General features: G+C 61.5%; 53 protein-coding genes and 2 tRNA genes (1 of these 55 running past the window's edge). 36 read left to right on the top strand and 19 right to left on the bottom strand.

The window, feature by feature from the left end; all coding sequences use genetic code 11:
* A protein-coding gene (gene rsgA / locus V7787_RS32235; protein ID WP_064492375.1) for a small ribosomal subunit biogenesis GTPase RsgA crosses the window boundary here: on the bottom strand, positions 1–237 show its start. 795 nt of this gene lie to the left of the window's left edge; 237 of the gene's 1032 nt are visible here — the first part of the coding sequence; it begins with the start codon at positions 235–237; the stop codon falls past the left edge of the window.
* Positions 238–389: 152 nt separating this feature from the next.
* Between rsgA and orn the strand changes: the two genes are divergently transcribed.
* Together orn and V7787_RS32225 are read left to right on the top strand one after the other, a co-directional pair.
* Positions 390–932 carry an oligoribonuclease gene (orn, locus tag V7787_RS32230; RefSeq protein ID WP_003249514.1) on the top strand — a complete coding sequence of 181 codons (543 nt, stop codon included), beginning with the start codon at positions 390–392 and terminating at the stop codon, positions 930–932.
* Between the two features lie 91 nt (positions 933–1023).
* Positions 1024–1635: a trimeric intracellular cation channel family protein gene (locus tag V7787_RS32225; protein WP_020193322.1), complete on the top strand. Its 612-nt coding sequence runs from the start codon at positions 1024–1026 to the stop codon at positions 1633–1635.
* Positions 1636–1775: 140 nt separating this feature from the next.
* On the opposite strand, the gene queG is transcribed toward V7787_RS32225, so the two are convergent.
* On the bottom strand, positions 1776–2840 hold the full coding sequence (gene queG / locus V7787_RS32220; protein ID WP_336091419.1) for a tRNA epoxyqueuosine(34) reductase QueG: 1065 nt from the start codon (positions 2838–2840) through the stop codon (positions 1776–1778).
* Between the two features lie 65 nt (positions 2841–2905).
* Here queG and V7787_RS32215 point away from each other — a divergent pair, with 65 nt between their 5' ends.
* The 13 genes from V7787_RS32215 to V7787_RS32155 all read left to right on the top strand — a co-directional run bounded on the left by V7787_RS32215 (position 2906) and on the right by V7787_RS32155 (position 18087).
* Complete coding sequence (locus tag V7787_RS32215) at positions 2906–3766, top strand: NAD(P)H-hydrate dehydratase (protein WP_336091417.1); 861 nt, start codon at positions 2906–2908, stop codon at positions 3764–3766.
* Positions 3754–4227 (top strand): tRNA (adenosine(37)-N6)-threonylcarbamoyltransferase complex ATPase subunit type 1 TsaE, encoded by a 474-nt coding sequence (tsaE, locus tag V7787_RS32210; RefSeq protein ID WP_003249523.1) that lies wholly within the window; start codon positions 3754–3756, stop codon positions 4225–4227. The genes V7787_RS32215 and tsaE overlap by 13 nt, the downstream gene beginning before the upstream one ends.
* Before the next feature lie 11 nt (positions 4228–4238).
* Complete coding sequence (locus tag V7787_RS32205; RefSeq protein ID WP_010955485.1) at positions 4239–5669, top strand: N-acetylmuramoyl-L-alanine amidase; 1431 nt, start codon at positions 4239–4241, stop codon at positions 5667–5669.
* On the top strand, positions 5669–7567 hold the full coding sequence (gene mutL / locus V7787_RS32200) for a DNA mismatch repair endonuclease MutL (RefSeq protein ID WP_010955484.1): 1899 nt from the start codon (positions 5669–5671) through the stop codon (positions 7565–7567). The genes V7787_RS32205 and mutL overlap by 1 nt, the downstream gene beginning before the upstream one ends.
* Before the next feature lies 1 nt (position 7568).
* Positions 7569–8540: a tRNA (adenosine(37)-N6)-dimethylallyltransferase MiaA gene (miaA, locus tag V7787_RS32195; protein ID WP_064492372.1), complete on the top strand. Its 972-nt coding sequence runs from the start codon at positions 7569–7571 to the stop codon at positions 8538–8540.
* Positions 8541–8634: 94 nt separating this feature from the next.
* Positions 8635–8895 (top strand): RNA chaperone Hfq, encoded by a 261-nt coding sequence (gene hfq / locus V7787_RS32190; RefSeq protein WP_003249532.1) that lies wholly within the window; start codon positions 8635–8637, stop codon positions 8893–8895.
* A 12-nt stretch (positions 8896–8907) separates the two neighbouring features.
* Positions 8908–10209, top strand: coding sequence for a ribosome rescue GTPase HflX (gene hflX / locus V7787_RS32185; protein WP_012274456.1), 1302 nt, complete (start codon positions 8908–8910; stop codon positions 10207–10209).
* A 96-nt stretch (positions 10210–10305) separates the two neighbouring features.
* Positions 10306–11487: an FtsH protease activity modulator HflK gene (gene hflK, locus V7787_RS32180; protein ID WP_014592593.1), complete on the top strand. Its 1182-nt coding sequence runs from the start codon at positions 10306–10308 to the stop codon at positions 11485–11487.
* On the top strand, positions 11487–12356 hold the full coding sequence (gene hflC / locus V7787_RS32175) for a protease modulator HflC (protein WP_003249538.1): 870 nt from the start codon (positions 11487–11489) through the stop codon (positions 12354–12356). Before hflK ends, hflC begins: the two co-directional genes overlap by 1 nt.
* A gap of 301 nt (positions 12357–12657) precedes the next feature.
* A complete protein-coding gene (locus V7787_RS32170) occupies positions 12658–13845 on the top strand; it encodes an ATP phosphoribosyltransferase regulatory subunit (protein ID WP_010955481.1) in 1188 nt (395 codons plus the stop codon).
* Positions 13846–13901: 56 nt separating this feature from the next.
* The gene (locus tag V7787_RS32165) at positions 13902–15194 is read left to right on the top strand and encodes an adenylosuccinate synthase (RefSeq protein ID WP_003249542.1); all 1293 of its coding nucleotides are present in this window, start codon (positions 13902–13904) and stop codon (positions 15192–15194) included.
* Between the two features lie 331 nt (positions 15195–15525).
* Complete coding sequence (locus V7787_RS32160) at positions 15526–17460, top strand: methyl-accepting chemotaxis protein (protein WP_020193403.1); 1935 nt, start codon at positions 15526–15528, stop codon at positions 17458–17460.
* 159 nt (positions 17461–17619) lie between these two features.
* Positions 17620–18087, top strand: coding sequence for a DUF2867 domain-containing protein (locus V7787_RS32155; RefSeq protein ID WP_064492371.1), 468 nt, complete (start codon positions 17620–17622; stop codon positions 18085–18087).
* 84 nt (positions 18088–18171) lie between these two features.
* On the opposite strand, the gene V7787_RS32150 is transcribed toward V7787_RS32155, so the two are convergent.
* The 4 genes from V7787_RS32150 to V7787_RS32135 form a co-directional block, all read right to left on the bottom strand.
* Positions 18172–19737, bottom strand: coding sequence for an ABC transporter permease (locus tag V7787_RS32150; protein WP_003249548.1), 1566 nt, complete (start codon positions 19735–19737; stop codon positions 18172–18174).
* Positions 19737–20750, bottom strand: coding sequence for an extracellular solute-binding protein (locus V7787_RS32145; RefSeq protein ID WP_003249550.1), 1014 nt, complete (start codon positions 20748–20750; stop codon positions 19737–19739). Before V7787_RS32145 ends, V7787_RS32150 begins: the two co-directional genes overlap by 1 nt.
* Positions 20751–20990: 240 nt before the next feature.
* Positions 20991–21077 (bottom strand) — tRNA-Leu (locus tag V7787_RS32140).
* An 88-nt stretch (positions 21078–21165) separates the two neighbouring features.
* Positions 21166–21252, bottom strand: a tRNA-Leu gene (locus V7787_RS32135).
* A 272-nt stretch (positions 21253–21524) separates the two neighbouring features.
* Between V7787_RS32135 and rnr the strand changes: the two genes are divergently transcribed.
* The 7 genes from rnr (at position 21525) to dnaB (ending at position 28690) form a co-directional block, all read left to right on the top strand.
* Positions 21525–24098, top strand: coding sequence for a ribonuclease R (rnr, locus tag V7787_RS32130; protein ID WP_064492370.1), 2574 nt, complete (start codon positions 21525–21527; stop codon positions 24096–24098).
* The gene (gene rlmB, locus V7787_RS32125) at positions 24095–24841 is read left to right on the top strand and encodes a 23S rRNA (guanosine(2251)-2'-O)-methyltransferase RlmB (RefSeq protein WP_003249554.1); all 747 of its coding nucleotides are present in this window, start codon (positions 24095–24097) and stop codon (positions 24839–24841) included. The genes rnr and rlmB overlap by 4 nt, the downstream gene beginning before the upstream one ends.
* Positions 24842–25130: 289 nt before the next feature.
* Positions 25131–25556, top strand: a complete 426-nt coding sequence (gene rpsF / locus V7787_RS32120; protein ID WP_003249557.1) for a 30S ribosomal protein S6 — start codon at positions 25131–25133, stop codon at positions 25554–25556.
* A 28-nt stretch (positions 25557–25584) separates the two neighbouring features.
* Positions 25585–25815, top strand: coding sequence for a 30S ribosomal protein S18 (gene rpsR / locus V7787_RS32115; RefSeq protein WP_003249563.1), 231 nt, complete (start codon positions 25585–25587; stop codon positions 25813–25815).
* Positions 25816–25848: 33 nt separating this feature from the next.
* Positions 25849–26712, top strand: coding sequence for a hypothetical protein (locus tag V7787_RS32110; protein WP_064492369.1), 864 nt, complete (start codon positions 25849–25851; stop codon positions 26710–26712).
* A 20-nt stretch (positions 26713–26732) separates the two neighbouring features.
* Complete coding sequence (gene rplI / locus V7787_RS32105) at positions 26733–27179, top strand: 50S ribosomal protein L9 (RefSeq protein WP_003249568.1); 447 nt, start codon at positions 26733–26735, stop codon at positions 27177–27179.
* Positions 27180–27292: 113 nt separating this feature from the next.
* Entirely contained in the window at positions 27293–28690 is a 1398-nt protein-coding gene (gene dnaB, locus V7787_RS32100) for a replicative DNA helicase (protein WP_003249571.1), read from the top strand.
* 24 nt (positions 28691–28714) lie between these two features.
* Here the strand turns inward: dnaB and V7787_RS32095 are convergent, their stop codons facing one another.
* On the bottom strand, positions 28715–30370 hold the full coding sequence (locus V7787_RS32095; protein ID WP_104886987.1) for an ATP-binding cassette domain-containing protein: 1656 nt from the start codon (positions 30368–30370) through the stop codon (positions 28715–28717).
* Between the two features lies 1 nt (position 30371).
* Positions 30372–31526, bottom strand: a complete 1155-nt coding sequence (locus tag V7787_RS32090; RefSeq protein WP_081273240.1) for a YcaO-like family protein — start codon at positions 31524–31526, stop codon at positions 30372–30374.
* 627 nt (positions 31527–32153) lie between these two features.
* Between V7787_RS32090 and V7787_RS32085 the strand changes: the two genes are divergently transcribed.
* Both V7787_RS32085 and V7787_RS32080 read left to right on the top strand, forming a co-directional pair.
* Positions 32154–32369, top strand: coding sequence for a DUF3077 domain-containing protein (locus V7787_RS32085; RefSeq protein ID WP_019438726.1), 216 nt, complete (start codon positions 32154–32156; stop codon positions 32367–32369).
* A 284-nt stretch (positions 32370–32653) separates the two neighbouring features.
* Entirely contained in the window at positions 32654–34954 is a 2301-nt protein-coding gene (locus V7787_RS32080; protein ID WP_014592586.1) for a YgiQ family radical SAM protein, read from the top strand.
* 121 nt (positions 34955–35075) lie between these two features.
* Here V7787_RS32080 and V7787_RS32075 read toward each other — a convergent pair whose 3' ends face one another.
* Positions 35076–35663 carry a TIGR00730 family Rossman fold protein gene (locus V7787_RS32075; protein ID WP_003249578.1) on the bottom strand — a complete coding sequence of 196 codons (588 nt, stop codon included), beginning with the start codon at positions 35661–35663 and terminating at the stop codon, positions 35076–35078.
* Between the two features lie 348 nt (positions 35664–36011).
* On the opposite strand from V7787_RS32075, the gene azu reads away from it, so the two are divergent.
* Complete coding sequence (gene azu, locus V7787_RS32070) at positions 36012–36461, top strand: azurin (protein WP_003249580.1); 450 nt, start codon at positions 36012–36014, stop codon at positions 36459–36461.
* A 102-nt stretch (positions 36462–36563) separates the two neighbouring features.
* Here azu and nadE read toward each other — a convergent pair whose 3' ends face one another.
* Positions 36564–37391, bottom strand: a complete 828-nt coding sequence (nadE, locus tag V7787_RS32065) for an ammonia-dependent NAD(+) synthetase (RefSeq protein WP_003249583.1) — start codon at positions 37389–37391, stop codon at positions 36564–36566.
* A gap of 3 nt (positions 37392–37394) precedes the next feature.
* Positions 37395–38600, bottom strand: a complete 1206-nt coding sequence (gene pncB, locus V7787_RS32060) for a nicotinate phosphoribosyltransferase (RefSeq protein WP_049586710.1) — start codon at positions 38598–38600, stop codon at positions 37395–37397.
* A gap of 512 nt (positions 38601–39112) precedes the next feature.
* On the opposite strand from pncB, the gene V7787_RS32055 reads away from it, so the two are divergent.
* From V7787_RS32055 to V7787_RS32035, 5 genes are all read left to right on the top strand, one after another.
* On the top strand, positions 39113–40249 hold the full coding sequence (locus V7787_RS32055; protein WP_003249588.1) for a branched-chain amino acid ABC transporter substrate-binding protein: 1137 nt from the start codon (positions 39113–39115) through the stop codon (positions 40247–40249).
* Between the two features lie 154 nt (positions 40250–40403).
* Positions 40404–41318 (top strand): ABC transporter permease subunit, encoded by a 915-nt coding sequence (locus V7787_RS32050; RefSeq protein WP_003249590.1) that lies wholly within the window; start codon positions 40404–40406, stop codon positions 41316–41318.
* Positions 41319–41320: 2 nt separating this feature from the next.
* Complete coding sequence (gene livM, locus V7787_RS32045) at positions 41321–42622, top strand: high-affinity branched-chain amino acid ABC transporter permease LivM (protein ID WP_064492505.1); 1302 nt, start codon at positions 41321–41323, stop codon at positions 42620–42622.
* Complete coding sequence (locus V7787_RS32040; protein ID WP_010955466.1) at positions 42619–43494, top strand: ATP-binding cassette domain-containing protein; 876 nt, start codon at positions 42619–42621, stop codon at positions 43492–43494. Before livM ends, V7787_RS32040 begins: the two co-directional genes overlap by 4 nt.
* A complete protein-coding gene (locus V7787_RS32035) occupies positions 43491–44207 on the top strand; it encodes an ABC transporter ATP-binding protein (RefSeq protein ID WP_004576969.1) in 717 nt (238 codons plus the stop codon). Before V7787_RS32040 ends, V7787_RS32035 begins: the two co-directional genes overlap by 4 nt.
* A gap of 64 nt (positions 44208–44271) precedes the next feature.
* On the opposite strand, the gene V7787_RS32030 is transcribed toward V7787_RS32035, so the two are convergent.
* Positions 44272–44775, bottom strand: coding sequence for a hypothetical protein (locus V7787_RS32030; RefSeq protein ID WP_336091402.1), 504 nt, complete (start codon positions 44773–44775; stop codon positions 44272–44274).
* A 25-nt stretch (positions 44776–44800) separates the two neighbouring features.
* Here V7787_RS32030 and V7787_RS32025 point away from each other — a divergent pair, with 25 nt between their 5' ends.
* Positions 44801–45565 carry an SDR family oxidoreductase gene (locus tag V7787_RS32025; RefSeq protein ID WP_003249597.1) on the top strand — a complete coding sequence of 255 codons (765 nt, stop codon included), beginning with the start codon at positions 44801–44803 and terminating at the stop codon, positions 45563–45565.
* Positions 45566–45613: 48 nt separating this feature from the next.
* Here V7787_RS32025 and V7787_RS32020 read toward each other — a convergent pair whose 3' ends face one another.
* The 4 genes from V7787_RS32020 to V7787_RS32005 all read right to left on the bottom strand — a co-directional run bounded on the left by V7787_RS32020 (position 45614) and on the right by V7787_RS32005 (position 48286).
* Positions 45614–45862 carry a hypothetical protein gene (locus V7787_RS32020; RefSeq protein WP_064492504.1) on the bottom strand — a complete coding sequence of 83 codons (249 nt, stop codon included), beginning with the start codon at positions 45860–45862 and terminating at the stop codon, positions 45614–45616.
* Between the two features lie 105 nt (positions 45863–45967).
* A complete protein-coding gene (locus V7787_RS32015) occupies positions 45968–47068 on the bottom strand; it encodes an AGE family epimerase/isomerase (RefSeq protein WP_064492503.1) in 1101 nt (366 codons plus the stop codon).
* A gap of 52 nt (positions 47069–47120) precedes the next feature.
* Positions 47121–47756, bottom strand: coding sequence for a TetR family transcriptional regulator (locus V7787_RS32010; protein ID WP_003249603.1), 636 nt, complete (start codon positions 47754–47756; stop codon positions 47121–47123).
* A 122-nt stretch (positions 47757–47878) separates the two neighbouring features.
* On the bottom strand, positions 47879–48286 hold the full coding sequence (locus V7787_RS32005; RefSeq protein ID WP_064492502.1) for a hypothetical protein: 408 nt from the start codon (positions 48284–48286) through the stop codon (positions 47879–47881).
* A 340-nt stretch (positions 48287–48626) separates the two neighbouring features.
* Between V7787_RS32005 and V7787_RS32000 the strand changes: the two genes are divergently transcribed.
* Entirely contained in the window at positions 48627–50693 is a 2067-nt protein-coding gene (locus V7787_RS32000) for an AsmA family protein (protein WP_064492501.1), read from the top strand.
* Between the two features lie 39 nt (positions 50694–50732).
* Here the strand turns inward: V7787_RS32000 and V7787_RS31995 are convergent, their stop codons facing one another.
* Together V7787_RS31995 and osmE are read right to left on the bottom strand one after the other, a co-directional pair.
* Positions 50733–51263: a ferritin-like domain-containing protein gene (locus tag V7787_RS31995; RefSeq protein ID WP_020192925.1), complete on the bottom strand. Its 531-nt coding sequence runs from the start codon at positions 51261–51263 to the stop codon at positions 50733–50735.
* Positions 51264–51305: 42 nt separating this feature from the next.
* Positions 51306–51647, bottom strand: coding sequence for an osmotically-inducible lipoprotein OsmE (gene osmE / locus V7787_RS31990; protein WP_003249613.1), 342 nt, complete (start codon positions 51645–51647; stop codon positions 51306–51308).
* A 123-nt stretch (positions 51648–51770) separates the two neighbouring features.
* Between osmE and V7787_RS31985 the strand changes: the two genes are divergently transcribed.
* Positions 51771–52661, top strand: coding sequence for an esterase/lipase family protein (locus tag V7787_RS31985; protein ID WP_064492500.1), 891 nt, complete (start codon positions 51771–51773; stop codon positions 52659–52661).
* A gap of 1 nt (position 52662) precedes the next feature.
* Here V7787_RS31985 and V7787_RS31980 read toward each other — a convergent pair whose 3' ends face one another.
* Positions 52663–53544, bottom strand: coding sequence for a DMT family transporter (locus V7787_RS31980; RefSeq protein ID WP_010955459.1), 882 nt, complete (start codon positions 53542–53544; stop codon positions 52663–52665).
* A gap of 225 nt (positions 53545–53769) precedes the next feature.
* Here V7787_RS31980 and V7787_RS31975 point away from each other — a divergent pair, with 225 nt between their 5' ends.
* The 3 genes from V7787_RS31975 (at position 53770) to V7787_RS31965 (ending at position 55986) form a co-directional block, all read left to right on the top strand.
* Entirely contained in the window at positions 53770–54558 is a 789-nt protein-coding gene (locus tag V7787_RS31975) for an AraC family transcriptional regulator (protein ID WP_064492499.1), read from the top strand.
* A gap of 63 nt (positions 54559–54621) precedes the next feature.
* Positions 54622–54909: a PsiF family protein gene (locus tag V7787_RS31970; RefSeq protein WP_014592571.1), complete on the top strand. Its 288-nt coding sequence runs from the start codon at positions 54622–54624 to the stop codon at positions 54907–54909.
* Between the two features lie 69 nt (positions 54910–54978).
* Complete coding sequence (locus V7787_RS31965; RefSeq protein WP_014592570.1) at positions 54979–55986, top strand: AI-2E family transporter; 1008 nt, start codon at positions 54979–54981, stop codon at positions 55984–55986.
* Positions 55987–56066: the final 80 nt, after the last annotated feature.

Genomic DNA, 56066 nt, shown 5'->3' with positions numbered 1-56066 from the left:
CAGGTTGGCGCGCAAATGGCAGCGGAACACCTGGCCTGCGGTTTCGCCATCCTGAGCTTCAACTTCTACCTGCACGCCGAAGTGCGCGATCACCAGGCCCAGTTGTTCCGGCCCCAGGTCGCCACCTTCCAGTTCCTGCAGTGCATGCTGCTCGCGTTTGGCCGCGCGAGCGGCGCGCTCGCCCTGGATTTTTTCGATCCGCCAGTTTTGGCGGCGATTGAGCTGGCGTTTGGCCATGAAGGTACCGTAAGAGAGGCCCGGCGTGGGGCATTGAAAACGGCAGGCAGTTTAGCACGCCCGCCGCTGGACTATTCTGCTCACCTTTGTGCCGTGAATGGGCGTGCCTTGGCCACTAGGCTAATATGACCGCCTATATGAGGAGCCCCTGCATGCAAAACCCACAGAACCTGATCTGGATCGACCTGGAAATGACCGGCCTGGATCCGGACAGCGACGTCATCATCGAAATGGCCACCATCGTCACCGACAGCGAGCTCAATACCTTGGCCGAAGGGCCGGTGATCGCCATCCACCACAGTGACGAAGTGCTGGCGCGCATGGACGAGTGGAACACCCGCACCCATGGTGCTTCGGGGCTGACCCAGCGCGTACGCGAGAGCAAGGTCAGCATGGCCGAAGCCGAGGCACAGACCATCGCCTTCCTCGAGCAGTGGGTGCCTAAAGGCAAGTCGCCGATCTGCGGCAACAGCATCTGCCAGGATCGTCGTTTCCTCTACCGCCACATGCGCAACCTGGAAAACTACTTCCACTACCGCAACCTGGATGTCTCCACCCTCAAGGAACTGGCCGCGCGCTGGGCGCCGGACGTGCGTGACAGCTTCAAGAAGGGCAATACCCACCTGGCGCTGGACGATATCCGCGAATCGATCGCCGAACTGCGTCACTATCGCGAGCACTTCATCAAGCTGTGAGTCGAATTGGCGCAGATATTGTATCTGCGCCCCCTTTTGGTGCCCTGGGCAACTGGTTAGACTGCGCGCCTTTCCTGCACGGACCCGCACCATGTTGTTGATGCTCTACCTTATCGCCATTACCGCCGAAGCCATGACTGGCGCGCTGTCTGCCGGGCGTCGCGGCATGGACTGGTTTGGCGTGGTGCTGATCGCCTGCGTCACTGCGCTTGGGGGCGGCTCGGTGCGTGATGTGCTGCTCGGGCATTATCCGCTGACCTGGGTGAAGCACCCTGAGTACCTGGTGCTGACCAGTTTTGCGGCGCTGCTGACCATTTTCATCGCGCCAATGATGCGCCGCCTTCGCTCGCTGTTCCTGGTGCTCGATGCCCTGGGGCTGGTGGCGTTTACCCTGATAGGTTGCATGACGGCGCTGGAGATGGGGCAGGGCATGCTGGTGGCGTCGATCAGCGGGGTGATCACCGGGGTGTTCGGCGGGATCCTGCGGGATATCTTCTGCAACGACATCCCGCTGGTGTTTCGCCGTGAGCTGTATGCCAGCGTGTCATTTGCGGCGGCCTGGTTCTATCTGGGATGCGTGTATTTCAAGGTGCCGGCGGAGCAGGCGATGTTGCTGACTCTGTTTGGCGGCTTCCTGTTGCGCCTGTTGGCGATACGCTTCCACTGGGAAATGCCTAAGTTCCACTACAACGACCAGCAGTGACGCAATTTACAAGCGCAACAGGGCCCTTGTGGGAGCGGGCGTGCCCGCGAACACCGGCGAAGCCGGTGCCATTCCCTGTGTTGCCTGCTTCGCGGGCGCGCCCGCTCCCACAAGGATGGCGCATGCTCTGAGGCTGGTCGCTATTGAGCTCCGTGTCGGGCCAGCGCCCACTCCACATGCTCGCGCACCAATTCCGATTCATCGTCACGCCGGGCCTTCAGCGCCTCGATCACCGGAATCGTGGAGGGCGCATTGCCCAACCCCACCGCCAGGTTGCGCAAGAACCGCTCGTACCCCGCCCGCCGCAAAGGCCCGCCCTCGGTCTTGCGCAGGAAGGTGCGTTCATCCCATAGGAACATCGCCGCCAGGTCGGTATTTTCCAGCCCGTGCCGTGGCTGGAAGTCCTGCTCCTGGCTGTGCTTGGCAAAGCGGTTCCAGGGGCAGACGATCTGGCAGTCGTCGCAACCGAATACCCGGTTGCCCATCTTTGCGCGTAACTCGACAGGGATCGCGCCCTTCAGCTCGATGGTCAGGTACGAGATGCAGCGTCGCGCATCCAGCACATAGGGCCCGACAAACGCTTGTGTCGGGCAGATGTCCAGGCAGGCCTGGCAACGCCCGCAGTGCTCGCTGGTGGTGGCTTCGTCCACCGGCAACGGCAGGTCGACGAACAGTTCGGCAAGGAAGAAGTAGCTGCCCGCCTTGCGGTTGAGCAGCAGCGTATTCTTGCCGATCCAACCCAGCCCGGCCTGTTCGGCCAAGGCTTTTTCCAGTACCGGGGCGCTGTCCACGAAGGCGCGGTAGCCGAACGGGCCGATGGCTTCCTGGATGCGGTCGGCGAGGAACTGCACGCGCTTGCGCACCAGCTTGTGGTAATCCCGGCCAAGCGCGTAGCGTGACACGTAGGCCTTCTCGGACTGGGCCAGGCGCTGCGCCATCTGCGTGTCGCCGGGCAGGTAGTCCATACGTAGCGAGACCACGCGTACCGTGCCGGGGATCAGTTGGTCGGGATGTGACCTTTTGCTGCCGTGGGCGCCCAGGTATTCCATTTCACCCTGATAACCGGCGTCGAGCCAACGCTGCAGGTGGTGTTCGTGTTCGCCAAGGTCGACCCCGGCGATGCCAACATGGGCAAAACCGAGTTCCTGGCCCCAAATCTTGATCGATTGGGCCAGTTGGGCGAGGTCAGGTGTAGAGGCGGACATGGATGGGCAAGGCAATACGGGCTCAGGTGCGTATAATTCTGCCAGACATTGGAGCCTTTGACCCCATGCCGCAGACCAAACACCCCAGTAATGCCCCACAATTGCTCAGCAGCGTGACGGTTGCCCGCCTGCCGGCACGGCAGGCGCATGCCCACAAAGGCGACTTTGGCCATGTACTGGTGGTCGGGGGCGACCTAGGTACCGGAGGTGCTGTGTTGCTCAGCGCCGAAGCCGCCCTGCGGTGCGGCGCCGGGCTGGTCAGCGTGGCAACCCGGCCCGAGCACGTGTCGGCCAGCCTGGCGCGCCTGCCCGAAGTCATGTGCCTGGGTGTCTGTTCGGCCAACCAGCTGATGGGCGTGCTGGAGCGCGCCTCGGTGCTGGTAGTCGGGCCCGGCCTGGGACAGGCGGCGTGGGGCCGCAGCCTGCTGTCGGCGGTGGCCAACGCCGAGCGGCCGCAAGTGTGGGATGCCGATGCCCTGAATTTGCTGGCGCGCACCCCGCTGGCCCTGCCCAGTGGCAGCATCCTTACTCCACACCCGGGGGAGGCGGCGCGGCTGCTGGGGATTGCCACCGAGGCGGTGCAGGCCGACCGCCCTGGTGCTGCGCGCAAGCTGGCGCGCCGTTATAACAGCGTCTGTGTGCTCAAGGGTGCTGGCACACTGGTGGCAGCCCCGAGCGGGCAGCTGGCGTTGTGCGAGCGCGGGCACCCGGCGATGGCCGGCGCCGGCCTGGGCGATGTGCTGACTGGCGTGCTGGCAGCCCTGTTGGCCCAAGGCCTGGATGCCTGGGGCGCGGGCTGTCTGGGGGCGTGGCTGCACGCCTGTGCCGGCGAGCGTCTTGGGAAAAAAGGTAGAGGCCTGGCGGCCAGTGATCTGGCGCCGGCCATTCGTGAGTTGTTGGAGGAGCATTCTGCGTGTCTGGCTTAAATCTGTTTCTGGCCGATGAAGAGGCCACGGTCAAATTCGGTGCAGCACTGGCTGAGGTGACCGGCGGTCGCGGCGTGATTTTCCTCGAGGGCGACCTGGGCGCGGGTAAAACTACCCTGTCGCGTGGCCTGATCCGTGGTCTGGGCCATACTGGTGCTGTGAAAAGCCCGACGTTCACCGTGGTCGAACCCTATGAAATCGGCGAGGTCCGAGCCTTTCACTTCGACCTGTATCGCCTGGTCGACCCGGAGGAGCTTGAGTTCATGGGCATTCGTGACTATTTCGAGGGCGACCCGCTGTGCCTGTTCGAATGGCCACAAAAGGGTGCGGGCGTTTTGCCAAAGCCTGACCTGACCATTACCATAAGCCCCCAAGCGAGTGGACGCTCGCTGAACCTTTCGCCGCAGGGGGCTCGCGGCGAGGCCTGGTGCGTGGCACTGGCCGAACACTATAAACAGTAAGTGGGGTAGGTATGCGCATACGCGCACTGGTCGCCATCGTTGGGCTGCTGCTGACAACGGTGACCGTTGAGGCTCTGGCCGTCACTCAAGTCAAGAGCATGCGCCTGTGGCGCGCACCGGACAACACGCGGCTGGTCTTCGACCTGTCTGGCCCCGTGCAGCATAGTGTCTTCACCCTGAGCGCACCCGATCGCCTGGTCATCGACATCAATGGCGCAACACTGGCCGCGCCACTGAATGTGGCCACCTCCAACACGCCGATAAGCAGTGTACGTTCGGCTCAGCGTACGCCAACCGACCTTCGGGTTGTGGTCGACCTGAAAAAGTCGGTTACCCCGAAAAGCTTCACCCTGGCGCCCAACGCACAGTACGGCAACCGCTTGGTGGTCGACCTGTATGACCAGGAAGCTGACGCTATCGCGGCCAGCGCGCCGCCACCTGCTCCGGCCCCGGTACAAACGCCTGCGACCACGCCGGCGGTACCAGTGACGCCGGCCCAGCCGGCGATCAAGCTACCACCGGTACCCAGTGGCAAGCGTGACATCGTGGTTGCCATCGATGCCGGGCACGGCGGCGAAGACCCTGGCGCTTCCGGCTCGCGTGGCCAGCACGAAAAAGACATCGTGTTGCAGATCGCCAAGGAACTGCAGCGTCAGATCAACAGCGAAAAAGGTTTCCGTGCAGAGCTGACCCGCACCGGTGACTACTTCATCCCGCTGCGCAAGCGTACGGAAATCGCCCGCAAGAAAGGCGCCGACCTGTTCATTTCGATTCACGCCGACGCGGCCCCGTCGCGCGCAGCCTTTGGCGCCTCGGTGTTCGCCCTGTCCGATCGCGGCGCCACCTCCGAGACAGCGCGCTGGCTGGCCGACACGGAAAACCGTTCTGACCTGATCGGTGGTGCGGGTAATGTCAGCCTCGACGACAAGGACCGCATGCTCGCTGGCGTGCTGCTTGATCTGTCGATGACCGCTACGCTCAGCTCCAGCCTCAACGTGGGGCAAAAGGTGTTGGGCAACATGGGGCGGGTGACTTCGTTGCACAAGCAGCGCGTGGAGCAAGCCGGGTTCATGGTGCTGAAGTCGCCGGATATTCCGTCGATCCTCGTTGAAACCGGGTTCATCTCGAACAACAACGAAGCAGCCAAGCTGGCCTCGTCGAGCCACCAGCAGGCGCTGGCCCGTTCGATCCGCACCGGGGTGCACCAGTACTTCCAGCAGAACCCGCCACCTGGCACCTATATCGCCTGGCTGCGTGACACCGGCAAGATCGCCGCCGGCCCGCGTGAACACACCGTACGCCCTGGCGAAACCCTGGCGATGCTCGCCGTGCGTTACCAGGTCAGTGTGGCCAGTCTGCGCAGCATCAACAGCCTGAAGACCGATGAGCTGAAGGTTGGCCAGCGCCTCGATGTACCCGCCACAACCTTGGCCGCGCAATGATGAGTGGCGGTTCGCGAATTCAGCTGCTCAGCCCGCGGCTGGCCAACCAGATTGCCGCCGGCGAGGTTGTCGAGCGGCCGGCGTCTGTGGCCAAGGAACTGCTGGAAAACAGCCTGGACTCCGGTGCCCGGCGCATCGATATCGAAGTCGAGCAGGGCGGCGTCAAACTGCTGAAGGTGCGGGATGATGGCAGCGGCATTTCTGCCGACGACCTGCCGCTGGCCCTGGCCCGACACGCCACCAGCAAGATCCGCGAGCTGGAAGACCTTGAAGGGGTATTGAGCCTGGGCTTCCGTGGCGAGGCCTTGGCCTCGATCAGTTCGGTGGCGCGCCTGACCCTGACCTCGCGTACCGCCAGTGCCAGTGAGGCCTGGCAAGTAGAAACCGAAGGCCGCGACATGACGCCGCGGGTGCAGCCGGCGGCGCACCCGGTCGGTACCTCGGTGGAAGTGCGCGATTTGTTCTTCAATACCCCGGCCAGGCGCAAGTTCCTCAAAGCCGAGAAAACCGAATTCGATCACTTGCAGGAAGTGATCCGGCGGCTGGCGCTGGCCCGTTTCGATGTCGGCTTCCACCTGCGCCACAATGGCAAGAGCATCCTCAGCCTGCACGAGGCCCACGACGAAATCGCCCGTGCACGGCGGGTGGGTGCCATCTGCGGGCCGGGCTTCATGGAGCAGGCACTGCCGATCGACGTCGAGCGCAACGGCCTGCGCCTTTGGGGCTGGGTCGGCCTGCCGACGTTCTCGCGCAGCCAGGCAGACCTGCAGTACTTCTTCGTCAATGGCCGGGCAGTGCGCGACAAACTGGTCGCCCATGCCGTGCGTCAGGCCTATCGGGACGTGCTGTTCAACGGCCGCCACCCCACGTTCGTGCTGTTCCTGGAACTGGAGCCCAACGGCGTCGATGTGAACGTGCACCCTACCAAGCATGAAGTACGGTTCCGTGAAGGGCGCTCGGTGCATGACTTCCTGTATGGCACCTTGCACCGTGCCTTGGCCGATGTACGTCCGGAAGACCAGCTGGCCGCACCTGCTGCCGTACCTGAGCTGGTTCGCCCCACGGGCCAGCAGGCCGGTGAGTTCGGGCCCCAGGGTGAAATGCGCCTGGCCTCGCCGGTGCTTGAACAGCCTCGAGCCCCGCAACAGTCGTTTTCCAATGGTGGCAGTGGCGCCGGTTACCAGTATCAATACACCCCACGTCCCTCGCAGCCGCTGCCGGCCGCAGAGGCACAGGCGGTGTATCGCGAGTTCTATAAGCCACTGGAAACAGGTGCAGCGCCAGCGACGGCACTGCCCGAAAGCCAGGGCGACATTCCCCCGCTAGGCTATGCCCTGGCGCAGCTCAAGGGTATCTACATCCTGGCCGAGAATGCTGTTGGCCTGGTGCTGGTGGACATGCACGCCGCCCACGAGCGGATAATGTACGAGCGCCTCAAGGTGGCCATGGCCAGCGAGGGCCTGAGCGGCCAGCCGCTGCTGGTGCCGGAGACCCTGGCCCTCAGCCAGCGTGAAGCCGACTGTGCCGAAGAGCATGCACAGTGGTTTCAGCGCCTGGGCTTCGAATTGCAGCGCCTGGGCCCCGAGACCTTGGCGATTCGCCAGATCCCGGCCTTGCTCAAGCAGGCTGAAGCCAACCGCCTGGTGCAGGACGTGCTTGCCGACCTTATGGAGTACGGCACCAGTGATCGCATTCAGGCGCACCTCAACGAGCTGCTCGGCACCATGGCTTGCCACGGTGCCGTGCGCGCCAACCGGCGACTGGCAATTCCCGAGATGAACGCCCTGCTGCGCGACATGGAAAACACCGAGCGCAGCGGCCAGTGCAACCATGGTCGTCCTACCTGGACCCAGATGGGTCTGGACGATCTGGACAAACTTTTCCTGCGCGGTCGATGAAATGAGCGGCAAGCCCCCTGCAATATTCCTGATGGGTCCGACGGCGGCCGGCAAGACCGACCTTGCCATCGAACTGACCACAGTGCTGCCGTGTGAACTGATCAGCGTCGATTCGGCACTTGTCTACCGGGGCATGGATATCGGTTCGGCCAAGCCGTCGAAAGAAGTCCTCGCTGCCCACCCGCACCGGCTGATCGACATTCTCGACCCGGCCCAGAGCTATTCCGCCGCGCAGTTCCGTGCCGACGCGCTGGAGGCCATGGCCGAGATCACCGCGCGCGGCAAGATCCCGCTGCTGGTCGGCGGCACCATGCTCTATTACAAGGCGTTGATCGATGGCCTGGCCGACATGCCGGCCGCCGATGCGACGGTGCGCGCCGAGCTGGAAGCGCAGGCTGAAGCCCTGGGCCTGGCCGAGCTGCACCGCCAGTTGGCCGAAGTCGACCCGGAGTCCGCGGCACGTATCCACCCCAATGACCCGCAGCGGCTGATCCGGGCATTGGAGGTGTACCGGGTGAGCGGCGAGAGCATGACAGCTCATCGTCGGCGTCAATTCGCGGAAAGTCGCGGCGCAGACGCAGGCGCCGGCGGACATTTGCCCTATACTGTCGCCAGTTTGGCGATCGCTCCTACAGATCGTCACATTTTGCATCAGCGAATTGCGTTACGATTTTCGAAGATGCTGGAACAGGGCTTCGTTGACGAGGTCCGATCGCTGCGAGCCAGAAGTGACTTGCACGCCGGGCTGCCGTCTATACGGGCAGTGGGGTATCGGCAAGTCTGGGATTACCTGGATGGCAAGCTGACTGAGAATGAGATGCGTGAACGCGGTATCATCGCTACCCGGCAGCTGGCCAAGCGGCAGTTCACCTGGTTGCGTGGCTGGCCTGAAGTGCACTGGCTTGACAGCCTGGCCTGCGACAATCTGTCCCGCACCTTGAAATACCTTGGGGCCATCTCCATATTGAGCTGAGTCCCTGCTGATTGCCGTCTATTCTTGCGAAGGGGCGGCCTAATTTATCGATTTTATTGATTTTCTATTATTTATCCTTACAGGAGTGCGGCATATGTCAAAAGGGCATTCGCTACAAGACCCTTACTTGAACACCTTGAGAAAAGAAAAGGTCCCGGTATCCATTTACCTGGTCAACGGTATCAAACTGCAGGGCTCGATCGAATCGTTCGACCAGTTCGTGGTGTTGCTGAAGAACACCGTCAGCCAGATGGTCTACAAGCACGCCATCTCGACCGTAGTTCCGGCCCGTCCGGTCCGCCTGCCAAGCCCGACCGACAGCGAGCACGGCGACAGCGAGCCAGGCAACGCCTGATAGGAGCCTGCATTGTTCTTTGAGCGCCACGGTGGTGGTGAGCGGGCGTTGCTCGTTCACTTGGAAGGTCAGAACCCTGAGGCGCGCGAAGACCCGCAGGAGTTTCAGGAGTTGGCATTGTCGGCCGGTGCCGACATCGTCTCGCTGGTCACGGTGACAAGGCATCAGCCTTCCGCCAAATACCTGATTGGCAGTGGCAAGGTCGAAGAGCTGCACGACCTGGTCCATGCCGAACAGGTAGACCTGGTGATTTTCAATCACACCCTCACGCCTAGTCAGGAGCGCAACCTTGAACGTGTGTTCGAGTGTCGTGTGCTCGACCGTACCGGGCTGATCCTCGATATCTTCGCCCAACGGGCGCGTACCCATGAAGGCAAGCTGCAGGTCGAACTGGCCCAGCTGGAGCACATGAGCACGCGGCTGGTGCGCGGCTGGACTCACCTTGAGCGACAAAAAGGTGGTATCGGCCTGCGCGGCCCGGGTGAAACCCAGCTGGAAACCGACCGCCGCCTGTTGCGGGTGCGTATACGCCAGATCAAGTCACGCCTGGAGAAAGTGCGCAGCCAGCGTGAGCAGGCGCGTCGCGGGCGCAAGCGCGCGGATATCCCCTCGGTGTCGCTGGTGGGTTATACCAACGCCGGCAAGTCCACGCTGTTCAACGCCCTGACCGAATCCGAGGTGTATGCCGCGGACCAGCTGTTCGCCACCCTCGACCCGACCCTGCGCCGGCTCGAGCTCAACGACCTGGGGCCGATCGTGCTGGCCGACACCGTAGGCTTCATTCGCCACCTGCCGCACAAGCTGGTCGAGGCATTTCGGGCTACGCTCGAAGAGTCGAGCAACTCCGACCTGTTGCTGCATGTGATCGACGCCCATGAGCCAGAGCGCATGGAGCAGATCGAGCAGGTGCTGGCGGTGTTGGGCGAGATCGGTGCCGAGGGGTTGCCGATCCTGGAGGTGTACAACAAACTCGACTTGCTCGAAGATGTCGAGCCACAGATCCAGCGCAATGCCGATGGCAAGCCGGAACGGGTCTGGGTATCGGCACGCGATGGGCGTGGCCTGGAGCTGGTTGGCCAGGCGGTTGCCGAGTTGCTGGGGGATGATCTGTTTGTCGGTACCCTGTGCCTGGAGCAGCGTTTTGCCCGCTTGCGCGCGCAATTCTTTGCCTTGGGTGCCGTGCAGAGTGAAGAGCATGATGAAGAAGGGCGCAGCCTGCTGAGCGTGCGACTGCCCATGGTCGAACTGAATCGCCTGGTCAGCCGCGAAGGCATGGAGCCGCAAGTGTTTGTCGAGCAACACACTTTGCAATAAATGCTCGTCGAGGTCGCCGGGCAGCAGTGACAGGCATTCTGTAGCATTGGACGGCGCGCCGTGGGCGCGTCTTTGCTTTATCAGATGGAGAGCGCTATGGCTTGGAACGAGCCGGGTGGCAACTCGAACAATCAGGATCCCTGGGGCGGCCGCCGTGGTGGCGGTGGCGGCGGTGGTGACAAGAAAGGTCCACCGGATCTGGACGAGGCCTTCCGCAAACTGCAGGACAGCCTGAATGGCATGTTCGGCGGCAGCAAGAAACGTGGCGGCGGTGATCGCAATGTCGGCAAGGGCGGTGGCCTGGGCCTGCTGGGCATCGGCCTGGCGGTGCTGGCTGCAATCTGGCTGTACAGCGCCGTGTATGTGGTCGACGAGCAGGAGCAGGCGGTTGTGCTGCGCCTCGGCAAGTACTATGAGACGGTCGGTCCCGGCCTGAACATCTACTTCCCGCCGCTTGATCGCAAGTACATGGAAAACGTCACGCGTGAGCGTGCCTACACCAAGCAGGGCCAGATGCTGACCGAAGACGAGAACATCGTCGAGGTGCCTCTGACCGTCCAGTACAAGATCAGCAACCTGCAGGACTTCGTGCTCAACGTCGACCAGCCTGAGGTGAGCTTGCAGCACGCGACCGAGAGTGCTCTGCGTCACGTGGTGGGTTCCACTTCGATGGACCAGGTGTTGACCGAGGGTCGTGAGCAGATGGCCGTGGATATCCGCGAACGCCTGCAGCGCTTCCTCGACACCTACCGTACCGGTATCACCGTTACCCAGGTCAACGTACAGAGCGCGGCAGCCCCGCGTGAAGTGCAGGAAGCCTTCGACGACGTGATCCGCGCCCGCGAAGACGAGCAGCGTGCCCGCAACCAGGCCGAGTCCTATGCCAATGGCGTGGTGCCGGAAGCCCGTGGTCAGGCCCAGCGCATCATCGAGGACGCCAATGGTTACCGCGACGAAGTCATCGCCCGGGCCAAGGGTGAGGCAGACCGCTTCACCAAGCTGCTTGCCGAGTACCGCAAGGCACCTGACGTAACCCGTGAGCGTCTGTATCTGGAGACCATGCAAGAGGTCTACAGCAACTCGAGCAAGGTCATGGTGGCAACCAAGGACGGGCAGAGCAACCTGCTCTACCTGCCACTGGACAAGATGGTCGAAGGCAGCCGCAAGCCGTCCATGCCAACCACCAGCGCGTCGCCATCGGCTAACGATGCGGCCGCTCGTGCCGCGCAGGACATGCAACAGCAACAGCAGCCGCTGCGTACTAGGGAGAGCCGCTGATGAGCAATAGATCGCTGATCGCCCTGATCGCCGCCGTGGTCCTGGCCATTGTGGCCTGGAACAGCTTCTACATCGTGTCCCAGACCGAGCGGGCGGTACTGCTGCGTTTCGGTAAGGTGGTCCAGGCGGATGTTCAGCCAGGCCTGCACGTGAAGATTCCGTACGTGAACCAGGTGCGCAGGTTCGACGCTAGGCTGATGACACTCGACGCTCCTACCCAGCGGTTCCTGACCCTGGAAAAGAAAGCGGTGATGGTCGACGCCTACGCCAAGTGGCGCGTCAAGGACGCTGAACGCTTCTACACCGCCACGTCCGGCATGAAGCAGATCGCCGACGAGCGTCTGTCGCGTCGTCTGGAAAGTGGCCTGCGCGACCAGTTCGGTAAGCGTACCCTGCACGAAGTGGTTTCCGGTGAGCGTGATGCACTGATGGCTGACATCACTGCATCGCTGAACCGCATGGCGAGCAAGGAACTGGGCATCGAGGTGGTCGACGTGCGCGTCAAGGCCATCGACCTGCCGAAGGAAGTCAACCGCAGCGTGTTCGACCGCATGAGCACCGAGCGTGAGCGTGAAGCCCGCGAGCACCGTGCCAAGGGTAACGAGCTGGCTGAAGGTATCCGTGCCGATGCCGACCGTCAGCGCCGTGTGCTGCTGGCCGAGGCTTATCGCGAAGCAGAAGAGACCCGTGGTGATGGTGATGCCCAAGCGGCCGCTATCTATGCCAAGGCTTACAGCCAGGACGCTGATTTCTATGCGTTCCACCGTAGCCTGCAGGCATACCGCGAGAGTTTCTCGAGCAAGAGCGACGTGATGGTCCTGGACCCGAAGAACGAATTCTTCCGTTACCTGGACAAGAGCAGACCGTGATGCTCAGGCCCTGATTTTCATGCAGCGGCACCCCGCCTGGCAGCTAATGCACCAGGCGGGGTGCATCCTGAATGAAAAGGGGTGTATGATGAGGCAGCCGGGAAATTTCCCGGCTTTTTTGCGTCTGCAAGGTTGATTGGCACAGCGCCGGTTGACAGTTTGGTCAGCTCGCAAGGCAATTTGAGGGTGTCGGGTACGGTGGCTGCGCTGGGATCAGTGCTGCCCGCTGCTGTGCGCGATACCGGCTTTTCTGACGGTTTGCCTGCTGGCAAGCCGCCCGGACCAGAGGGGAAATGGCGTAATGGCAACGGTAGACCGCTGGCTGCTGCCAGATGGCATCGAGGAAGTACTGCCACCTGAGGCTGCGCGCATCGAGATCGCGCGCCGCCAGGTGTTGGACCTGTTCCAGAGTTGGGGCTACGAACTGGTCGTCACCCCGCATATCGAGTACCTGGAGTCGCTGCTTACCGGCGCCGGCCAGGACCTGGATCAGCGCACCTTCAAGGTAGTGGACCCGCAGTCCGGCCGCCTGATGGGCTTCCGCGCCGACTTCACCCCGCAGGTAGCGCGTATCGATGCGCACACACTGCGCCGTGAGGGCCCGAGCCGCCTGTGCTATGCCGGCAGCGTGCTGCACGCCCAGCCGCGTGCCCTGTCCACCTCGCGCAGCCCGATCCAGCTGGGTGCCGAACTGTACGGCGATGCCAGCCCTACCAGCGACGTCGAAGTCATCAGCCTGATGCTCGCCACGCTGCAACTGGCCGATGTGCCGGATGTGCACATGGACCTGGGCCACGTCGGCATCTACCGCGGCCTGGCCCGTGCCGCCGGCCTGTCCGGCGCGGTCGAACAGCAGCTGTTCGACGCCATGCAACGCAAGGCTGTCGATGAAGTGCAGGCGCTGACCGCCGACCTGCCGAAAGACTTGGGCAGCATGCTGCGCGCCCTGGTCGAGCTGTGTGGTGGTCGTGAAGTACTGGCTGAAGCCCGCGTGCGCCTCGGTCGCGCCCCGGCCAGCGTGCTGGCGGCGCTGGACGACCTGCTGGCGATCGCTGATCGCCTGGCGTCGCGCTACCCGGACCTGCCGCTGTATTTCGACCTCGGCGAGCTGCGTGGTTACCACTACCACACGGGCGTGGTGTTCGCCGTGTTCGTGCCAGGCGAAGGCCAATCGATCGCTCAGGGCGGGCGCTACGACGATATCGGCGCCGACTTTGGCCGGGCGCGCCCGGCCACTGGTTTCTCCACGGATTTGAAGACCCTGGTCACACTGGGGCGAGCGGAGGTCGTATTGCCAACTGGCGGCATCTGGATGCCGGACAGTGGCGATGCGGCCCTCTGGCAGCAAGTCTGCCAGTTGCGCAACGAGGGCCAGCGTGTGGTTCAGGCTCTGCCTGGCCAGCCGTTGAGTGCTGCTCTCGAGGCGGATTGTGATCGGCAATTGATTCAGCAAGACGGGCGCTGGCAGGTTCTGCCGCTGGCCCAGTGAGTTTCTGCGTCGGCAACAGGCCGGCAACCAAGTTTGCGTGAATGAGGACCAATGTAATGGGTAAGAATGTCGTCGTCCTGGGCACCCAGTGGGGTGATGAGGGCAAAGGCAAGATCGTCGATCTGCTGACCGAACATGCTGCCGCCGTAGTGCGCTACCAGGGTGGCCACAATGCGGGTCACACCCTGGTGATCAACGGTGAAAAGACCGTTCTGCACCTGATTCCGTCCGGCATCCTGCGTGAAGGCGTACAGTGCCTGATCGGTAACGGCGTGGTCGTTGCCCCGGATGCGCTGATGCGTGAAATCACCAAGCTGGAAGAGAAAGGCGTACCGGTGCGCGAGCGCCTGCGCATTTCCCCGGCTGCGCCGCTGATCCTGTCGTACCATGTGGCCCTGGATCAGGCCCGCGAAAAAGCCCGTGGCGAAGCCAAGATCGGCACCACCGGCCGTGGTATCGGCCCAGCTTACGAAGACAAGGTGGCACGTCGCGGCCTGCGCGTGGGTGATCTGTTCCACCGCGAGCGTTTCGCTGCCAAGCTGGGTGAGCTGCTGGATTACCACAACTTCCAGCTGGTGAACTACTACAAAGAGCCAGCCATCGACTTCCAGCAGACGCTGGACGAGTGCATGGCTTACGCCGAACAGCTCAAGCCGATGATGCTCGACGTCACCGCCGAGCTGCACAACCTGCGTCGCGCCGGCAAGGACATCATGTTCGAAGGCGCCCAGGGCTCGCTGCTGGACATCGACCACGGCACCTACCCGTACGTCACCAGCTCCAACACCACTGCCGGTGGTATTTCCACTGGTTCCGGCGTCGGCCCGATGTACCTCGACTACATCCTCGGCATCACCAAGGCCTACACCACTCGCGTAGGTTCCGGTCCGTTCCCGACCGAACTGTTCGACGAGACAGGTGCTACCTTGGCCAAGCGTGGCCACGAGTTCGGCTCCACCACCGGCCGTGCCCGTCGTTGCGGCTGGTTCGATGCCGTGATCCTGCGTCGCGCTATCGACGTCAACAGCATCTCGGGCATCTGCCTGACCAAGCTGGACGTACTGGACGGCCTGGAAACCATCAACATCTGCGTTGGCTACAAGAACGAGAACGGTGCCGTCATTGACGCGCCTTCCGATGCCGACAGCTACATTGGCCTTGAGCCGGTGTACGAAGAGATGCCAGGCTGGAGCGAGTCGACTCTGGGTGTGAAAACCCTGGAAGAGCTGCCGCAAGCTGCGCGTGACTACATCAAGCGCATCGAAGAGTTGGTTGGCGCGCCGATCGACATCATTTCGACCGGCCCGGACCGCAACGAGACCATCGTGCTGCGTCACCCGTTCGCCTGATCTGCCCTCCAGGCTGATCTGACGCCGCGGCCCTGAGAAGGGCCGCGGCGTTTTCATTTGTGGGCATGTCTGTGCTGGCCATTATCCACCGGCAATCCACCGTTGCTGCCGCTACTGTATTCGCGGGTAAACCCGCTCCTACACGGGGCACACAACGGTGGTTGGGCGCAGGCCGTTGTAGGAGCGGGTTTACCCGCGAATGGGCCTGCACACGAAACCCCTTTGCTAGACCTTGGCGCATTTCCCTGCTGCCTACGGCACAACCCTTGCTGTAAGAAGTTTCTGTAGATGCCATCAAAATAGTGGCGCCAGAAAACACGAGGGTTACACCGTGTCTGCCATCCTCTCACTGTTACGAAGCCGCCTATTGCGGCCTGTGTTTGTTGCCCTTGGTATCGCTCTTTTGGTGCAGGTGCTGGTTGCCGTTGCGCTCACCCGAAGCACGGTCACCGCTCTGGAGGCCGACCTTGGCGAACGGCTGGGTAATGACAGCCGCCAACTCGCAAGCGATCTGGAGCAAGCCGGGCAAGATGTGCGCTCTGGGCTCGACGGCCTGTCCAGCAGTACCCGTCAGCGCCTGAGCGCAGGGTTGTCGGAGCGCCTGCAAAGCGAGCAGCAGCAACTGCGCAGCACCCTGGAAAAGAACCTCAAGGATTCCGCCAACGACATGGCCGAGCTGCTGGCTTCGGTTGCGCCGCGGGCGATCTGGGACAACGACGTGCCGGTGCTCTCGGATTTCGCACGACGCGCTCAGCGCAACCCGAACGTGCTGTTCGTGGTGTACGACGACGCTCAAGGTCAGCACCTGACTCGCTACCTCAACCGGCAAAACCCGATCAACCAGGCTTTGATGGAAAAGGGCCAGGGCGAGCGTGCGCTGGACAAGGTGATTGATGCTGCCCGGCGTGACCCGGCGGTGTACTTCGTCGAAGCCTCGATCAGCCCCAATGGCACGGAAATCGGTAAGGTGGTGATGGGGGTTTCCACTGCCGGCATCGACCATGAGCTAAAGGCGTTGGACCAGCGCTTCGCAGCGCTGATCGCTAGCGGAGAGCAGTTGGTTGGCGACAGCCTGGTCGGAGCTGCTGCCGATAGCGGCAAGACCCTGCGTGAGCGCCTTGAGAAGGCGCAGGGCAGTGCTGCCGCCATGCAGGCCAATACCGCGCAAACCGTGCGCGATGCCGCTGCAGAGCTGCGCTGGCGTATCGGTCTGGGCCTGGTGCTGGTCGGCCTCGGGGTGCTGGTAGTGGTGGCTTTGGTGCTAGGCCGCCGGGTACTGAGCAAGCTGCGCCTGTTGATTGCCGCTCTCGATGACCTGGCGGCCGGCGAAGGTGACTTGACCAAGCGCGTGCCGCTCGACAGCCGAGATGAAATCGGCGACATGGCCTCGGCAGTGAACCGCTTTGTCGACAAGTTGCAGCCGATTGTGCGCGAAGCCGGCGAGGTGGCGCAGCGCACGGGTGTGGAGATTGGCGCGATGGCCCAGCGCAACGCTGGCGCAGATGCTGCCGCCGCATTGCAGCGCGATGAAGTGGCCGCCAGCCTGCGCGACCTGTCGAGCATGGCCGATGAAGCACAAGCCGAAAGTCATGCGATGCAGGCGGCGTTGCAGCAAGTGGTGGATATCCGCCAGGCGACCGATGAAAACAGCCGCACCTCGACCCAGCTTGCCGGTTTGATCGAGAACCTGGCTGGGCAGGTGGATGCCGGCTCCCAGGTGATCGAGCGCCTGGCCAAGCAGAGCGAGCAGATCGAAGTGGTGCTGACGGTGATCCACGGTATCGCCGAGCAGACCAACCTGTTGGCCTTGAACGCCGCCATCGAGGCGGCCCGTGCTGGCGAAACCGGGCGCGGCTTTGCCGTGGTGGCCGACGAGGTGCGCGCGCTGGCGAGCAAGACGCAAAGCTCTACGGGCGATATCCAGGCGCACATCGCAGCATTGCAGAAGGGCGCCAAGGAAGCTGTGGCCACCATCAGCCAGGCTGGGCTCAAGGCTAGCGAAGGCTTGCTGGTGCTGCGTGACAACGAGCGTCGGCAGCAGTCAGTGCAGGCGGCGGTGGAGCAGGTGCATGCGGCCATTGGCTTGGCTACCCGTGCGGCCGAGCAGCAGGCGAATGGCGCGCAGGCGGTGCGTGGGCGGGTGGAGACTATCCATGCTCAGGCTGAGCGTTCGGCTGAGGTGGTGATGCAGACTACGGCCAGCAGCAAGGTGCTGGATGATCTGGCGGCTCAGCTGCGCGCCAGCCTGGGCCAGTTCCGGGCCTGAATCCTGCGCGGTCTCTTGTGAGAGCAATTGTCTTGCTCAATTTCTAAAAGCTGGCGCGATCCCTGTGGGAGCGGGCTTGCCCGCGAACACGGGCGAAGCCCGTGCCATCCACCACGGTGTTGCTATGCTGTCGGCGACACATGGCAAAAGGAGTTGCTAATGTCCGCCCAACTAATCGCCGCCCAGGCCGACCTGAATTTCCTGCACAGTGACAGCGTAAAGCTCACTGACCCGATGACCGCCCTGCAAGCCTACTGCGCTATGACCTCGGACGTCCCCTACTGGCTGGCCCGGGCCTTCCGCATTCGCGACTTCATCTCACGCCGTTTCAATGTCGCCGATATCCACGGCTTCACTCGCGGCGATCCAACGCATGTGCCAGCCGTCGGTGAGCGCCTGGACTTCTTCACTGTCGAGGCCATCAGCGACCAGCAACTGGTCCTGACCTCGCGTGACACGCACCTGGCTGTGATGGTGAGCGTAGATCTAGATGAGCAGTGGGACGGGTGTCAGCGCTTGAGCGTGACCACCTCGGTGCAGTGCTTCAACACCTTCGGTCGGCTTTACATGTTGCCGGTCGGCAAGGCCCATGGGCCAATTGTGCGGCGCATGCTGCGTAACATCTGATGGCCTGATCACCGGCAAGCCCCCACAGGTACAGCGCAGGCCCTGAGACCGGTGCTGTACCTGAGGGCAAGCCCGCGAAGAAGTTCATGCCTTGTTCAGATACATCCGCGTAGTGAGCAGATATACCGGCAACCCCGACACCACGATCAGCAATGCCGCATACGGCGCCGCCGCCGCGAACTCGACATTGGCTGTGTGCGCCCACACTTCGGTGGCCAGGGTTGTCATGCCGGTCGGGCTGAGCAGCAGGGTAGCCGTCAGCTCTTTCATGGCATCCAGGAACACCAGTGCAAAGGCCGCTGCCATGGCCGGGAAGATGATCGGCAAGGTCACCCGGCAGAATGCGGCAAAGCTACTGGCGCCAAGGGTGCGCGCAGCTTCTTCCAGCGTTGGTGAGGCCTTGTTCAGTGCGGTGCGCACCGGCGACTGGGCCAGCGGCAGGAACAGCAGTGCATAGGCCAGCAACAACAGTGCCGTGGTCTGGTACAGCGCCGGCACGTAGTGCAGGGCGAAGAAAACCAGGGTCAGGGCAATCACCAGGCCGGGCAGGGCGTGCAGGAGGTAGGGCAGACGCTCAGCCCAAATCGCCAGGCGGCCTTTGTAGCGCACCACCAGGAAGCTGATAGGCAGAGCCAGCAGCACACAGAAGCCGGCACCGCCCAGCGACACCGACAGCGAGGTGAACAACGCCTTCGAGATGGCCGCCACCGGGAATGCCGCCGACGAACCCACGCTCAGCCAGTAACCGAGCATCGCCAGCGGAATGCCGCTGCCCAGCACCGCCAGGCCCACGCAGAACAGTTGCGCCAGCACCGCCCAGCCGCGCAGCCGCACCGGTTGCGCACGCCGGGCTACGCCCTGGCCGATGCGTACATGGCGGGCTTTGCCGCGCACCCGCAGTTCCAGCCACAGCATTGCCAGGCACATCGCCAGCAGCACGGCAGACAGCATGGCCGCGTTGGCGTTGCTGAACTCCAGTTCGAACTGCTGGTAGATCGCCGTGGTAAAGGTTTGCAGGCCGAGTATCGACAGCGCGCCAAACTCCACCAGCATATGCAGGGCAATCAGTAGCGCACCGCCGAGCATCGACGGCCACAGCAGCGGCAGGGTGACTTTGCTGAACACCCCCCAGCGGCTGCAACCCAGGGTGCGTGCCGACTCCTCCAGCGACGTGTCGAGGTTGCGCAGGGTCGCGGCAACGGGCAGGAACACCAGTGGGTATTTGGACAGGGCCATGACCATGATCGCGCCGCCCAGGCCTTCAAAGTCCGAACTTAGCGACACCCAGGTGAAGCTGCTGACGAACGACGGCACGGCGAATGGCAGGCACAGCACCACGCCCCACAAGCGGCGGCCGGCCAGGTTGCTGCGCTCCAGCAGCCAGGCCAGTGCCAGGCCGACCACCATGCAGGTCAGCGTCACCCCGACCATCAGCATCAGGGTGTTGCGCATCAGCCCCCAGACAAAGGGCCGCCACAGCAGGTGCAAAGCTTCGCGCCAGCCGGCCTCCCAGGCTTTGATGGCGACATAAGCCAGTGGCAGCAAGCTCATTGCCACAAGGAACAGCACAGGCAGCACTACCCAGATGGAAGGGCGCTTGCGGCGCGGTACGAAGCGTACCGGCACCGGTTCGGACAGGGCGGCAGTCATCAGAGCAGGCCGACCTCACGCTCAAGTTCGATGGCTTCCTCGGCATTGCCCAGGTCAGCTGGCGAGATCTTCGGCGGGCGCAGTTCGTCGAACGGCTTCAGGCCGCGGTCAGAAACCATGCCCTTGTGCAGCGGGTACTCGGCGGTGGTCTGGGTGATCACGCGCTGGCCTTCTTCGCTGGCCATCCAGTTGAGCAGGGCCTGGGCTTCTTTCGGGTGTTTGCTGGCCTTGACCACGCCTGCGCCGGAGATAGTGACCAGGTTGCCAGCATCGCCGTCGGCCAGGTAGTAGAGCTTGGTGTCCAGCTTGCCGCGTTCGCGTTCAAGCGCGTACCAGTAGTAGTTGTTGACCAGTACTGCAGCCACTTCACCTTTTTCCACGGCTTTGAGGGCAACCATGTTGTTGGTGTAGGTCTTGCCGAAGGCTTTCAGGCCGGTCAACCATTCTTCGGTGGCTTCACGCCCGTGCATCTTCAGGATGGCCACGGCCTGCTCCTGGAACGCACCGCTGGTAGGGACGTAGCCGACGCGGCCTTCCCACTCAGGGTTGGCGAAGTCCATCACCGTGGTCGGCAGGTCTTTCTCGTCGACTTTCTTCGGGTTGTACACCACGATGCGCGTACGGGCGGTGATACCCATCCAGGTGCCGTTCGCGCCAACGTACTCCTTGGGCATCATGTTCAGCGTGGCGTCGTCAATCTTGGCCAGCAGGCCCAGCTCGCCCAGGTTGTTCAGGGGCGGGGACTCTTCGGTATAGATGATGTCGGCCGGCGAACGATCACCTTCCTCGATGATCTGGCTGGCCAGCTGGTTGCTGCTGCCTTTGCGGATGTCGATGTGAATGCCGGTCTTGGCCTCATAGGCCTTGGCAATGGCTTCACCAATTTCCTTGTGCTGACCGTTGTACATGGTCAGCGTGACCGGTGCGTCTGCCATGGCGGCCGGAGCGCCGATGACCAGGCTCAGCACTGCGGCGGCCAGGGTACGCATCAGCGGTTGCGGGCGGATCGTCATGCGGGTACTTCCTCGCTTACGGCTACATATTTGGAAACAATGGTAAACGAAATTGTTTCTCAAGTGGCCGGGTGACGAGAAATTCATGGTCAGACCATGGTGCAAGGGGGGGCTGGGCGTGTGTTGACTTTACGGGCCTCTTCGCGGGTGAACCCGCTCCTACGAAGTGCGCGTATTGGGGGAGGGGCACAAAAAACGCAGGCAAGAAAAAACCCACTAGCAAGCTAGTGGGTTTTTGTATGGTGCCCAGGAGAAGACTCGAACTTCCACGACCTTGCGGTCACTGATACCTGAAACCAGCGCGTCTACCAATTCCGCCACCTGGGCAAAGCTTTACATCATCTGCAGAAGGCGACTATCGTTCGCTTTCACACAGTAGTAACAGATCCTTGGTCATCTGTTACTTGAAAATATTTGGTGCCCAGGAGAAGACTCGAACTTCCACGACCTTGCGGTCACTGATACCTGAAACCAGCGCGTCTACCAATTCCGCCACCTGGGCACACATTCGAGGTTACTTGATGCTTTACAGCGTCGTTCATCTCTACTACAACTTCGGGGTTGTCCGTCGTTGTGGTGCGCACTATACGGACGCTCCCCAAGGCTGTAAAGCCCCCAATCGAAAAAAAATTCAAAAAATTCAACTTGTTGATTCCACAAGCCTATTTCTGCTGTTTATGCACTGCAGCGGGGGCTGTCCAAGGCAGACATTTCCGGTTTCAATACGCCTATGCCAGAATTCCTATCTATATACCCCAAGGTGAACCCCTTCTGATGGCCGATTGGCAATCCCTCGATCCCGAGGCCGCTCGCGAAGCGGAAAAATACGACAACCCCATTCCCAGCCGTGAGCTGATCCTGCAGCGTCTCGCCGACCGAGGCGAACCTGCTGCCCGCGAGGAGCTGGCAAAAGAGTTCGGTCTGTATGAAGAAGACCAGATCGAAGCCCTGCGCCGCCGCCTGCGTGCCATGGAGCGCGATGGCCAGCTTATCTATACCCGGCGCGGCACTTATGCCCCGGTAGACAAGCTGGACCTGATCTGTGGTCGCGTCTCCGGCCACCGCGACGGCTTCGGCTTCCTTATTCCCGATGACGGCAGCGAAGACCTGTTCCTCAGCCCGTCGCAGATGCGCCTGGTGTTCGACGGCGACCGCGGCTTGGCCCGCGTCTCCGGTGTCGACCGCCGTGGCCGCCGTGAAGGCGTGCTGGTCGAAGTCATCTCCCGTGCCCACGAAAGCGTGGTCGGCCGCTATTTCGAAGAAGGCGGCATCGGCTACGTGACCCCGGACAACCCGAAGATCCAGCAGGAAGTGCTGGTGACCGCCGGGCGCAACGGCGGTGCCAAGATCGGCCAGTTCGTCGAGATCAAGATCACCCACTGGCCAACGCCACGCTTCCAGCCGCAAGGCGATGTGGTCGAAGTCATCGGCAACTACATGGCGCCGGGCATGGAAATCGACGTTGCCCTGCGCAGCTACGACATTCCGCACGTCTGGCCCAATGATGTGGTCAAGGAAGCACGCAAGTTCCGCTCCGAAGTCGAGGAGAAGGACAAAGAGAAGCGTGTCGACCTGCGCCATCTGCCGTTCGTCACCATCGACGGTGAAGACGCCCGCGACTTCGACGATGCCGTTTATTGCGAACCGTTGGGCAAGCTGCGTCTGTTCTCCGGTGGCTGGCGTCTGTACGTGGCCATCGCTGACGTCTCCAGCTACGTGCGTCTGGGCTCTGCCCTGGATGTCGAAGCCCAGCAGCGCGGTAACTCGGTGTACTTCCCCGAGCGCGTGGTGCCGATGCTCCCCGAAGAGCTGTCCAACGGCCTGTGCTCGCTGAACCCGCATGTCGACCGGTTGGCCATGGTCTGTGAAATGACCATGAACAAAGCCGGCCAGATGGTCGACTATCAGTTCTACGAAGGCGTGATCCACTCCCATGCCCGCCTAACCTACAACAAGGTCAGCAGCATGCTCGAGCACTCGCGTACCCGTGAGGGCAAGGCGCTGCGCGAAGAGTACAGGGAGGTCGTGCCGGACCTGAAGAACCTGTACAACCTGTACAAGGTGCTGGTGGAGGCGCGCCACACCCGGGGTGCCATCGACTTCGAGACCCAGGAAACCCGCATCATCTTCGGCGAGGAGCGCAAGATCGCCGAAATCCGCCCGACCGTGCGCAACGACGCCCACAAGCTGATCGAGGAATGCATGCTGGCGGCCAACGTGGCCACCGCCGAGTTCCTGCAGAAGCACGGCGTACCGGCCCTGTACCGCGTGCACGATGGCCCGCCGCCGGAGCGCCTGGAAAAACTGCGCGCCTTCCTCGGCGAGCTGGGCCTGAGCCTGCACAAGGGCAAGGACCCGTCGCCGAAGGACTACCAGGCCCTGCTGGCGAGCATCGCCGGTCGCCCGGACTTCCACCTGATCCAGACGGTGATGCTGCGCTCGCTGAGCCAGGCCGTGTACAGCACCGAGAACAACGGCCACTTCGGCCTGAACTACGAGGCGTACACCCACTTCACCTCGCCGATCCGTCGTTACCCGGACCTGCTGGTGCATCGCGCCATCCGCAGCATCATCCGCTCCAAGGTCGATACTCCGCACGTCAAGCGTGCCGGCGCCATGAGCATTCCCAAGGCGCGTATCTACCCGTACGACGAAAACACCCTGGAGCAACTCGGCGAGCAGTGCTCGATGACCGAGCGCCGGGCCGACGAAGCCACCCGTGACGTGGTCAACTGGCTCAAGTGCGAGTTCATGAAAGACCGCGTGGGCGAGACCTTCCCGGGTGTGATCACGGCGGTGACCGGTTTCGGCCTGTTCGTCGAGCTGACCGATATCTATGTAGAGGGCCTGGTGCACGTCAGTGCGTTGCCAGGTGACTACTACCACTTCGACCCGGTACACCATCGCCTGGCTGGCGAGCGCACCGGTCGCAGCTTCCGCTTGGGCGACACCATCGAAGTCAAGGTCATGCGTGTTGATCTGGATGAGCGCAAGATCGACTTCGAAGTGTCGGAAAAGACCCTCGCCGCACCGATCGGCCGCAAGCAGCGTGGCGCCGCGCCAGTTGCCGAAAAAGCCGAGCAGCAGCCGGCAACCGAAGCGAAAGCCACGCCCAAGCCGCGCAGCCGCAAGAGCGAAGCGTCCGAAGCGTACTTCCCCAAGGATGCTGTGCAGCGAAACGCTGAAGTGCGTAAAAGCCGCGAGATGAAAAAAGCGCTGATGACCGACGCGCGCAGCAGTGCTGGCAGCAAATCGGAGAAAGGTGGCAAGCCGTCCGGCAAACCGACCAAGCACCGTAAAGGCCCGCCGAAGTCCGGCGCACCACGCAAAAACAAGAGCAATTCATGAGTCAGCTGGAAAAGATCTACGGCGTACACGCCGTGCAGGCATTGCTGCAGCACCATCCAAAGCGGGTCAAGCAGATCTGGCTGTCGGAAGGGCGCAGCGAGCCACGCCTCGAAACCTTGCTGGCGCTGGCCGCGGAAAACCGCGTGCCGGTCGGCCAGGCCGAGCGCCGTGAGATGGATGCCTGGGTCGAAGGCGTGCACCAAGGCGTTGTAGCCGAGGTCAGTCCGAGCCAGGTGTGGGGCGAGCTGATGCTCGAAGAGCTGCTTGAGCGCACAGAAACGCCGCCACTGATCCTGGTGCTGGACGGCGTGACCGACCCGCACAACCTCGGCGCTTGTCTGCGTACCGCGGATGCGGCCGGTGCCACGGCAGTGATCGTGCCCAAGGACAAGTCCGCAACGTTGACGCCGGTTGTGCGAAAGGTGGCTTGTGGTGCGGCCGAAGTCATTCCGCTGGTGGCTGTGACCAACCTGGCGCGTACGCTTGAGAAGTTGCAGCAGCGTGGCCTGTGGGTAGTGGGTACTGCTGGCGAGGCCGAGCAGGAGATCTACCAGCAGGACCTGACCGGGCCACTGGTGATGATCATGGGGGCGGAAGGCAAGGGCATGCGTCGGCTCACCCGTGAGCATTGCGACTTCCTGGTGAAGTTGCCGATGGCGGGTAGCGTCAGCAGCCTTAACGTGTCGGTGGCGACCGGGGTTTGCCTGTTCGAAGCCGTGCGTCAGCGCCAGGCCAAGCGCTGATTCTCAGCCTGTTCCGGCCCATTCGCGGGTAAACCCGCTCCTACAGGGTGATTGCGTTCCCCTGTAGGAGCGGGTTCACCCGCGAAAGGGCCCGCAGCATGTAAATATGTTTCAGGCTGTTCAAATATTCACCAATCACCTTGCTTGTGCGCCCCGGCTTCTCTACAATTGCGCCCCTTGCCGAGCTGGCAGGCGCTCATGTGCCTCCCCTCCGTGCAAGACATACAGTGTCATTCACTCCTTGTCTGACCAGATTCACTGGCAGACTACTAACCCGTAAGGAGCATTCATGCGTCATTACGAAATCATCTTCCTGGTTCACCCGGACCAGAGCGAACAAGTCGGCGGCATGGTTGAGCGTTACACCAAGCTGATCGAAGAAGATGGTGGCAAAATCCACCGCCTGGAAGACTGGGGCCGTCGTCAACTGGCCTACGCAATCAACAATGTTCACAAGGCTCACTACGTGATGCTGAACGTTGAGTGCACCGGCAAGGCCCTGGCCGAGCTGGAAGACAACTTCCGCTACAACGATGCCGTTATCCGTAACCTGGTCATCCGTCGCGACGAAGCCGTTACCGGCCAGTCCGAGATGCTGAAGGCTGAAGAGAACCGCAGCGAGCGCCGTGAGCGTCGCGAGCGTCCTGAGCATGCTGACTCCGCCGAAGGCGACGACAGCAATGACAGCGACTCCAGCGATAACGCTGACGAGTAATCCACGGACCTTTAGAGGAGCCTATTAAATGGCACGTTTCTTCCGTCGTCGTAAATTCTGCCGCTTCACTGCTGAAGACGTGAAAGAGATCGACTTCAAAGATCTCAACACCCTGAAAGCTTACGTATCCGAAACCGGCAAGATCGTTCCAAGCCGTATCACCGGTACCAAAGCTCGTTATCAGCGTCAGCTGGCTACCGCTATCAAGCGCGCCCGCTTCCTGGCCCTGCTGCCCTACACCGACAGCCACGGCCGCTGAGACCGGGTCGTCGACAAGCAGTAAGGGATTAGCATGCGAGCGTTAGCAAGTTTCATCATGCGCGGTCGTGTGCAGGCCACCCTGGTGGTGGTCATCAGCGCGGTACTGCCGCTGCTGTTCTGGTTGAGTGCCGCTGCCGGCAGCCTTGTGCTGCTGCGGCGTGGGTTCAAGGATGCTACATCGGTCATCGCCGGCGGCTTGCTGGCCGGGCTGGCCGTGTGGGTCATGGGCGATCCCATCACCTTTCTGGTGATTGCGGGTGCCTTGGCCCTGGCCGCCATGTTGCGTGCCGAGCATCCCTGGAGCCGGGTGTTGCTCGCCAGTGCCGTGTTCGCCGTGGCTTTCAGCCTCGTGCTTGATCTGGCGCTGGCGCAAACCTTCGATGTGCTGGCCAAGGCGTTTGCCGAAGCCATGCCGAAAATCGAAGGGCAACCGGTGCTCTCCGGTGAGCTGATCCGCCCTGTGCTGGTCGCTTCCACAGCAGTGACGGTGCAATTGTTCAGTGTGCTGGCGTTGATGCTGGCGCGCTATTGGCAGGCAGCGTTGTACAACCCTGGAGGCTTCGGTCGCGAGTTTCGCGAACTGAAGTTGCCGAAACAGACCATGGCGGTCTTGGTGGCAGTGATGGTGGTGGCGCCGTTTATCGGCCCGCAGTTCATCATCCTGGCATCGGCTTCCAGCCTGGTACTGGTGCTGGCCGGCATCGCCTTGATGCACGGGCTGCTGGCACAGGGCCGACTGGCCGGTTTCTGGCTGGTGGGGATGTACGTGACGCTACCGCTGATCATGCAGCTGATTTATCCGTTGCTGATGGTTTTGGCCATTGTCGACAGCCTGATTGATTTTCGCGGTCGCAAGTCCCCTCCGGGGAAAGACTCCGCGAACGGTGAAGGTTAAAAGTTAAGAGGTTTTACCAAATGGAACTGATCCTGCTGGAAAAAGTCGCTAACCTGGGCAACCTGGGCGACAAAGTAAAAGTTAAGGCTGGTTACGGCCGTAACTTCCTGCTGCCATTCGGCAAGGCCACCGTTGCCAACGCCGCCAACCTGGCTGCGTTCGAAGAGCGTCGTGCCGAGCTGGAAAAAGCAGCCGCTGACAAGAAAGCTTCGGCTGAAAGCCGCGCTGCCCAACTGGCCGAGCTGGAAGTGACCATCACTGCCACCGCTGGCGACGAAGGCAAGCTGTTCGGTTCGATCGGCACCCACGACATCGCTGACGCCCTGACCGCCTCCGGCGTTGAAGTGGCCAAGGCTGAAGTTCGTCTGCCGAACGGCACCATCCGTCAGGTTGGCGAATACGACGTAGCCGTGCACCTGCACAGCGACGTTGAAGCCACCGTACGCGTGGTCGTCGTAGCTGCCTAAGCTGCGCTAACTGGCTGGCTCCTTGCGAGTCAGGCGGTTAACATCGGGCACGGTCCTGTTTTCGACAGGCCGTGCCCTTTGTCTTTTTCATCCTCCAGAATTCTTTCGTGGCCATGAACGAGATCACCACCTCCGAACAGCTTGACCTGCAAACCGCAGCCCTGAAGGTACCGCCGCATTCCATCGAGGCCGAACAGGCCGTGCTCGGTGGCCTGATGCTGGACAACAATGCCTGGGAGCGGGTGCTGGACCAGGTGTCGGACGGCGATTTCTACCGGCATGACCACCGGCTGATCTTCCGCGCTGTGCACAAGTTGGCCGACGCCAACCAGCCATTCGACGTGGTGACCCTGCACGAGCAGTTGGACAAGGAAGGCCTGTCCTCGCAGATCGGCGGTTTGGCTTACCTGGCCGAGCTGGCCAAGAACACCCCTTCGGTGGCCAACATCAAGGCCTACGCCGCGATCATTCGCGAGCGGGCCACGTTGCGCCAGCTGATCAGCATCAGTACCGACATCGCCGACAACGCGTTCAACCCGCAGGGGCGCAACGCTGCCGAGATTCTCGACGATGCCGAGCGGCAGATCTTCCAGATTGCCGAGGCGCGGCCAAAAACCGGCGGCCCGGTGGGCGTCAACGAACTGTTGACCATGGCCATCGATCGCATCGATACGCTGTTCAACTCCGACAGCGACATCACCGGTATTTCCACCGGGTACACCGATCTCGACGAAAAGACCAGCGGCCTGCAGGCGGCGGACTTGATCATCGTCGCCGGCCGTCCGTCGATGGGTAAGACCACCTTCGCCATGAACCTGGTGGAAAACGCCGTACTGCGGACCGACAAGGCGGTGCTGGTGTTCTCCCTCGAGATGCCAGGGGAGTCGCTGATCATGCGTATGCTTTCGTCTCTGGGTCGTATCGACCAGACCAAGGTCCGTTCCGGTCAGCTGGATGACGACGACTGGCCGCGCCTGACCTCGGCAGTGAACCTGCTCAACGACCGAAAATTGTTCATCGACGATACGGCGGGTATCAGCCCCTCGGAAATGCGCGCGCGTACCCGCCGCCTGGCCCGTGAGCATGGTGAAATCGCCATGATCATGGTCGACTACCTGCAGCTGATGCAGATTCCGGGGTCGGCCGGTGACAACCGTACCAACGAAATTTCCGAGATTTCCCGCTCGCTCAAGGCCCTGGCCAAGGAATTCAACTGCCCGGTCATTGCCCTTTCGCAGCTGAACCGCTCGCTGGAACAGCGCCCGAACAAACGCCCGGTGAACTCCGACTTGCGTGAATCCGGTGCAATCGAGCAGGACGCCGACGTGATCATGTTCGTGTACCGCGACGAGGTGTACCACCCCGAGACCGAGCACAAGGGCGTGGCGGAAATCATCATCGGCAAACAGCGTAACGGCCCCATCGGCTTCGTGCGTTTGGCGTTTATCGGCAAGTACACCCGGTTCGAGAACTTGGCGCCGGGGATGTACAACTTTGATGATGATGAATAACCCATTGAGCTAGCAAGGCCGCTCCTACAAGGTTTGTGGTGCGCCTGCTAGCTCTGAAATCTGAGCGATGTTCGTTTGCCCTTGGCTGATGATCCGCCCCTCGCTCAGGGTGATCACCCGGTCAAACCGCGACAGTGCGCTCTGATCATGCGTCACGCAAATCAGCCCTCGCCCTTTAAGTGCTTCGAACAACAGGTCCCAGGTACGCTCTGCCGACGCGGCATCGAGCCCGGCTGTGGGTTCGTCAAAGAAATTGAATTCCCCAGGCTGATTAAGAAGGCGTAGCAGCGTCAGCCTGCGTGCTTCGCCGCCCGATATCGATTCTGCGCGTGCATCCAGATCAAGTTCGTACCAGTCTTTGCTCAGGCCCAACCGTTCAAGCCATCGTTCGATTTGAGCGCGATCATGAGCTTGCTCGAACAGCACCGCGCGGGGCAGGGGGCCGGGTATGAAATGCGCATCCTGAGGGCAGAGTCGTAATCGACTGAATTGTTCACTAGCGTCGAGCGACGCCAGGCACCTGCCGTGCAGCTGCACATTCTTGCGCAACGGGAATATCGTTCCCGCCAGCGTATGCAGAAGTGTCGATTTACCACATCCGCTGGGCCCGATCAGTGCGACCCGTTCTCCTTTGTGCAGTACCAAGGGTTCTTCGATGTGAAGTTGTACAGTATCTCGAGCGCTCAACTGGCACGGGGCGATGCTTAGGCCAGCGTCCTTGTCTTGGGACTTCGCCTCAGTAGTGCATGCTGGGCCGAACGAGGGGAGCTGGAGCCAGTGTTCGAGTTTGCGTTTGTCTAGCCGAAACTGGTCTAGCAATCGCCAGGCCTCAGCAAGTTGCGCAACCCCTGCCAGCAATCCGCTCACCAAGGTGAAGAGAGCAACCAGCTCGCCCAGGCTCAATTGCGGTGTTGCCAGAGCCTGATCATGGATACCCCACATGAGCAAACCGCCACTGCCCAGGCCTATGAACAGGGTGCGCAGGCTCTGAATCCAACCCCCACTGTGAGCTACCTGCACTGCTGAGTCGGCATAGTGCGAAAGTGTCTGGTTGACCGGGAGCATTGCGGCATCCTCGGCCTTTTCCAGTTTGACCGTTGCCGCGCTGGCGAAGGTATCGACCCATTGTTCCGCCAGTTCATCCTCGCGCGCGTTCACTGCCTCGATATGTGGCCGGCGCCAGCGCACCAGGCGATCGTTGGCCCACAGGTAGGCCAGGCTCAAAGGGATGAGGCCGATCAATACCGAAGTAGCCCCCAGGTAAGCGAAGAGCGTTATCAGCACTGCAGCTTCGGCTAGCACCGGCCATGCCGAGCCAATCAGAAAGCCTAACCACCGCTCCTGTGCGGTAATGCCCCTATCCAGTACTTTTACCAGTGTTCCGCCATGGAGTTGTCCATAGGCCTCGAAGCGCTTGTCCAGCAATTCGCGGCACCAGCGGATGGAAAGTTGCTTCACGCGTTCCTGGCAAAGCCGCGCCAGGCACCAGGCTTGTAGAGGGGTCATTGAGGCTTGTAATGCGACAAGGCATATGAAGGCTCCTAGCAGAAGCTGGGAAGACGCGGCTGAGGTGGCCAGGTTGTCAATGATGTCGGCCAAGACTAGAGCAGGTACGACGGTCGCGATTTTCAGGAGCAGTGTCGCGCCGAGGGCGGCGAGAATTCCTCTATAGATTTGCATGTCATTGCCTTATGCCTTTGAGTGCACTCTGTGGCGCGACTGGAATACCTGATCTGATCAGGTGGAAGCGTTCAAGTCCGGGTATGAACACCTGAACAACCGTAGCGAGATTCGGGTGCTCATAAAGTGTGCGATAGAATGCGACCTTATTATGTTTTTCCAAGTTGATCAGTGTTCGCTTGACTTGCCCGCGCACGCTGAGATCGGTATGCGGAGGGTGAAAAGCGGGTACGGCATATGTGGGGCATGGGTGTATAAGTGCTGAAAGGCGGGTTGAATGAGTAAGCATTTTTTCAGCAGAGAGATCTTCTTGTTTTTCTGTGGCCCCAGAAAGCTGCTCGCACTGAATCTGTTCCGTTACGGCGCGGTACATTGCAATGGAGGGGTTGATGGAGCTGCCGGAGCCAATGCTGCTGAGTGAGCCTTCTTTTTTACTACGAGAAACAGCAATGCAAAATGGAACTTCGTAGAAGTCGTGCGTCAAGTATATTTCTAGTTTTTTGGCTCGGCGGAGAAGCTCGGTATCATGGGCAAATGTTTCTTCCAGAAAAGAACTCGAAGGTTGGTAAAGTTTGGGTGGGGAAGTCAGGCCACAAAGTGATAGGTAGTACATAGAAAGTGCGTGACGTTCGATAGTTTCATTGATGGCGTGGAGCAGAGCCTCGTTCTCCGTGCAGCCAAGTGCTGTACCAGAGTTAGTCGAATATTTGGAAAGAAAGCCCGCTGCAGTTTTTTCGATTTCATCAATGTTTCTGGAGGAAGGTGCTATCAATATCGCGGGAATGGCTATTTCGTCGTAGCTGTTCAATGCCTGAAGACTGAAATAAGGTATTCGGCAATCCGGGGGAATGGATTTTAGGAGCCAATCGTCAAATGGGGCTATCGATTGCAAAATTTGGTCGCTTTCGATGAGTGGTGGAGTGCTCTTGTCGACGAAGTAATGCTCTAGGCTCTCGGCAAGGGCTCCTAGTTCGCAATGTTCCCCTTTTCCTGCCCCGCAAGAAACTTCTTTGTAGGCGCTGTCGTATAAGTGGCATGTGGCGACCAGGCTACTCTTTTTTGATAGTGCTGTTTTCGATTGAAGCCCTAAGTGATGATGCAGCCTTGTCAGCCGGTTGTAGGCCTCTTCTATGTTCAGCTCGCGTTCGGTGATCATGTTCTGCTCCTTGGTAGAGCCAGAAGGGGCTAAGCCCCTTCTGGTTTGTCACTTACAGAAGGTTGAGAAATTCAACCTCGGACTCGGTGAATGTGTAGTTCATCACGCGTGGGATCTGCAGAGTGTGGACTTCAGAACGACGACGTCCCATGGCTAATGCTCCTATAGAGTTGGTTTGAGTGCGCCTTTCAGCGCGTCACTGTTGTAGCACTTGTTTTTTTTGGGGTTCAAGATCTTCTCGGGATTTGTTGAGGAAAGTTAATGTAGGATTTTTTACTAAGACTAGAAGGTTGATTCCTACAATTCTTAATAGATAAAGAAAAAAGCACCAATAATTAGCTGGTTAGCACTTTCTCAGGGTTGGATAGGCTAAACATTCAGTAAAAATCTGAAGGAATTGCGATCGCTCAGCAGGGGGCGCGATCGCCATCGGTCTAAGCAGGCTCAGGTTTTCCTGTGAGTAATCGCCTTGCCCCGATCCACCCCACGATCCCCCTTTTCTTGAAGACAACCCGATGCAGGGGCAGGGGCCTGCTGTAAGGCTTCGTTGATTGCCTGGGCTGGCCCTTTCGCGGGTGAACCCGCTCCTACAGGTTCACCATAGGCTTCAAGAGTTGCACCGTACCTGTGGGAGCGGGTTTACCCCACCCGTTGTTCCGCATCGAGCCCGGGATCCAGTGTAGAGACGCCCGCGAGCAGTCTTCGGAGTTGATGGGCTATGTGCGCGAACTGACCATCACCGGGTTGATGGATGAGAAGCCGATGATGATCTGGGCTGCCCATTACCTGAGTGCGATGGCCAAGGCGCTGATGGATGATGCTGAGCTGTGGATGAGGCAGTGAGGGGTTGGCTTCAGGTTGCATGAAGGCCGCCAGGAGTTCGCCGCAACAGTTTCAGCGCCTATGAGATCGAGCGCCGCCCGCGCGGCGCTTGATCTCACAGGCGCTGCAAGGATTCTGTCGAACACCTGGCAACCCCACTACACCCCTCAACCCAACCACCTGCCACGTCCATCCCCCAACCGTCGCCCCGCCCACCAATCCCCACGAATCCAGTCGGATTTGGTCAAAATTTGTGCTATATTCCGCGCCCGCGATTTCCCTGCACACCAGAACCGGTCACTGACATGCAAGCAGCCAAACCACTCTACGACTATCCCAAGTACTGGGCCGAATGCTTCGGGCCAGCACCTTTCCTGCCAATGAGCAGGGAGGAGATGGATCTGCTCGGCTGGGATTCCTGCGACATCATCATCGTGACCGGTGATGCCTACGTCGACCATCCGTCGTTCGGCATGGCCATCATTGGCCGTCTGCTGGAGGCCCAGGGCTTCCGCGTGGGCATCATCGCCCAGCCGAACTGGCAGTCAAAAGACGACTTCATGAAGCTCGGCGAACCGAACCTGTTCTTCGGCGTGGCCGCCGGTAACATGGACTCGATGATCAACCGCTACACCGCGGACAAGAAGATCCGTTCCGACGATGCCTACACCCCGGGTGGTCTGGCCGGCAGCCGTCCGGACCGTGCCAGCCTGGTGTACAGCCAGCGCTGCAAGGAGGCCTACAAGCATGTGCCGATCGTGCTCGGCGGCATCGAGGCTTCGCTGCGCCGCATCGCCCACTACGACTACTGGCAGGACAAGGTTCGTCACTCGATCCTGATCGACGCCAGCGCCGACATCCTGCTGTTCGGCAACGCCGAGCGTGCGGTGGTCGAGGTGGCCCAGCGCCTGTCCAACGGTGAGAAGATCGAGACCATCACCGACGTACGCGGCACCGCCTTCGTGCGCCGCGATACCCCGCAGGGCTGGTACGAGATCGACTCCACCCGTATCGACCGCCCGGGGCGCGTCGACAAGATCATCAACCCGTACGTGAACACCCAGGACACCCAGGCCTGCGCCATCGAGCAGGCCAAGGGCGACCAGGAAGACCCGAACGAAGCCAAGGTGGTGCAAATTCTCGACAGCCCGGCCGTGACCCGGGAAAAGTCGGTGATCCGCCTGCCATCGTTCGAAAAGGTGCGTAACGACCCGGTGCTCTATGCCCATGCCAACCGCGTGCTGCACCTGGAGACCAACCCGGGCAACGCCCGCGCGCTGGTGCAGAAGCATGGTGAAGTGGATGTGTGGTTCAACCCGCCACCCATCCCCATGAGCACCGAGGAAATGGACTACGTGTTCGGCATGCCTTACGCCCGTGTGCCGCACCCGGCCTATGGCAAGGAGCGCATCCCGGCCTACGAGATGATCCGTTTCTCGGTGAACATCATGCGTGGCTGCTTCGGTGGCTGTACCTTCTGCTCGATCACCGAGCACGAAGGCCGCATCATCCAGAACCGCTCGCACGAGTCGATCCTGCACGAAATCGAAGAGATGCGTGACAAGGTGCCGGGCTTCACCGGCGTGGTCTCGGACCTTGGCGGGCCGACTGCCAACATGTACCGCATCGCCTGCAAAAGCCCCGAGATCGAGAAGCACTGCCGCAAACCGTCGTGCGTGTTCCCGGGCATCTGCGAAAACCTCAATACCGACCACAGCTCGTTGATCGAGCTGTACCGCAAGGCCCGTGCCTTGCCGGGTGTGAAAAAGATCCTGATTGCTTCCGGCCTGCGCTACGACCTGGCAGTGGAATCGCCGGAGTACGTCAAGGAACTGGTCACCCACCACGTTGGCGGCTACCTGAAGATTGCCCCGGAGCACACCGAGCGTGGCCCGCTGGACAAGATGATGAAGCCGGGTATCGGCACCTACGACCGCTTCAAGCGCATGTTCGAGAAGTTCTCGAAAGAAGCGGGTAAGGAGCAGTACCTGATCCCGTACTTCATTGCCGCGCACCCCGGTACCACCGACGAAGACATGATGAACCTGGCCCTGTGGCTGAAGGGCAACGGCTTCCGCGCCGACCAGGTACAGGCGTTCTACCCGTCGCCAATGGCCTCGGCCACGGCCATGTACCACTCAGGCAAGAACCCGCTGCGCAAGGTGACCTACAAGAGCGAAGGGGTGGAGATCGTCAAGAGCGACGAGCAACGCCGTCTGCACAAGGCGTTCTTGCGCTATCACGACCCGAAGGGCTGGCCGATGCTGCGTGAAGCGCTGCAGCGAATGGGCCGCGCCGACCTGATCGGGCCGGGCAAGCACCAACTGATCCCGCTGCACCAGCCGCAGACCGATACTTATCAGAGCGCGCGCCGGAAGAACTCGACCCCTGCAGGTAGCCACAAGGTGGGCAAGGATCAGAAGATCCTCACCCAGCACACCGGCCTGCCGCCGCGTGGCAGTGATGGCAGCAAGCCGTGGGACAAGCGCGAGAAGGCCAAGGCCGAAGCGTTTGCGCGTAACCAGCAGGCGGCCAAGGAGCGCAAAGAGGCGAGCAAGGGCGGCAAGGGCAACAAGAAGCCGCGTCAGCCTGTCATTCCCCGCTGATCTTGAAGGCTACATAGAGCCCTGTGGGAGCGGGTTCACCCGCGAATGCGTCGGTAGATCCACTATCGATTCGCGGGTGAACCCGCTCCTACAGGGTCAGTGTTCGGCCCATCCATCTGGGTCAATCAGGCTGCTTGTCGACCCACTTAGGCGCGACCGGCGCCACAAAGCTGTCCATCCCGTCCAGCAGCTCGTCCGGCTGCTGCCCCAGCAGCAACATCGCCCGGTGTTGCGGGCGCACGAAACCTTCTTCGACGATATGGTCGAGGAACCCGCCCAGCTTGTCGTAGAAGCCGTTCACATCCAGTAGCCCGAGCGGCTTGGCGTGATAGCCCAGCTGCCCCCAGGTCCACACTTCGAACAGTTCCTCCAGCGTACCCAGCCCACCCGGCAAGGCAATGAAGGCATCGCTCAGCTCGGCCATGCGGGCCTTGCGCGCATGCATGCCATCCACCACTTCCAGGCGGGTCAGGCCCTTGTGGCCGACTTCAGCGTCCAGCAGGCTCTGCGGGATGATCCCGACCACTTCGCCACCGGCCGCCATGGCCGCGTCGGCCACCACACCCATCAAGCCGACCGCGCCACCGCCATACACCAGGGTCAAGCCACGGCGGGCAATGGCCTGGCCCAGCGCGACGGCTGCTTCACGGTAGGCAGGGTTGGCGCCCATGCTGGCGCCGCAGAACACACAAACGGAACGTACGGGCATTGCTCATCTCCTGTCACTGAGGCGCACAGGTTACGGCGCATGCCGGTCACTTCCAAGGCCGGTTCATTCTGGCCGGGAGAATTCGCAGATGGCTCCTGTGGCCCCGTGGGCGTAGGCGGCGAGCAGGCTATTGAGGAAGTTGGAGATGGGCATTTGGTATTGCTCCTAAATGAGAGGTTGTCTCATCGTCCAATAAAAGGGCATGATGTGCCCTTAGATTTGTTGTATACAATCCATTGAACAATTCTACTGGCTGGCCTCTTGACGCCCCCTTGACCCATATCAGCAAGGGGCTGAACGGTTTCAGGCAGTCTCGCAATTGATAAAACCCTGCCAAGGAGATTCATGATGTTTGCGAAAGCTGTAGCGGTATCCCTGCTGACCCTCGCCAGCGCTTCTGTCTTCGCCGCCGAGTGCTCGGTCACTGTCGACTCGACTGACCAGATGTCCTACACCAGCAAGGAATTCACTGTCGACAAGAGCTGCAAGGAATTCACCGTCAAACTGACCCACTCTGGCAACCTGCCGAAGAACGTCATGGGCCACAACCTGGTGATCAGCAAGACTGCCGACATGCAGGCCATTGCCACCGAAGGCATGAGCCAGGGTCTGGATAAGGACTACCTGAAGGCTGACAACGCCGCGATCATCGCCCACACCAAGATGATCGGCGCGCCTGAGAAAGAAACCGAAGTGAAGTTCGACACTTCCAAGCTGGAAGCCGGTGGTGACTACAGCTTCTTCTGCACCTTCCCGGGCCACATCTCGATGATGAAAGGCAAGGTCATCGTCAAGTAATCAAAGGCTGACGGCGAACCCTGCAGGAGCGAGTTCACCCGCGAATGCGTCGGTGGGTTCACCCTCGTATTCGCGGGTGAACCCGCTCCTGCAGGCCACTTATCAAGGAGCGAACGGCAGTTCGCGCTTGTGCTGGGTCTTGCGGTAGGTGGCGACGATGATGTCGAACGCTGCCTGGTCAACCGGCTGCCCATGCAGGAAGGCATCGATCTGCGCGTAGGTCACGCCATGTGACGCCTCGTCCGGCTTGCCCGGCTCCAGGTCTTCCAAGTCGGCCGTTGGCACCTTTTCCACCAGTGACTCCGGCGCACCGAAGCTGCGCGCAATCGCCCGCACCTGATTCTTCACCAGCCCACTCAACGGCGCCAGGTCGCAGGCACCATCACCAAACTTGGTAAAGAAGCCCATCACCGCCTCGGCGGCGTGGTCGGTTCCTATCACCAGACCTGCGCGGGCGCCAGCGATGGTGTACTGGGCGACCATTCGGGTACGTGCCTTGACGTTGCCCACCACGAAGTCCACCAACGTCGGCGAGCCATTCTTCAACGCCGCCACTTCGGCTGCCAATGCACGCACTGCCGGGGCGATATCCACCGTGTGAACTTCATCTGCCTTGATCACATCCAGGCATGCCTGGGCGTCATGCTCGTCATGCTGTACCTGGTACGGCAGGCGCACGGCAATGAAGGTGTAGGCCTTGTCGCCGGTCTCGGCGCGCAGCTCGTTGATGGCGCGCTGGGCGAGCAGGGCGGCAGTCAGTGAGTCGACGCCACCGCTGATGCCCAGCACCAAGGTCTTGAGTCGAGCATTGGCCAGACAGTCCTTGATGAACGCCACCCGTCGGGCGACTTCGGCCTCGAGCGCTGCCGCGTCGGCGAACGGCGGCTGTACCTTCAGCGCCTGGGCAATCTCTTGCTGAACCGCTTGCATGGGTTACTCCTTGCTGGGGACTTTGAATACGTGACGCATGTAGGCGACGAAGTTCTCGTCGCGGCACTGGGTCTTGGCGGCTTCATCAGAAATCTTGGCCACCGGCGCGCCGTTGCAGTCGGTCATTTTAAGCACGATGTTCATGGGTGCCACACCTGGGATGTCGCAGGTCAGGTTGGTGCCGATGCCAAAGCTGACGTTGATGCGTCCGCGCAGGGCGCGGAAAATTTCCAGCGAGCGGGTCAGGTTGAGGCCGTCGGAAAACACCAGCGTCTTGGTCATCGGGTCGATACCCAGTTTCTGGTAATGGGCAATGGCCTTCTCCGCCCAGGCTACCGGCTCGCCCGAATCATGGCGCAGGCCGTCGAACAGCTTGGCGAAGTACAGGTCGAAATCGCCGAGGAAGGCATCCATGGTGATGCAGTCGGTCAGGGCGATGCCGAGCAGGCCGCGGTACTCGCGTACCCAGCAGTCCAGCGCAGCGATCTGGCTGTCGATCAGCCGTGGGCCGAGCTGCTGGTGGGCCATGATCCACTCGTGGGCCATGGTGCCCAGCGGCTTGATATCCAGTTTCCATGCCAGGTCGACGTTGCTGGTGCCGACAAAACGGCCGGGGAAGTCGTCGCGCAGCACCCTTGCCACTTCCTCCTGCACGCGGCTGGAAAAGCGCCGGCGGGTGCCGAAGTCGGCCACCTGCAGTTCGGCCAGCTCGTCGTCGCTGGCATGCGCACGCAGCCAGTCGAACTTGCGGTACAACTGATCCCGCGCCTCGGCCAGGCGCATGTGCGGGTGCAGATTGCGGTTGCGTACTTCGCTGATGATGGCCAGCAGCGGCACTTCGAACAGGATCACATGCAGCCACGGACCTTTCAGGCGCAGGAACAGCTGATCATTTTCGATGCCGACGTGCACGTAACGCAGATTGAAGCGGAACAGGCGCAGAAAGCGTAAAAAGTCGGGCTTGAGGAAGCTGATGCGTTCGAGGAAGGCCAGCTGGCCATCGTCCAGGGTGAGGTCGGCAAGCCGTTCGAGCTGATTGCGAATTTCGCCGAGGTAGGGGCGCAGGTCCTCACCGTTGCGGCAGCGGAATTCCCATTCGACGTCGGCGTCCGGGTAGTTGTGCAGCACACCCTGCATCATGGTGAGTTTGTAGAAGTCGGTGTCGAGCAGGTTGTGCACGATGCGCTCGGCGAATGCGCTTTCGCTCATCAAGGGGGCTCCGGAAGCGGCGATTGGCGGACATTGTGCCAGCCTTTTCCACCTTGTGTGGTTGTTCCGGCCTCTTCGCGGGCAAGCCCGCTCCTACACGGTGCGGGGACCTGCTCCTATTGTGGGAGCTGGCGTGCCCGTGAAGAGGCCGAAACAGCCAAAACAGAGGTGTTTTTCCGTGCACCAGCTAGCCTTGAAACGGTGCCGCCTGTAGCAGTCGCGCACCAGCGGTGTGCAGTTCGGTGACGTCCGCTGTTACAGGGCGGTTGCACGTAAACACTTGCCAGGGTTGCAATGATGGCACTCGACGGTTGCTCCTTGTCTGTACGTGTGGTGGCGCCTGCCGCGTGGCAGACGGTTGCACGCTCAATAAAGAAAAGGCCGCCCGTCGCCTGCAGGCACCCTTCACAGTGTGTTTTCCCGGAAGACAAAACCGATGGCACGGCCCTTGCTCTGAGTACCGGGCTGAGAAGTTGTAGTGCCAACCAAAAAAACTCTAGGAGCACCACCTCATGTCGCAGACGTTTTACAAGAAAGGTTTCCTGGCTCTGGCCGTGGCTACGGCACTGGGTGTTTCTTCGTATGTTCAGGCCGACGTCAAGATCGGTGTAGCGGGCCCCATGACCGGGGCAAACGCAGCGTTTGGCGAGCAGTACATGAAAGGTGCGCAGGCAGCGGCCGACAAGATCAACGCCGCCGGTGGCGTGAATGGCGAGAAAATCGTCCTGGTCAAAGGCGATGACGCCTGTGAGCCGAAGCAAGCCGTGGCCGTGGCCAACCGCCTGGTCGATCAGGACAAGGTGATTGGCGTGGTGGGCCACTTCTGTTCTTCCAACACGATCCCGGCCTCCGAGGTATATGACGAGGCGGGCGTGATCGCCATCACCCCAGGTTCCACCAACCCACAGGTCACTGAGCGCGGCCTGAGCGCCATGTTCCGCATGTGCGGCCGTGACGACCAGCAGGGTATCGTCGCTGGCGATTACATCGTCGACGTGCTCAAGGGCAAGAAGGTCGCGGTGTTGCACGACAAGGACACCTACGGTCAGGGCCTGGCCGACGCGACCAAGGCGCAGCTGGAAAAACGCGGCGTGAAGCCTGTGCTGTACGAAGGCCTGACCCGTGGCGAGAAAGACTTCAGCGCGGTGGTCACCAAGATCCGCTCTACCGGTGCCGACGTGGTCTACTTCGGCGGCCTGCACCCGGAAGCCGGCCCGCTGGTACGCCAGCTGCGCGAGCAGGGCCTGAAGGACGTCAAGTTCATGTCCGATGATGGCATCGTCACCGACGAACTGGTGTCTACCGCCGGCGGCGCGCAATACGTTGACGGCGTGTACATGACCTTCGGTGCCGACCCGCGCCTGCTGCCAGACAGCAAGGCGGTGGTGGAGGAGTTCCGCAAGGCCGGCACCGAACCTGAGGGCTACACCCTGTACGCCTACGCTTCGCTGCAGGCTCTGGCTGCCGCTTTCAATGGCGCGAAGTCGAACAAGGGCGAGGACGCTGCCAAGTGGCTCAAGGCCAACCCGGTGCAGACCGTCATGGGTGAGAAGAAGTGGGACAGCAAGGGCGACCTGACCGTCTCCGACTACGTGGTCTACCAGTGGGACAAGACCGGTAAATACCACCAGCTGGAAAAACAAAAATAACAACGGCCCGCGGCCCGGGCGGTTGCTCGGGCCCAAGCCCCGCGGTACCTGTCTTTATTCGTAGATCTGCACAGTTCTGCGCTGCGAGGGCCCCGCACAGGTGGCCCGCGCCGTGGTCGGCGCTCGTGCAATCTCAATCAGGTGAGATTGCGTTATGGATGGTATTTTCCTGCAGCAACTGGTCAACGGCCTGACCCTCGGGTCGGTCTATGGCCTGATCGCCATCGGCTACACAATGGTCTATGGCATTATCGGCATGATCAACTTCGCGCACGGCGAGGTGTACATGATCTCCGCTTACCTCGCGGCGATCAGCCTGGCATTGCTGGCTTACTTCGGTGTCGAATCGTTCCCCCTGCTGATGCTGGGCACCTTGTTGTTCACCATCGTCGTCACCGGCGTTTATGGTTTCACCATCGAGCGCATCGCCTACAAACCGCTGCGTAACTCTACCCGCCTGGCACCGCTGATCAGTGCCATCGGCATTTCGCTGATCCTGCAGAACTATGCACAGATCAGCCAGGGCGCCCGCCAGCAAGGCGTGCCAACCCTGCTGGAAGGCGCCATGCGTGTCGAAGTCGGGTCCGGCTTCGTGCAACTGACATATACCAAGATCTTCATCCTGGTGGCGGCCTTTGTCGGCATGGGCCTGCTGACCTACGTGATCAAGTACACCAAGCTCGGCCGCATGTGCCGTGCTACCCAGCAAGACCGCAAGATGGCCTCGATCCTGGGTATCAACACCGACCGGGTGATTTCCTACGTGTTCGTCATCGGTGCAGTGATGGCCGCCCTGGCCGGCGTGCTCATCACCATGAACTACGGCACCTTCGACTTCTACGCCGGCTTCATCATCGGTATCAAGGCGTTCACTGCCGCAGTGCTCGGGGGTATCGGCTCGCTGCCGGGGGCCATGCTCGGCGGGATCATCCTGGGTATTTCCGAGTCGCTGTTCTCAGGCCTGATCAACTCCGACTACAAGGATGTGTTCAGCTTCTCGCTGCTGGTGATGATCCTTATCTTCCGCCCACAAGGCCTGCTGGGTCGCCCGCTCGTGGCTAAGGTGTGAACATGTCCGTTGCCAAAACTGCCTCTGTTAGCGAAACCAAGGGTTTCGACCTTAAACGCAGCCTGCTGGAGACCATTGTCGCTGGCCTGCTGGCACTTATCGTGTTTGGCCCGGTCGTTGGTGTGGTGCTCGACGGCTACACCTTCAATGCCGAGCCGCGCCGCGTGGCCTGGCTGGTCGGCGGTGTGATGGTGGGGCGCTTCCTGCTCAGCCTGTTCCTGCAGACTGCCCCCGGGCAGCGCATGCTCCTGGGCTTCGACAGCGGTGGCTCGGGCGTGCATGTGACCGCACCGGACTACAAGTCGCGTCTGCGTTACATCATCCCCGCGCTGATCGTGATTGCCATCATTTTCCCGATCTTCGCCAACAAGTACCTGCTGACCGTGGTCATCCTCGGCCTGATCTACGTATTGCTGGGCCTTGGCCTGAACATCGTGGTCGGCCTGGCCGGCCTGCTCGACCTGGGTTACGTGGCGTTCTATGCCATCGGTGCCTACGGCCTGGCGCTGGGTTACCAGTACCTGGGGCTGGGCTTCTGGAGCGTGCTGCCGCTGGCGGCCATCGCTGCAGCGCTGGCGGGGTGCATCCTCGGCTTCCCGGTGTTGCGCATGCACGGTGACTACCTGGCGATCGTGACACTGGGCTTTGGCGAGATCATCCGCCTGGTGCTGAACAACTGGCTATCGTTCACCGGTGGCCCCAACGGCATGCCGGCACCTTCACCCACCTTCTTCGGCCTTGAGTTCGGCCGCCGGGCCAAGGATGGCGGGGTGCCGATCCACGAGTTCTTCGGCTTCGAGTACAACGCCAGCCTCAAGTTCGTGTTCATCTACGCGGTGCTGTTCTTGGTCGTGCTGGCAGTGCTGTACATCAAGCATCGCCTGACTCGCATGCCGGTCGGCCGGGCCTGGGAAGCGCTGCGCGAAGACGAGATCGCCTGCCGTTCGATGGGCCTGAACCACGTGCTGGTCAAGCTGTCGGCCTTTACCCTGGGCGCCTCGACTGCCGGTCTGGCGGGGGTGTTCTTCGCCACCTACCAGGGCTTCGTCAACCCGTCGTCATTCACATTCTTCGAGTCGGCGCTGATCCTCGCCATCGTCGTGCTGGGTGGCATGGGCTCGACCGTGGGTGTGGTCATCGCGGCGTTCGTGCTGACCGTGGCGCCGGAACTGCTGCGCAGCTTCTCCGAGTACCGGGTGCTGCTGTTCGGCGTGCTGATGGTGCTGATGATGATCTGGCGACCGCGTGGGCTGATCCGTATCAGCCGTACCGGTGTGACCCCACGTAAAGGAGTGGCGCCATGAGCGACGATATCATTCTCTCGGTCGACAACCTGATGATGCAGTTCGGTGGCATCAAGGCGCTCAGCGACGTCAGCCTGAAGGTCCGGCGCAACCAGATCTTTGCCCTGATCGGCCCCAACGGCGCCGGCAAGACCACGGTGTTCAACTGCCTGACCGGCTTTTACAAGGCCAGTGGCGGACGTATCGAACTGAACGTGCGCGGCAGCCACACCAACGTCATCCAACTGCTCGGCGAACGCTTCCAGGCGGCCGACTTCGTGTCGCCTGCGCGCTTTGCCAACCGTATGTACTACAAGATGTTCGGCGGTACCCACCTGGTCAATCGCGCCGGCCTGGCGCGCACCTTCCAGAACATTCGCCTGTTCAAGGAAATGTCGGTGGTGGAGAACCTGCTGGTGGCCCAGCACATGTGGGTCAACCGCAACTTGCTGGCCGGGGTGCTCAACACCAAGGCCTACCGCAAGGCCGAAAGCGATGCACTGGACCACGCCTTCTACTGGCTGGAAGTGGTGGACCTGGTTGATTGCGCCAACCGCCTGGCCGGCGAGCTGTCGTACGGCCAGCAGCGGCGTCTGGAAATCGCCCGGGCCATGTGCACGCGGCCGAAGATCATCTGCCTGGACGAACCGGCGGCGGGCCTTAACCCGCAGGAAACCGAGGCACTCAGCCGCATGATCCGTGTGCTGCGTGACGAGCACGACATCACTGTGGTGCTGATCGAGCACGACATGGGCATGGTCATGAGCATCTCCGACCATATCGTGGTGCTGGACCACGGCAACGTGATTGCCGAAGGTGCGCCGCAGGACATCCGCCACAACCCGACGGTGATTGCCGCCTACCTGGGTGCAGACGAAGAGGAACTGGTATGAGTGCACCCATTCTCGAGCTGAAAGACCTGGACGTGTTCTATGGGCCGATCCAGGCACTGAAGAAAGTCTCGATGCACATCAACGAGGGCGAGACGGTAAGCCTGATCGGCGCCAACGGTGCCGGCAAGTCGACCCTGCTGATGTCGATTTTCGGCCAGCCGCGGGCGGCATCCGGGCATATCGTGTACCGCGGCACCGACATTACCCGCAAATCCTCGCACTACATCGCCTCCAACGGCATTGCCCAGTCGCCGGAGGGGCGCCGGGTGTTTCCCGACATGACCGTCGAGGAAAACCTGATGATGGGTACCATCCCCATCGGCGACAAGCATGCCGACGAAGACATGCAGCGTATGTACGAGCTGTTCCCGCGGTTGAAGGAGCGGCGTAACCAGCGGGCCATGACCATGTCCGGTGGCGAGCAGCAAATGCTGGCGATTGCCCGGGCGCTGATGAGCCGGCCGAAGTTGCTGTTGCTGGACGAGCCCTCGCTGGGGCTGGCGCCGATCGTGGTCAAGCAGATCTTCTCGACTTTGCGAGAGCTGGCCAAGACCGGGATGACCATCTTCCTAGTGGAGCAGAACGCCAACCATGCGCTGAAACTGTCGGACCGGGCCTATGTGATGGTCAACGGGCAGATTCGCATGACCGGGACCGGGCAGGAACTGTTGGTCAATGAGGAAGTGCGTAACGCTTATCTGGGCGGGCACTGAGTTGTATGCAGGGGCTGCGATGCAGCCCCCTTCTCAATGTGGAAAACTTGTCGTTCCCTTCTCCCTAAACACACCCATATTCCTTCGCAAGCCATTGTTTCCACAGGCCAACTCTTTTCCACGGATAGTGTGGAGCCGCCTGTGGAAAACATGGTGGCATATCGCTCAAGGCCTTGAGTATCAAGCCCTGTAGCGATTTGATCATTTTTTGTTCATATCTCCGTTGTGGATGATTTTCCCAAGCTTTCAAAATCTCTGCGTGCGCTTCAAGTGCAGTGCCAATCCTGTGGATAACTCTGTGTAAAAACCTTGGACAGACCGCTGCAGGCGGCATGTTTGAAAGCCTTGCGCCATCATCGCCAAGATATCCACCGACCACAACCTGCTGAAAGGGTTCCGTGCAGTGGACAAGTTGCCCCCAATCCGTGGGGAAAGCCTTGTGGATAACATGCGTATACCTGGCGGCGAGCCCTCTGCCGCAAGGGTTTGCAGAATATGAACAAAAAATGAACAGCCCCTGAACGGCTTGCTGCCAAGGCCAGGCGCGGGCATGCTGCAAAGCTGCCATGACAACCTACCGTGAGGAACACAGCATGACGTCCACCGTATTCATCACTGGCGCGACTTCCGGTTTCGGCGAGGCCACCGCCCGCCGCTTCGCAGAAGCCGGCTGGAAGCTGGTACTCACTGGGCGCCGCAAAGAGCGCCTGGATGCCCTGTGCGCTGAACTGTCGGCCAAGACCGAAGTGCATGGCCTGGTGCTGGACGTGCGTGACCGCAAGGCCATGGAGCAGGCTATTGCCAATCTGCCGGCCGGCTTTGAAAAGATTCGCGGTCTGGTCAACAACGCCGGCTTGGCACTGGGTGTGGATGCTGCGCAGAACTGCAGCCTGGACGACTGGGAAACCATGGTCGACACCAACATCAAGGGCCTGATGTACACCACTCGCCTGCTGCTGCCACGGCTCATCGCCCATGGCCGCGGCGCGTCGATCCTGAACGTCGGGTCGGTGGCGGGCAACTATCCGTACCCGGGCAGCAACGTGTATGGCGGCACCAAGGCCTTCGTCGGCCAGTTCTCGCTGAGCCTGCGTTGCGACCTGCGCGGTACCGGCGTGCGTGTGAGCAACATCGAGCCGGGCCTGTGCGAGAGCGAGTTCTCGCTGGTGCGCTTCGGGGGTGACCAGGCCAAGTACGATGCTACCTACGCGGGTGCGGAGCCGATTCAGCCACAGGATATTGCCGAGACCATCTTCTGGATCCTCAACCAGCCGGCGCACATCAATATCAACAGCCTTGAACTGATGCCGGTGAGCCAGGACTGGGCAGGGTTCTCGATCGACCGATCAAAAGGCTAAGCACGAGGCGCGAACCGGAAAGATCCGGTTCGCGGAGCAACGCATCGCTCAGTTGATATAGTAAAAGCCGGTTCTTTCTTTAGGGATGATGCCTAACGCTTGAAGGACATCGTTGATGGCGTCATGCCGGCCCATGTCCTCGGCCGTTGCTTTGCAATTGATGACACGGCGCAGGCTTAGCAGGTAGCTGAGTTTGCCATGGGAGTGCTCGTCATAGCGGTGGCCGTGATCGATTATCTTCTGTGCCGCTCGGTTGATCTGCTCTTCGACAAATGCCTTGAAGGCTTCTGCTTCCATGTTGGTTACTCCTGAACGTTCGAGAAAGGAGCACCAACATAGGCGTGGGGAGATGCTTCCGGCAGAGGGAAACGCTCACCCCTGACAGGTTCGTTGTATGGACAGTCAGAAGTTCGCCTGATTCAGCCCTTCCAGGCAGGTAGCCAAGTGATAAGGCGTGGTCGATGGCATGTCATCCCTGCTCACCGCGCCGTCACCCCCTCGGCACTCATACCAGCCGGCGTCACGCAGGAACCGCGCTGAAAGGGCGCCTAACTGCCCCGCGAGCTTTGCTTCACTGCCTTCACGCAATGTAAGCGCCCGCAGGTACTCGGCCTGCGCCCAGATACGCTGGGAGGCATCAAGCACCCGGCCATCCACATTCAGCATGGCCAGTACGGCCGCATCCTTCACCCCGAATTGCTCGGCAAAGCCGAAGGCCCGGTCTATCGACGCGTGCAGCGGCGTGTCACGCAGCAGCGGGGAGGTATGCAGCAGATAGAACCACTCGAACTGGTGCCCAGGCTCGAACCAGTTATCCACAGCCCCGCGTGGCTTTTCCAGCATCAGGCCATGGGCCGGTTCAATGAAATGCGCCTCGAGCGCCTGACACAATTGCAGCAGCGACTGGCGGACATGTTCGTCGTCACGCACAGCCAGTACCTGCAGGAACGCTTCGGCCAGGTGCATCTGCGGATTCTGCAGCGGGCCACTGCCGAGGTTGGCCCAGTCTTCGCCCAGGCAGGCTTCGTACAGGCCATCGTCACGGGCGAACTGCTGGTCGATGATGTCCAGCGCGGCATTCAACGTGGACTCCACCAGGTTTTCGCGCACTTTGCCCCAGTAGTGCGCGCAGGCGAACACGATGAAGGCGTGGGTATACAGGTCCTTGCGCCGGTCCAGCGGCTTGCCGTGGGCGTCGATGCTGTAGAACCAGCCCCCGTGCTCGGCATCGTGGAAGTGCTTTTGCAGCGAGCGAAACAGGGCTGCGGCGCGTTCGGCGGCGCCCGGTTGGCCGATACGGCTGCTGAACACGTACAGCTGGCGTGCACAGGCCATGGCCCGGTAGCGCTGCACCGGCAACGGTTGGTGCTGGGCGTCCAGCGCTTCGTAGGGCAGGGCCATGTCGGCGTTCCAGCCCGGGCCTTGCCACAGCGGCACGATGCGTTCGGCGAAGTGCTGGTTGAAGCGGGCCAGTTCGGGCAGGGTGGGGCAGGGGTCGGACATTTGGGCGCTCGTCGCTGTCGGGCAGGGCGCCATGGTAGCAGAAGTGGGGTTTTCAGTAGCCTGGGTTGCCGAGCCCCTGCCAATGCCGCGCCCCGACAAAGATGAAGCGCAATTGCTGGGTGATCTTTTCCTGCGGCGTCAGGGCCTGTGGATAACCCGCTTCCGGGTTGTCGATAAGCTCGGGCAGGGTGGCGAACACGGTCTTCACCACCAGGTCGGCCATCACCGCAAGCGCGGCGCTGTCCAGGTGTTGCCAGCGCTTCATGCGCGCAAGGTCGGTGGCAAGGTCGTCGCTGATATCCTGGCGCAGGCGGGCAATGGCCTGGCGCACGGCCTGTGCACCGCCGTACTGCTCGCGGGCCAGGAACAGGAACTGCGCGCGGTGGGCGGCTACCACGTCGAGGAAGATGCGCACCGAGGCGTCGGTGATGCCGCCCAGTTCGAATTCGTTCTGGCGCACCAGGCGGATGGTCTGGCGGAAGGTGGTGTCGATTTCGGCGACAAGTGCCAGGCCCAGGGCGTCCATGTCGGAGAAATGCCGATAGAAGCCGGTCGGCACGATGCCAGCTGTCTTCGCCACCTCGCGCAGGCTGATACTGCCGAAACCACGGCCACTCTCCATGAGCAGGCAGGCGGCATCGAGCAGGGCCTGGCGGGTCTGTAGCTTCTGTTCGGCGCGCGGCAGCATGGTGCGGGCTTCTGTAACGGTCAGGCTGGGCACTCTAGATAAAAAAACAAAGCCCGGTCAATGGACCGGGCCTGGAGGGGAGCAAGCGTTGTGACAGAAGTTGTTCTTTTCGGCCATGGCGATCAGCTCATACGGCTGAGTTCAACCAGGCGATCCGAGCCACCTTCAGCGACACGGCCAGCTTGTTCGATCAGACGATCGGAGCCGCCTTCGGCAACACGGCCAGAACGTTCGATCAGGCGATCGGAGCCACCTTCGGCAACACGGCCAGAACGTTCGATCAGGCGATCGGAGCCACCTTCAGCAACGCGGCCAGAACGTTCGATCAGGCGATCGGAGCCACCTTCGGCAACACGGCCAGAACGTTCGATCAGGCGATCGGAGCCGCCTTCAGCTACGGTGTTCAGCGGCTGGGCGATTTCGGCTGCGCTGGAGCGCGCTTCGGACGTCAGGTGTTGCTCGGACGCCGGCAGGGCGAAAGCGTTGGCGGCCAGAAGGGACAGGGTCAGGGTCAGCAGATGGCGTTTCATGATTTCGGTGCTCCTCTCGGGGGCTGGAAAGTGGGTACGAAGCCAATGCTACGCCGCGTAACGCCAGAGAGAAGTTCATACGGGTAATGGTAACAATCGACCATATTGATAGAGGGTTGCAGTGCCTCTATTCCGGACCTTGCAGCCATTCAGGCAACCACCGGCCCCTGTTGGCGGTGGGTAACATGTGCAGTCTGGCGCGACACATTCCTGAGCAAAGGGCCAGGAAAAACTTCGCTATCATGGCGCCATTGATAAAACCTCACGGGTTTTCATCAGTCGGAGTTATTGAGGCCATCGCAGCGCCTGTTTTCTGTCATGCCGCAAGGAGAATTACGCAATGACGCGTCCCGCCAGAATCCTCGTCTGGACCCTCGCCAGCCTGCTTACCGTGCTGGCGATCCTGGTGGTAGTAATTGCCACCTTCGACTGGAACCGCGTCAAGCCACTGCTCAACGAGAAGGTCTCCGAAGCCTTGCATCGGCCCTTCGCGATCAACGGCAACCTCGCCGTGCACTGGCGTACCGAGCCCGAAGAGGGCGGTTGGCGTGCCTGGGTGCCTTGGCCGCACTTCATTGCCGAAGACCTGACGCTGGGCAACCCCGAGTGGCTCAAGGAGCCGAAGATGGTCGGCCTTGAGCGCGTGGAGTTTCGCCTGGCGCCGCTGCCGCTGGTGTTCCAGCAGATCAGCATACCCCGCATCAACCTCACCAAGCCCACTGCCAGCCTCACTCGCCTGGCCGATGGCCGCGCCAACTGGGTCTTCGACTTCGGCCCCAAGGATGAAAACGCCGAACCTTCCAAATGGCAGCTGGACATCGGCGCCATCGGCTTTGACCAAGGCAACGTCAGCTTCGACGACCAGACCCTGAAAACCAGCATGAAGGTGCAGATCGACCCGCTTGGCAAACCAATCCCGTTCAGTGAAATTGTCGGCAAGGCCAGCGCCGAGAAGGCCGGCGGTGCGCAGGACTATGCCTTCGGCCTCAAGGCCCAGGGCCGCTACAAAGGCCAGCCAGTGTCCGGCACCGGCAAGATCGGTGGCCTGCTGGCCCTGCAGGACGCCAGCCAGCCGTTCCCGCTGCAGGCCGACGTGCGCATCGCCGACACCCATGTGGTGCTCGCCGGCACCCTCACCGACCCGCGCAACCTTGGTGCCCTCGACCTGCGCCTGCGTTTGTCGGGTGCCAGCCTGGGCAACCTCTACCCATTGACCGGCGTCACCTTGCCTGACACCCCGGCCTATTCCACCGACGGCCACCTACGCGCCAACCTGCAGGCGGCGCAAGGGGCGTCGTTCAATTACCAGGGCTTCAACGGCAAGATCGGCGACAGCGATATCCATGGGGACCTGGCCTTCGTTGCCAGCCAGCCACGGCCCAGACTGTCCGGCAACCTGGTATCGAACCAGTTGCTGTTCAAGGACCTGGCGCCGCTGATCGGTGCCGACTCCAATGCCGAACAGAAGGCCCGCGGCGGTGCCAGCAAGCAGCCTGCAGGCAAGGTGCTGCCAGTGGAGGCGTTTCGCACCGAGCGTTGGCGGGCAATGGACGCTGATGTCACCTTTGCTGGCAAGCGCATCGTGCACAGCGCGCAACTGCCGTTCACTGACCTGTCGGCCCATGTGGTGCTCGAAGACGGCCTGTTGCGCCTGGAGCCCCTGCGCTTTGGCGTGGCCGGCGGCAGCCTGGCCTCCAACATCCGCCTGGACGGGCGAAGCGTGCCCTTGCAGGGGCGCGCGAAGTTGACTGCGCGGGGCTTCAAGCTCAAGCAACTGTTCCCCACCTTTGCGCCAATGCAGACCAGCTTTGGTGAGCTCAATGGCGACGCCGACATCAGCGGCCGTGGCAACTCGGTAGCCGCCTTGCTGGGTACCGCCAATGGCGACCTGCGCATGCTGATCAACGATGGCGCCATCAGCCGTAGCCTGATGGAAATCGCCGGGTTGAACGTAGGCAACTATGTGGTCGGCAAGCTGTTTGGTGACGAGGACGTGAAGATCAACTGTGCGGCAGCCGATGTAGGCATCAAGGATGGCCTGGCGACTACGCGGCTGTTCATCTTCGATACCGAGAACGCGATCATCTACATCGACGGCACGGCGAATTTCGCTTCCGAGCAACTGGATTTGAACATCACCCCGGAATCGAAAGGGCTGCGGTTGTTCTCGCTGCGTTCCCCCCTGTATGTGCGCGGACCGTTCGCCAAGCCGAACGCCGGTGTGCAGGCATTGCCGCTGGCGTTGCGTGGCGCAGGGATGGTTGCGCTGGGGGTGGTGGCAGGGCCGGCGGCGGGGTTGCTGGCGCTGATTGCGCCCAGCAGCGGGGATGACCCGAACCAGTGCACACCGTTGTTGCAGCAGATGAAGGCAGGCAAGGCGCCGGCGGCGGTGAAAGCGCGGAAATAGCAAGGGGCCGCTAAAGCGGCCCCTTGAGGGTGTCAGAAATCAAAGACCTTGCAACAGGTCGGACATATCGTCCGCGTGCTCCTCTTCCTGCGCCAGGATGTCTTCGAAGATACGACGGGTAGTCGGGTCTTTATCCCCGATGTACTGAATGATCTCGCGGTAGCTGTCGATGGCAATGCGCTCTGCCACCAGGTCTTCCAGCACCATCTCTTTCAGCGAATTGCCGGCCACGTACTGGGCATGCGAGTTCTTGGTCAGGTTGTCGGGGTTGAAGTCCGGCTCCCCGCCCAGTTGCACGATGCGTTCGGCCAGCTTGTCGGCATGTTCGGCTTCCTGGTTGGCATGTTCCAGAAACTCCTCGGCAGCCACACTGGCTTTGATGCCGCTGGCCATGAAGTAGTGGCGCTTGTAGCGCAGCACACAGACCAGCTCGGTGGCCAGCGATTCATTAAGCAGGCGCAGGATCTGTTCACGGTCGGCGTGGTAACCCTCGGTCACTGCGCCTTGCTCCACATGCTGGCGTGCACGCTCGCGCAGGGTTTTCACATCGGTCAGTTCAACATTGCTCATGGTTATCTCCAGCAGGGGTCAGGGTCGGGTCGGAACACAGGCTTACGCGCCATGCAGGGCGTCGCTGTCCTCCTGGCGTTGCTTGCAGGTCTTGAAGCCTTTGGCATCCACATGGCCGGTGGCATCGAAGCGCACGTAATAGGGCTGCTGCTTGCCATCGTGGTTGAGGATGTAGTCGTTGCAGGTGCCCCCGTGCGGCAGGTCGATCACGCTCGACGGGCTGCCGCCAATGGCGATGACCTTCTGCATGGTCATACCGTTCTCCACCTGCTTGACCAGCGGCTCATCGCGGTAGGTGACGTAATCCACCGGGTTTTCCGGGCGGCTGCCGCAGGCGGCCAGGGTGGCGCTTGCCAGAAGGATTGCCAGGGTCTGCTTGTACATGGTCCCGCTCCTTGCAAAGGGTCTGTGTGGTTTTGAACCACAGCGCGCGCCAGGAGTTCGATTGCGATGGTCATCATGGCCGCTGTAGTGTTGGCCCGTCCTACACGCAAAGGAGCTGCGGCAATGCAGCAGGATTTGGCCACGCGATACCCGCTGGTGCTGGTGCCGGGCATGCTCGGGTTTGTCCGGATGGTGCTCTACCCCTACTGGTTCGGCATTGTGCCGGCCTTGCGCAAGGGCGGGGCGCAGGTGTTTCCGGTGCAGGTTTCGCCGCTGCATTCCAGCGAGGTACGCGGCGAGCAGTTGCTGGCGATCATCGAAGATATCTGCCAACGTACCGGCGTTGACAAGGTCAACCTCATCGGCCACAGCCAGGGCGCCCTGAGCGCGCGTTACGCAGCGGCCAAACAGCCGGGGCGGGTGGCGTCGGTCACCTCGGTGGCGGGGCCCAATCATGGCTCCGAGCTGGCCGACCACCTGGAACGCACCGCACCGGGCGATTCACCCCAGGGGCGCATCCTCAAGGCCCTGCTGCATGGGTTTGCCGTGCTGCTGGTGTGGCTGGAAACCGGCTGGCGTCGCGACCCGCTGCCGGTAGATGTGCACGCCTCGCACCAGTCGCTGACCAGCGCCGGGGTGGCACTGTTCAACCAGGCTTATCCACAGGGCCTGCCGCAAACCTGGGGTGGGGAAGGGGCCTATGAGGTCAATGGCGTCCGCTATTACTCCTGGTCTGGCACCTTGCAGCCCGGCCTGACAGACCAGGGGCGCAACCGCTTTGACGGCAGCAGCCGCTTCTGCCGCCTGTTCGCACGCAGTTTCATCAAGGAAAAGGGCCATTGCGACGGCATGGTCGGGCGTTTCAGTTCGCACCTGGGGCAGGTGATCGGCGACGATTACCCGCTCGATCACCTGGACATCGTCAACCAGTCGCTCGGTGCCGTGGGCAAAGGCGCGGAGCCTGTGCGGCTATTCACCGAACATGCTGCCCGGCTCAAGGCGGCGGGGCTTTAGCTCAAGTGCCTTGGCGGCGGATCGGCGTGGTCCAGCGTTCGGCCAGCACTACGCCGGCCAGGGTCAGCAAGCCGCCGACGAGGTGGTAACTGGCCAGTTGTTCGTCGAGCACCACGGCGGCGATCAGCGCAGTGACAAGCGGCAGCAAGTTGAAGAACAGTGTGGTGCGGCTGGGCCCCAGGCGGTGTACGGCCTGCATCCACACCAGCGGCGCGATCATCGAAGCCAGTACGCAGGCATACAGGACCAGGCCGATGTTGTGGCTGTTCAGGCCGGTCTTGTCTGACAGCAGGAACAGCGGTAGCAACACGACGATGGCCACCAACACCTGCAGGTACAGCAGCTGCATCGGCGGCAGGCGCAGCTGCCATTTCTTCAGCAGGAAGCTGTAGAGCGCGTAGGCCAAGGTTGCCACCAGCATCAACAGATCGCCGCTGTTCAGCCCTTGCTGCAGCAGGCTGGCGGGATGGCCGGCACTGACCACTTCAAGCACGCCGAAGAATGACACCACCGCGCCCAGCAGGGCACCGTAGCTCAGGCGCTGGCCCAGCCAGGCGATGGACAGCGCCAGTGACATCAGCGGCATCAGCGAGAGGATGATGCCCATGTTGGTGGCACTGGTGATGCCGGCGGCGAAGTAGGCCAGGCTCTGGTACATCGCCATGCCCAGCACGCCGAGCACGAACACCTTGGCCAGGTGCGGGCGGATGGCTGCGCGGTTGCGCCACACGGCAGGCAGCAGGAACGGCGTGAACAGCAAGGCGGCCAGCAACCAGCGGTAGAAGCCGATCTCTGCAGGGTGGATGGCACCGGCGGACATCTTGGTGACCACGGTGTTGCCGGCCCAGATGAGGATGGCGGTGAGGGGGAACAGGTAGTTCATGCAGCAGGGTACTCGCTGGGGGCTGGAATGGGGCTGCTTTGCAGCCCTTCGCGGGTGAACCCGCTCCTACGGGGGATACACAGGCCTGGAGGCTGGCGCAGATCCTGTGGGAGCGGGGAGCCCGCGAAGGCCTGCAAGGCAGGTCCTCGATAGGCCTGTATTATCGAATGTCTGTCTACAAGCCTATACTTCTATCCAGACAACCGACCCTGCAAAGCAGACAGCATGCCGCGTAAATACCTCGATATCCCCCAGTTCACCCAACTGCCGGCCCCGGTGTACTTCCGCCACGACGAGTTCGTTGCCGACACCCACAGCGCCGTGCATCAACACGCCTGGGGCCAGCTGAACTACACCGCCCACGGCGTGATGCAACTGGATGTGGCCGGCCAGCGCTTCCTGTCGCCGCCGCACTACGCCGTTTGGGTGCCGCCCGACACCGAGCACGGCTGCTACAACCCCCAGGCCATCGTCTACCGTTCTATCTATCTCGACCGCAGCCTGTGCGCAGCGCTGCCACCGCACCCGTGCAGCCTGATGATCAGTGACATCCTCAAGGCCATCCTCGGTGACTTCGCCCGGCGCAATCTGAAGGTGGCCGAGGACGAGCGTGACCAGCGCCTGGTACAGGTACTGCTTGACCAGTTGCTGCTGGCGCCCACCTTGGCCTGCTACCTGCCGTTTGCCCACAGCGATGGCTTGCGCCAGGTGCTCGACGCGCTCAGCGCCGAGCCGGGGGACAACCGCCCGCTGGCCGACTGGGCCGCACGCGTACACGTCAGCGAACGCACCCTGGCCCGCCAGTTTCTGCGCGAGCTGGGCATCAGCTTTGGCGAATGGCGCCTGCGCCTGCGTTTTCTGCGTGCCATAGAAGCGCTGGAAGCCGGCCTGCCCATTCAGGCCATCGCCTTCGACCTTGGCTACAGCAGCGCCTCGGCGTTCATCGCCATGTTCCAGCGCCAGGCCCGGTGTACGCCGGAGCAGTACCGCCGGCAGGCGCGGGCGGGGCGTTGAATATTCTTGGCTACACTCAGCTCGACCCCCGTGCATCGGGCGCGGAGCCAAGGAGACCACTCCATGAAAGTGCTGCAAATCCCGTTACTGGCGCTGGCGGTGTTGTTCAGTGCCCAAGGTTTCGCTGCCAATACCGCGCAGCAGGAAAAGATGAAAACCTGCAACGCCGACGCCACCGCCAAGGCCCTCAAGGGCGATGAACGCAAAGCGTTCATGAGCACCTGCCTGAAAAAGGATGTGCCCCAAACCCAGCAAGAGAAAATGAAGACCTGCAATGCTGACGCCACCACCAAAGCCCTGAAGGGGGACGAGCGCAAGGCCTTCATGAGCGATTGCCTGAAGAAGAAATGACCTGCGCCTATGCCTGCGCCGCCAAGGCTGGCAGACTGCGGCATTCCCGCTGTCTGCCGTCGAGGCTGTATGACCTTTACCCCCCGTCAGATCACCCTGGCCAGCCTGATCATCGTCATGGCTGGGCTGCTGCTGGCTTTGCCCCTGAAGTTGCTGCCCAGCCTGCTGGCCGGTCTGCTGGTGTTCGAACTGGTCAACATGCTGACCCCGCGCCTGCAACCGCTGCTTGCTGGCCAACGCGCGCGCTGGCTGGCCGTGGCGTTGCTCGGCACGCTGGTGGTCAGCACCCTGACACTGCTGATTGCCGGTGCCTTCAGCTTCCTGCTGCACGAGGCGGAAAACCCCGGCGCCTCGCTGGACAAGTTCATGGCCTTGGTCGAGCGAGCCCGCAGCCAGTTGCCCCCTTTCATCGAGGGCTACCTGCCTGCCAGTGCCGCAGAGTTCAAGGTGGCCATCGGCGACTGGATCAAGAGCCACCTGAGCGATTTGCAGCTGGTGGGCAAGGGCATGGCGCACATGTTCGTGACGATGCTCATCGGCATGATCCTCGGCGCCATCATCGCTTTGCAGCGCATTCCCGATATTTCCCGGCGCAAGCCCCTGGCGGCGGCGCTGTTCGAACGTCTTAGCCTGCTGGTGAAGGCGTTTCGCAACATCGTGTTCGCGCAAATCAAGATCTCGCTGCTCAACACGATCTTCACCGGCATTTTCCTGGCCGTGGTGATGCCACTGTTCGACGTACACCTGCCGCTGACCAAGACGCTGATCGTGCTGACCTTCCTGCTGGGCTTGCTGCCGGTGATCGGCAACCTGATGTCCAACACCTTGATCACCATCGTCGGCCTGTCGCTGTCGATCTGGGTGGCGGCAGCGGCGCTGGGTTACCTGGTCGTCATCCACAAGATCGAGTACTTCCTCAACGCGCGGATCGTGGGTGGGCAGATCAGTGCCAAGGCGTGGGAATTGCTGCTGGCGATGCTGGTATTCGAGGCGGCGTTCGGGCTGCCTGGTGTCGTGGCGGGGCCCATCTACTATGCCTATCTGAAGAGTGAGCTGAAGCGGGCGGAGCTGGTCTGATCATGTAGTGGCCTGTACCGGCCCTTTCGCGGGTAAACCCGCTCCTACAGGGGCCTGTGGCCAATCACCGATGTGTGTCC

Source organism: Pseudomonas sp. CGJS7 (assembly GCF_036961695.1).
This window is presented reverse-complemented; position numbering and strand designations above follow the sequence as displayed.

Bases quoted from the DNA above. Each gene is read 5' to 3' on its own strand.
- miaA (WP_064492372.1), top strand. From the start codon at position 7,569: ATGAGCGGCAAGCCCCCTGCAATATTCCTGATGGGTCCGACGGCGGCC.
- V7787_RS31970 (WP_014592571.1), top strand. From the start codon at position 54,622: ATGAAAGTGCTGCAAATCCCGTTACTGGCGCTGGCGGTGTTGTTCAGT.
- hflC (WP_003249538.1), top strand. From the start codon at position 11,487: ATGAGCAATAGATCGCTGATCGCCCTGATCGCCGCCGTGGTCCTGGCC.
- V7787_RS32225 (WP_020193322.1), top strand. From the start codon at position 1,024: ATGTTGTTGATGCTCTACCTTATCGCCATTACCGCCGAAGCCATGACT.
- rlmB (WP_003249554.1), top strand. From the start codon at position 24,095: ATGAGTCAGCTGGAAAAGATCTACGGCGTACACGCCGTGCAGGCATTG.
- V7787_RS32110 (WP_064492369.1), top strand. From the start codon at position 25,849: ATGCGAGCGTTAGCAAGTTTCATCATGCGCGGTCGTGTGCAGGCCACC.
- V7787_RS32035 (WP_004576969.1), top strand. From the start codon at position 43,491: ATGAGTGCACCCATTCTCGAGCTGAAAGACCTGGACGTGTTCTATGGG.
- dnaB (WP_003249571.1), top strand. From the start codon at position 27,293: ATGAACGAGATCACCACCTCCGAACAGCTTGACCTGCAAACCGCAGCC.
- rnr (WP_064492370.1), top strand. From the start codon at position 21,525: ATGGCCGATTGGCAATCCCTCGATCCCGAGGCCGCTCGCGAAGCGGAA.
- azu (WP_003249580.1), top strand. From the start codon at position 36,012: ATGTTTGCGAAAGCTGTAGCGGTATCCCTGCTGACCCTCGCCAGCGCT.
- V7787_RS32095 (WP_104886987.1), bottom strand. From the start codon at position 30,370: ATGCAAATCTATAGAGGAATTCTCGCCGCCCTCGGCGCGACACTGCTC.
- V7787_RS32000 (WP_064492501.1), top strand. From the start codon at position 48,627: ATGACGCGTCCCGCCAGAATCCTCGTCTGGACCCTCGCCAGCCTGCTT.
- hflK (WP_014592593.1), top strand. From the start codon at position 10,306: ATGGCTTGGAACGAGCCGGGTGGCAACTCGAACAATCAGGATCCCTGG.
- hfq (WP_003249532.1), top strand. From the start codon at position 8,635: ATGTCAAAAGGGCATTCGCTACAAGACCCTTACTTGAACACCTTGAGA.
- livM (WP_064492505.1), top strand. From the start codon at position 41,321: ATGTCCGTTGCCAAAACTGCCTCTGTTAGCGAAACCAAGGGTTTCGAC.
- pncB (WP_049586710.1), bottom strand. From the start codon at position 38,600: ATGAGCGAAAGCGCATTCGCCGAGCGCATCGTGCACAACCTGCTCGAC.
- nadE (WP_003249583.1), bottom strand. From the start codon at position 37,391: ATGCAAGCGGTTCAGCAAGAGATTGCCCAGGCGCTGAAGGTACAGCCG.
- V7787_RS32030 (WP_336091402.1), bottom strand. From the start codon at position 44,775: ATGGCAGCTTTGCAGCATGCCCGCGCCTGGCCTTGGCAGCAAGCCGTT.
- V7787_RS32020 (WP_064492504.1), bottom strand. From the start codon at position 45,862: ATGGAAGCAGAAGCCTTCAAGGCATTTGTCGAAGAGCAGATCAACCGA.
- V7787_RS32155 (WP_064492371.1), top strand. From the start codon at position 17,620: ATGTCCGCCCAACTAATCGCCGCCCAGGCCGACCTGAATTTCCTGCAC.
- rpsR (WP_003249563.1), top strand. From the start codon at position 25,585: ATGGCACGTTTCTTCCGTCGTCGTAAATTCTGCCGCTTCACTGCTGAA.
- V7787_RS32205 (WP_010955485.1), top strand. From the start codon at position 4,239: ATGCGCATACGCGCACTGGTCGCCATCGTTGGGCTGCTGCTGACAACG.
- V7787_RS32040 (WP_010955466.1), top strand. From the start codon at position 42,619: ATGAGCGACGATATCATTCTCTCGGTCGACAACCTGATGATGCAGTTC.
- V7787_RS32050 (WP_003249590.1), top strand. From the start codon at position 40,404: ATGGATGGTATTTTCCTGCAGCAACTGGTCAACGGCCTGACCCTCGGG.
- V7787_RS31995 (WP_020192925.1), bottom strand. From the start codon at position 51,263: ATGAGCAATGTTGAACTGACCGATGTGAAAACCCTGCGCGAGCGTGCA.
- V7787_RS32005 (WP_064492502.1), bottom strand. From the start codon at position 48,286: ATGAAACGCCATCTGCTGACCCTGACCCTGTCCCTTCTGGCCGCCAAC.
- rplI (WP_003249568.1), top strand. From the start codon at position 26,733: ATGGAACTGATCCTGCTGGAAAAAGTCGCTAACCTGGGCAACCTGGGC.
- V7787_RS31980 (WP_010955459.1), bottom strand. From the start codon at position 53,544: ATGAACTACCTGTTCCCCCTCACCGCCATCCTCATCTGGGCCGGCAAC.
- V7787_RS32165 (WP_003249542.1), top strand. From the start codon at position 13,902: ATGGGTAAGAATGTCGTCGTCCTGGGCACCCAGTGGGGTGATGAGGGC.
- V7787_RS32080 (WP_014592586.1), top strand. From the start codon at position 32,654: ATGCAAGCAGCCAAACCACTCTACGACTATCCCAAGTACTGGGCCGAA.
- V7787_RS32025 (WP_003249597.1), top strand. From the start codon at position 44,801: ATGACGTCCACCGTATTCATCACTGGCGCGACTTCCGGTTTCGGCGAG.
- V7787_RS32090 (WP_081273240.1), bottom strand. From the start codon at position 31,526: ATGATCACCGAACGCGAGCTGAACATAGAAGAGGCCTACAACCGGCTG.
- V7787_RS32075 (WP_003249578.1), bottom strand. From the start codon at position 35,663: ATGCCCGTACGTTCCGTTTGTGTGTTCTGCGGCGCCAGCATGGGCGCC.
- V7787_RS32170 (WP_010955481.1), top strand. From the start codon at position 12,658: ATGGCAACGGTAGACCGCTGGCTGCTGCCAGATGGCATCGAGGAAGTA.
- mutL (WP_010955484.1), top strand. From the start codon at position 5,669: ATGAGTGGCGGTTCGCGAATTCAGCTGCTCAGCCCGCGGCTGGCCAAC.
- V7787_RS31965 (WP_014592570.1), top strand. From the start codon at position 54,979: ATGACCTTTACCCCCCGTCAGATCACCCTGGCCAGCCTGATCATCGTC.
- queG (WP_336091419.1), bottom strand. From the start codon at position 2,840: ATGTCCGCCTCTACACCTGACCTCGCCCAACTGGCCCAATCGATCAAG.
- V7787_RS31975 (WP_064492499.1), top strand. From the start codon at position 53,770: ATGCCGCGTAAATACCTCGATATCCCCCAGTTCACCCAACTGCCGGCC.
- osmE (WP_003249613.1), bottom strand. From the start codon at position 51,647: ATGTACAAGCAGACCCTGGCAATCCTTCTGGCAAGCGCCACCCTGGCC.
- V7787_RS32150 (WP_003249548.1), bottom strand. From the start codon at position 19,737: ATGACTGCCGCCCTGTCCGAACCGGTGCCGGTACGCTTCGTACCGCGC.
- V7787_RS32015 (WP_064492503.1), bottom strand. From the start codon at position 47,068: ATGTCCGACCCCTGCCCCACCCTGCCCGAACTGGCCCGCTTCAACCAG.
- V7787_RS31985 (WP_064492500.1), top strand. From the start codon at position 51,771: ATGCAGCAGGATTTGGCCACGCGATACCCGCTGGTGCTGGTGCCGGGC.
- V7787_RS32145 (WP_003249550.1), bottom strand. From the start codon at position 20,750: ATGACGATCCGCCCGCAACCGCTGATGCGTACCCTGGCCGCCGCAGTG.
- V7787_RS32215 (WP_336091417.1), top strand. From the start codon at position 2,906: ATGCCGCAGACCAAACACCCCAGTAATGCCCCACAATTGCTCAGCAGC.
- orn (WP_003249514.1), top strand. From the start codon at position 390: ATGCAAAACCCACAGAACCTGATCTGGATCGACCTGGAAATGACCGGC.
- V7787_RS32010 (WP_003249603.1), bottom strand. From the start codon at position 47,756: ATGCTGCCGCGCGCCGAACAGAAGCTACAGACCCGCCAGGCCCTGCTC.
- rpsF (WP_003249557.1), top strand. From the start codon at position 25,131: ATGCGTCATTACGAAATCATCTTCCTGGTTCACCCGGACCAGAGCGAA.
- V7787_RS32055 (WP_003249588.1), top strand. From the start codon at position 39,113: ATGTCGCAGACGTTTTACAAGAAAGGTTTCCTGGCTCTGGCCGTGGCT.